Below are 45,485 nucleotides of genomic sequence, written 5' to 3' on the forward strand. Positions count from 1 at the left end.
AGCCGGGTCAGGGGTCTCGATCACCGCCGGGAAGACGGTGTTCCGCGTTCGTGGTCAGGACTGCTTCTTCGTCATGGTGCGCATGCCCCAGAAGCCGCAGAGGAGGAGGAGGCCGAAAGCGGCGAGGGTGCCGTTGAGGGCGGCGCTGCCGGTGTAGTCCTCCCCGGCGAAGGCACGCAGCGCTTCCACCACGTGGCTCAGCGGGTTGAGGCGGGAGGCATTGTGAAGCCAGTCGGGGGCGGCCTCCATGGGCAGGAGGACGCCGGACAGGAGCATCAGCGGCACCAGCAGCATGCTCAGCAGGGGGGCGAACTTGTTCTCCTCACGCAGCTTGAGCGCCAGCGCGTACGACGCGGAGCTGATGGCCCCCGCGAGGACGCACACCAGAAGGAGGGAGAGTACGACGCCCACCACCGGCTCATGGAAGCCGAAGAACATGGCGGCGCCCATCAGTATGAGGCCCTGGACAGCGAGCTGGGCCATGTCGCTGAGCACCCTGCCGAAGAGGAGGGCGCCGCGGCTGACCGGCGCGACCCGTAGCCGTTCCATCACGCCGGAGCGCAGCTCGGGCGTCAGGGAGAAGCCCGCGTAGGCGGCGCCGAAGAGGGTGAGCTGCATCAGCATGCCGGGCACGAACCACTGCCAGGCGTCGATGTTCTTCGGCAGGGTCCCCTCCAGCAGCGGCCCGAAGAGGATGAGGTACACGAGGGGGCCGGAGATGCCGACGATGTGCCCGATGGGGCTGCGCATCCACGGCCGGGCGGAGCGGACGAACACCAGTCGGGTGTGGTGGAGGATTTGCATGGTCTGTCACTCCTTGCCCGGCCCGGGCGCGGCCTCGGGCTGGTGCTGGTTCTCGGCGTTCGCGTCCCGCAGGCTGCGGCCGGTGAGGGTGAGGAACACGTCGTCCAAAGTGGGCCGTTGGGTACGGATGGACTTCACGGTGGCCTGCCGGCGGTCGAGTTCGCGCACCAGGATGGGAACGACCGTGTGTCCGCGGGAGATGCGGAAGGTCACGGCGTGCTCGTCGAAGTCCACGTCGCGGGCCCCGGGGAACCGCGAGACGGTCTCGGCGACGTTGGTCAGCTGGTCGGTCTCGATGGTCACCAGGTCGCCGGAGACGTCGTTCTTGAGGCCCTCGGGGGTGCCTTCGGCGATGATCGTGCCGCCGTCCAGGACGAGGATGCGCTCGCAGAGGGCGTCGACCTCGTCGAGGTAGTGGGTGGTGAGGAAGATCGTGGTGCCGTGGTGGTCCCGCAGGGACCGGATGTGCTCCCACAGATTGTTGCGGCTCTGCGGGTCGAGCGCGGTGGACGGCTCGTCGAGAAAGACCAGCTGCGGCTGGTGCAGCACGCCGAGCACGATGTCGAGCCGTCGCCGCTGGCCGCCGGAGAGTGTGCCGACGGTGCGTTTCTCCATGCCTTCGAGCTCGTACTGGCGCAGCAGGATGCGCACGCGGCGGCGGGCGGCGGCACGTTGCATGCCGTACAGCCCCGCCTGGGTCATCAGTTCCTCACCGACCCTCATGTTGAGGCCCGCACCGTTGCCCTGGCCGACGTAGCCGATGTTGCGGCGCACGCCGGAGGGGTCGGCCATCAGGTCGCAGCCCGCGATGATGGCCTCGCCCGCGGAGGGCTCGAGCAGGGTGGAGAGCATGCGCAGCGTGGTGGTCTTCCCGGCGCCGTTGGGGCCGAGGAAGCCGACGAGCTCACCCTCGGCGACATCGATGTTCACGCCGCTCACCGCGTGCACGGTGTTACCCCTGCTGCGGAAAGTCTTGGTGAGATCCCTGACCTTCAGCATTTGTTGTCCTCATCCGGAACGGCACGACTGCGCTGGCGGCATCGGAAAACAGCGCAATCGACCGTCCCGGAAATGGAATGTGAAGACGCCGCACGACGAGAGAAAGGTGGCGCATGACAGGCATCGGAAAAGTAGTCAGCGGGGCGCTGCGGTAACAACCCCTAACTCCCCCAGACCTGTTGTCCACCCGTACCCCACCCCATAACCCGGCGTGTAGGCTCGACCACACCGGGGCACCTACAGCAGGGAACGGCGGCACGGGCTGCCGCGAAACGGCTGGTCGGAACCGGACGACCGGTACCGCCGAACTGTGGGTTCCGCTCGCGGCCCGCGATGGGGCGGTGCACGGACCTGGCGGGAAAACACCGGTCGGCGCCGCTTGTTCTCCACCTGAATCTCAACCGGGGGACCGAGGCCCGGCAAGTCGGCTCAACCCTAGGATCGGCACACACAGCGACGGGCAGCATCGGCTCTCGAAAGGACGTGAGAATGTCCGTGGTCACTCAGGACGTCGAGTTGATCAGCATCAACCAACCCCAAGTGCCCGGCACTTTCCAGCTGGCCTGTTTCCCCTCCCTCGTCGGGTCGGCGTCTTTCATGGTCCTGTCGGAACTGCTGCTGCCCACCGTCGAGGTGCTCGCCCTGCGTTATCCGGACCCGTGGGGCGGCGACGAGCTGCCTCGCATCGCCGAGAACGAGGCGTTGGTCGACTCGGCCTTCCGTGCGCTGGTGGAGCGCGCCGACGGCCGCCCGCTGGCGCTGTTCGGCCACCGGGCCGGTGCCTGGGTCGCCTACCGGGTGGCGCAGCGGCTCGAGCGGGAGACCGGCACGGTGCCGTCGACCCTGTTCGTCTCCGCGCGGGTGGCGCCGCCCGAGTGCGTCGCGTCGGCACAGGCGCCGGGGCTGAGCTGCCGGGTGGTGGCGCTGGCCGGCAGCCGGGACCGCAAGGCGCCGCTGGCGGGTGTCCACGCATGGGCGCGCTGCACCAGGGGCCACTTCGACGTGGAGGTGCTGCCCGGCACCGCCGACTATCTCGACTCCAGCCGACGCCAGGTGGTGAACCTCATCCATGACCAGCTCATCTCCCTCCCCGAGCTTCGGGAGCACGACGAGCTCGGGCGCCCCGGGGCCCCCGCACGTCCCGCAGCCTCTGCGCGCGCCGAGCTTCCCGGGTTCCCCGGGTGACCGGCCCGCTGAGCGCGCCGCAGGTCACCCCGTGAACAGGCACGCGACCGAGCGGCCGATCCGGCTGGCGGTGGTGGACGACCAGCAGATCGTCCGGGAGGGGCTGACCGCCCTGGCCGGGCTGATCGACGGAGTGGAGGTGGTCGGGGACGCCTCGGACGGGCACGCCGCGCAGCGGCTCGTCGCCGAGCGCTCCCCCGACGTCGTCCTGATGGACATCCGGATGCCGGTGCTCGACGGTATCGAGGCCACCCGCCTGATCACCGCGCACCACCCGGACGTGGCGGTGCTGGCGCTGTCCACGTACGCCGACGACAGCCTGATCGCCTCGGTCCTGGCAGCGGGCGCCCGCGGCTACCTGACCAAGGACGCGGGGCGGGCCGAGATCTCAGCCGCCCTCAAGTCGGCCGTGGCGGGCAACTTCACGCTGGACGCGGCGGCTTCACGCCGCCTGGTGGAGGTGCTGTCGGCGCCACCGCGGCAGGAGGTGCGGCCGCCCCGCCCGCCGGCGCCGGACGGGCTGACCCGGCGCGAGGTGGAGGTGCTGCGGCTGGTGGCGAAGAGCTTCAACAACGCGGAAATCGCCGGGGCGCTGTTCATCAGCGAGGCGACGGTCAAGACGCACATCAACAACATCTACGCCAAGGCCGGGGTCCGCAACCGGGCCGAGGCCGTCCGGTACGCCTACGACCAGGGGGTCTGCACCCAGTAGCGGTCTGCACCCAGGACCGGTCTGCACCCAGGAGCGGCGACGCCGCCGTGGGCCTGCGTCAGGCCGGCACCTGCGCAGTGACCAGCCAGTGCCGGCTGCCGCCGTGCCCGGGCTCCGGTTCGCGCACGCCCGCGGTCAAAGTGCCGCCGACCAGGGCGAGGCGCTCGTGCATGCCCGCCAGGCCGTAGCCGGGCACGTGGTTGTCCCGCTGCACGGGCGGCTCGGCGGGGAGTTCGTTGGCGAGGCCGACCCACACCACTCCCTCGCCGTAGCCGAGGGTCACGTCGATGCGCCGTCCGGGGGCGTGCCGTCCCGCGTTGGTCAGCGCCTCGCGGGCGGCCTGGAGCAGGGCGACGGTGCCGGCTGTGGAGAGGGGCAACGGCCGGCCGTGCTGGTGGAAGCCGACGGTGACGTGGTGGTCCCGCTTGTGGGCCTGGACCAGTTCGGCGAGCGCGTCGGACAGCGGGGGCACGTCACCGCGGAGCGCCGCCACCGCCCTGCGCGCCTCGCTCAGCCCCTCCTTCACCAGCCGCCGGGAGCGCCGCACCTGCGACAGCGCCTGCATGGGGTCGTTGCGTTCACTCAGCAGCGCTTCGGCGACTTCCAGTTGCACGCTGAGCGCGCCCAGCGAGTGGGCGAGCACGTCGTGCATCTCGCGGGCGATGCGGGCCCGTTCGTCGAGCGCCGCGGCGCGCGCCTGCTGTTCGTTGATCTTCTCGGACTGTTCCAGCAGCTGCTGCCCCTGCCGGATCTGCACGCCGTACTGGCGCCGGTTGAGCCCGAAGAGGATGGGTACCACCAAGATCGGCAGCGGGCCGACCGCCTGCACGAGTGAGCCGCTCGTCGCCAGGCCGATGGCCGCGGTCGCGGCGGGCGGGACGGTGACGGCGAAGACGATCTGCCCGGCGGACGGCTCGTCGAGGGCGGCCAGCCTGCCCAGCATGATGCAGCACATCACGAGGGTGGTGAGGTCTCCGGTGAAGCCGACCCACACGGCGGCCAGCAATGTGCCGGTCGCGAGGGCGAGTTGCGCGAAGCGGGGGAAGGCCGGGCCGCACAGGACGAAGGTCAGCCAGCACGCCAGCACGGAACCGTAGATCGTCCACGAGCCCATGCCGCTGTCGGTGGGGGTGACGAGCAGCGCCAGCAACAGCCCGACGGTGCCCAGCAGTTGCACCACGAGCCAGCTGGGGACGCGGTCGACGAGGAGGAGGGGGCGGCCCAAGGTGTGATTCCCATGCGGTCGCGGCGGGCGGAGCGCTCCCCATTGTGCCGTGGCGGGCGGCACGGGGGCGGCCGGGTGGCAAGACAAGGGATCGTAGGGGTGCGGATAAGGGTTCCCTGCCCCTGCCGCCGCTTGAAGAATCGGCCGGGATGAGGGGGCGTGCTGCACCCTCCGTGTCCGGTACGAGGAAGGAAGCGTGCGACCAGTGAGCGCGAAGATCTTTGCCCCTGACTCCGTGCGTACCCTGACCGAGTTCGAGCACGACGCGCTCCGCGTCGCGCAGGTGCTCGGCGAGCGGGGCGTCGGCCTCGGGACCCGGGTGACGCTCAAGGCGGGCAACTCTCCCGCGTGGGTGACGACTCTGCTTGCGCTGATGCACCTGGGTGCGTCGATCGTGCTGGTCGACCAGCAGGAGCACGCGGAGGAGACCCGGAAGATCATCCTGCGGACCGGCACGAAGCTCGTCCTCAGCGACGATGGGGCGCCGCTGGACAAGGACCAGGAGACCACGCACCTGTACGAGTTGCTGGTGGCGGCCGCGGGCCGGGACGTGGCGGGGCGGCAGTTGACCGTCGCTGCCTGGTGCGACCTACCCGACGGGCTGGTCATGTGGACGTCCGGTTCGACGGGCTCGCCCAAGGGCGTCGTCAAGTCGGGCCGCAAGTTCCTCACGAACCTGGAGCGGAACGCGGACCAGGTCGGACACCGCGCGGACGATGTCCTGATGCCGCTGCTGCCGTTCGCCCACCAGTACGGCCTGTCCATGGTGCTGATCGCCTGGCTGCGGCGCTGCTCCCTGGTGATCGCCCCGTACCGGCGCCTGGACCATGCGCTGTTGATGGCGGAGGAGTCGGGCGCCACCGTCATCGACGCCACCCCGGCCAGCTACCGCAGCATGCTCAACCTGGTGACGCGCAAGCCGAGCCTGCGGCCTGCGCTGGCACGGCAGCGGATGTTCTGCGTGGGCGCGGCCCCGCTGGACGACCCGCTGGTGGCCCGGTACCAGGCGGAGTTCGGCATGCCGCTGCTGGACAGCTACGGCAGCACCGAGCTGGGCAACATCGCGTTCGCGACACTGGAGAACCCGGTGGCGTGCGGACGGGTGATGGACGGGATCCGGATGCGGGTCGTCGACGAGGAGGGCCGCGAGGTGGCCCCGGGCGAGCCCGGCGAACTGGAGGTGGACACCCCCGACGGGATGGAGGGCGTGCTCGCCGAGGACGGCACGCTGGTGCCCGCGACGCACGGATGGCAGCGCACGGGGGACCTGGGCCGCATCGATGCGGACGGGAACGTATTCGTGCTGGGCCGCAAGTACGCGGTGCACCGCATGGGTTACACCCTCTACCCGGAGCTGATCGAGCGCAGGGTGGCCGCGAAGGGCTGTTCGGCCCGGATCGTGGCGCTGCCCGACGAGCGACGCGGTGTGCAGCTGGTCTTCTTCGTCGAGGACGAGGCGGGGCTGGGCGAGGCGTACTGGCGGGAGCGGCTGCGGGAGATGCTGGCCGCCTACGAGAGTCCCGACCGAGTGTGCGTGCTCGAGCACTTCCCGCTCAACCGGAACGGCAAGCCGGACAAGCGGAAGTTGGAGCAGCTGGCCCGGGGCTGAAACATCGCGAAGCGCCCGTCCCTCCGGTGGTGCCGGGGGGACGGGCGCTTGCCAGGGCCTGTCCGGACCCTGGGGGGCTCACCCCTGGAGCTTCATGCCCTCGGGTGAGGTGAGGCCCTTGTCGGGGTGGGCACGGAACGTCGCCGTCCACGCGGTGGGCGGGCAGGTCGTGCCGTTGGGGTGCTGTTCCGTCAGCCTGGCCCGGGTGCTGTCCTCGACGACCGTGTCACCGCTCTTCGCGGACGTCACGGTGAGCCGCACCGGCACGGTGGACGCACCGATGTCGTCGGGGAGTTTGACCGACAGCGAGGCGAACGGGTCGTCGGGACTGCCCGATGTCCGCTCCTCGCAGGTGCCGTCCACGCACAGCCGGATCCGCGCCGCGTCCCGGCCGCCGAAGTCGGCGGGCCGCCACACGGCGGAGACCTGCGAGTCCGCGCCGGCCTTGGTGCACGGCGTGTCCTGGCCGAGGAGCGAGCATCCGGTCAGGGCCGCCGCCAGCAGCGGTGTGAGCAGGACGCGGCGCATGTCAGTACCTCGCTACCGTGCCGGGGAAGGCGCTGTTGGCCAGCCCGATGTCGGTGAAGTACAGCCAGCACGGGTCGAACAACCCGCCGCTGTTGTCGCTGCCGCCGCCACCGCCGCCGGAGATGATGCCCTTGGCGTAGGCGCGTCCGCTGCTGTCGACGGTGTACACCGGACCGCCGGAGTCACCGTTGATCGTGCAGGATCCGGACGTCTTCTTGGCGACGACCATGTTCTTGGCCGTCGTACCGCCGGAGTAGTGGATGGTCGCCTGGGTGGCGGTCACCTGCCAGCCGCACTTCTCGCCGGTCATCATGCCTCCCGTGCATGCCTTGTCGCTCTCTTGCGCCCAGCGACGCCAGTAGTCCTGGACGGGCCGGGACGAGCTGGACGTCTTGCCGCCCTTGTAGATCCGGGCCGACACGGAGCTGTCGCTGTTGATCCGGTACAGCGACAGGTCACCCGAGTAGTAGCTCTGGCCGGAGAGACCGGAACGACGTCTGCAGTCCAGCTCAGCAGTACGTCGTTGGCTTCGGCGAGTGCTACCGCGCCTCGGGCTGCGTCGTTCGCCTTCAGCCGTGGCCAGTCCCTCAGCGTGTTTGCCGTGGAAACGGTGCGACGTCGTCGGGGCGGCCATCCCACCCGGGCCATGGCGAGCGTGCAGGAATGCGCCGCGTGGTACAAGAGCGCCTGGCCGCTGGGGCCCGTACCCGTACGGCGCGTGTGTTGGCGGAATTCATCCCAGACGTGGCGGGTTCTCTAGAACCGGAGTTTCCGCATGGACCGCTGATGGTAGGTGTTGATCGTTCACAGGTGAGGGGAAAGGGAGGGGCATGGCTCGCAGCGATGGCTGGGGACGGGTCGGTGGGGAATTCTTCACGCCGGGGTCTTCCTCCTTCACAGAGTTCCTCGCGGCCCATCGGCCCGAATTACTGAGTCTGGGGCGGTTGTTGCCGGAAGGGGTTCAAGCCACATCGGACCAGGTGCCGCACGGCACCACCATCCTGGCCCTCTCCTACCAGGACGGGGTAATGATCGCGGGTGATCGAAGGGCCACCATGGGCAACCTGATTGCTCAGCGAGACCTGGAGAAGGTACATCCCGCCGATGACTACAGCGCGCTCGCCTTCGCAGGGAGTGTCGGACTCGCCCTCGATCTGGTCAAGCTGTTCCAGGTGGAGGTGACGCACTTCGAGAAGATCGAGGGCGTACCCATGACCCTCAAGGCGAAGGCAACCCGGCTGGCCACCATGGTCCGCCAGAACCTCGGGATGGCCATGCAGGGCATGGCCGTGGTCCCCCTTCTCGTCGGATACGAACCGATGGCCCCCTCAGGACGGAACGGGCGCATCTTCAGCTACGACGTGACAGGCGGCCCGTACGAGAAGCACGACTTTCACGCCGAGGGGTCCGGTTCTCCCTTTGCCAGAGGGGCGTTGAAGAAGTTGTACCGGCCTGGCATGTCCCGACGCGAGGGGGCCCTGGCCGCGCTGCAGGCGCTCTACGATGCGGCGGACGACGATTCCGCGACCGGTGGCCCGGACATCGGCCGGCGTATCTTCCCCATTGTGTCGGTCATCACTGAGGACGGATTCGAGCAGTTGCCGGAATCGGAGATCGAGGAGCTGAGCCGCGCGATGGTCGAGACGCGACGCGGGCAGCCGGACGGGCCGACCGCCGGCGTGTGAGGCGGGTGTTGGGCCACACCACTTCGCAGTGATGGGCGGCGGGTCGCGGACGTCCTGCCGCCCCCCGCCGCGAGGACGTCACCCCCTGCGGCCGACCCATCTCCCGGGCACCCGGCCCTCGCCCTCACCCTCACCCAGCCCGTAGCACGATGCCTCGTGGTGCGGCGCCCTCGTTCACTGGCAGGTGGCCGCCAACGCCCTCGGCTTACAGAGGAACGACGCCGGTGTCCCGCTGAGTTGCACTGCGATGAACAACCGGCGCACGGCATACAGCGTATGTGCGGCGCCGCACGCGGTCCCGGCCTGCCCGGTTTTCGGAGCCTTGCCCGGAGCAACAACACGAGTCTGCGGGTGGTCATCGCATGACGTGCTGCAGTGCATCGGAAAACCGCGCTTGAAGATCGACTTCGCCTCGCCAATAGTGAGGTCCAGGTGATCTGGACGGCGGCCCGTTGCCGCCGGAGAACGGTTCGGCCTGCACGGCAGCCGATTCGGCCAGTCCATTCTGCCGCCTGGCATGTGCTGAGGGAGAGGCATGTTACCCACTGAAAGACCGCCCAGCGTCCATGATATCAGCGCGTTCCTGCGGTCCCGGCTCCGGGACCTGCTGGACGCGGACATGGACGAGATGAACCGGTCGGTGCCCCTTCGCCAGTACGGGCTGGACTCGCTGAAGTCCACGGTTCTGGCCGCAGAGCTGTCCGAATTCCTCGGCCACCCGGTGCCGGTCACCTTGGTGTGGGACCACCCGACGATCGACGGCCTCTGCCGGTCTCTGGCCCGCGATCCCCGCCAGGCCGACACCGACTCAGCAGCCGATGTGCCGCCGTACCCGCACGCGGCGCACGATCCCGCGGAGCCCATCGCCCTGGTGGGAATCGGGTGCCGGCTTCCTGGTGCCGCGGACCCGGCCTCGTACTGGCGGCTGCTCATGGAAGGCCGGGACGCCGTCGGCACAGTGAGTCCCGCTCGCCGGGAACTCCTGGAACGGGACGGCACGACGGCCTCGTTCCGATGGGGCGGATACATCGACGCCGTTGACATGTTCGACCCCCTCTTCTTCGGAATCTCGCCGCGCGAGGCCGTCTCCATGGACCCCCAGCAGCGTTTGGTGCTGGAGACGGCCTGGGAGGCCCTGGAGGACGCGGGCATTCCACCGGATCGACTCCGCGGAAGCCGCACCGGAGTCTTCATGGGCTCCAGTTGGAGTGACTATGCCGCGCTGGCACACCAGAACGGCGGACACGGCACCATCGGACCCCACACGGCGACAGGCACGCTGGACAGCATCATCGCCAACCGCGTCTCCTACGTCCTCGGGCTGAACGGGCCCAGCATGGCCCTCGACACGGCCTGCTCGTCCTCCCTCGTCGCGGTACATCTCGCCTGCCAGTCGCTCAGGGATGGCGAATCCGAACTCGCCCTGGCCGGAGGCGTCAACCTCAACCTCCTCGCCGACCACTTCCTCGCCATGGAACAGGCCGGTGCACTGTCACCCGAAGGCAGGATCAAGGCCTTTGACGCGCGAGCCGACGGCTATGTGCGCGCCGAGGGTGCGGCAGTGGCCGTCCTTGCTCCGCTGCGGGTGGCGCTGGAGCGCGAACTTCCCGTGTACTGCCTGATCCGAGGCAGTGCGGTGAACAACGACGGCCTCAGCAACGGGCTCACCGCCCCCAGCCCCCGCGCCCAGGAAGCTCTTCTGCGGACCGCCTACTGGCGGGCGGGCGTCGAGCCGTCCCTGGTGGACTATGTGGAGTGCCACGGTACCGGAACCCCGCTGGGAGACCCGATCGAGGTCAAGGCCCTCGCGACCGTGATGGGCGAGGGCCGCGAGGACGGGGATTTCCTGCGGATCGGATCGGTGAAGACCAACATCGGACATCTCGAGCCCGCCGCGGGCATCGCGGGTCTGATCAAGGTGGCTCTCGCGCTGCGCAACAAAGTCCTCCCGGCCAGCCTCCACTACAGCAGACCCAACCCGCAGATCCCTTTTGGCGACATGAATCTGAGGGTCCAGGACCGGACAACCGTCTGGCCGAGCCGTTCAGACGCCCGCCGGGCAGGCGTCAGCGCCTTCGGCATCGGCGGCACCAACTGCCACGTCGTCACCGAGGAGTTCAGGCAGCCGGAGTGCTCCCTCCTTGTGCTGGGCGAGGATTCCGAGCGGGAGCTGGCGGACCGGGTGGCCGAGATTCGTGGCGCACTGGCCGACACTCCCGGTACGGACCTGCAGGTGCTGTGCCGACAGGCTGCCGACGCCAAGCCGGCGGGCGCGTTCAGGCTGGCGGCGGTGGCGCGCGACCGAGACGAACTCAGCACGCAGCTCGCGTCCTTCACCGCCGGCCTGACGGCCCCGGGTCTGGCCACGGGCACAGGCGGCACAGGCGGCACAAGGCAACTCCGGGTGGCCTTCCTCTGCTCCGGCACCGGCAGCCAGTGGCTCGGCATGTGCAGGGAACTCCTCGCGGGGATGCCCGCGTTCCGCCGCTTCATGGTGCGCGCCGACCAACGCGTGCGGAAGTCTGCCGGCTTCTCCCTGATCGACGAACTGCACGCCGCCCCGGAGCACTCCCGGCTCAATGACATGGAGGTCGCCCAACCGCTTCTGTTCTGCATTCAGGCGGCCCTGGCGGACACCTGGCGCTCGCTGGGCGTCGAACCCCACCTCGTGGTCGGCCAGAGCATCGGTGAGTTCGCCGCCGCTCACATCGCAGGAGCGCTCGACTTCGACGACGCCCTGCTGCTCGCGACACAGCACGCCAGGCTCGTGCAACAACTCGCCGTGGGCCGCGGGGACACGATGGTGGTCGAGACGGACGAGAGGACCCTCACCCCGCGTCTCAGCGCCTTCCACGGCCGCCTGACGGTAGCCGGTCACAACAGCCCCGGATCCCTCCTGGTGTCGGGCGAGACGGAGGCACTCGAAGCCCTCGCCGAACAGCTGGCGACGGACGGTATCACCGCACATCGGGTACGTATGGGATACCCGGCGCACTCGCCCTCGGTGGATCCGGTGCTGGCTCCCCTGCGGGCCGCGCTCGAAGGACTCAGGCCGACCGGTACCCGTCTTCCCATGATCTCGGCCGTCACAGGGGAGATAACCGCAGGCGGCGACCTCGGCCCCGACTACTGGGTGAGGAACGTCCGGGAACCGAGCGACGTGGCAGGCGCCCTGAGAACCGCCGAGCAACAGGGTGTGGATGTGGTCGTCGAACTCAGTCCCCACCCCGTACTGCTGAAGCCGGTGAGGGAGCTGTTCGCCGGACGGCCCGTGATCTGCCTCCCCTCGCTTCAGCGAGGCACTGACGACAGCTGGAGTTTGCTGTCGTCGCTCGGAGAACTGCACGCGGCAGGTCTGCCGGTCGCCGCCAGTTCCTTCGTGACGGGGCTGCGGCCGCGCCATGTGACACCCGGCGGACCAGGAGCGCTCGCACCGGCCCGCCGCACGCCCGAGTGGCAGGACGGGGCGAACCTGGTGCCGGTGACCGCCCACAGCCGGGAAGCGCTGGTGGACACCTGCCGTGAGCTGTCCAACCACATCGAGCGCGACGCCGGCCTGTGGGTGCCCGACCTCGCACACACCCTCGCAAACAGGCGCTCCCACCACCAGCACCGGGTCGTTCTCCTCGCGCGTGACCGTCAGGAACTCCTGGACAACCTCGCACGCGTGACCAGCCGCGAGGCGCACCCGGGCATCTTCGAAGGCACGGTCACCGGCAACCGCGAGGAGATGGTCGCCTTCGTCTTCAACGGCAGCGGCACACAGTGGCCGGGCATGGGCACGGACCTGCTGCGGTGGCACGCCGGGTTCCGGGAGCAGATGGAACTCTGCGATGCCACGGTGCGTGACCTGGCAGGCTGGTCGGTGATCGAGGCGATGTCCGCTCCCGCCGACCGGTCACGGCTGGATGACGTGGACGTCATGCATCCCGTGCTGTTCTCACTCCAGGTCTCACTGGCGCGAGTGTGGACCGACCTCGGGCTGCGACCGACAGCACTCGTCGGCCACAGCGTCGGCGAAGTGGCCGCGGCCTGTGTGGGCGGAGCGCTGTCCCTGGAGGATGCCGCACGCGTCGCTGTCATCCGCTCCTCCCTCATGCAGCACGAGGTCGGCGAGGGCGCCGTGATCGCGGTGGAGGCGCCGGCCGAGGCCCTTGCGGCCCACCTTGCGCGGTACGACGGGCAGGCGTTCCTCGCCGCGGTCAACAGCCCCACCAGCGTTGCCGTGTCCGGCTCGAAGGACGCGCTCCGTGCTCTGACCGAGGATCTGCGGCGCGCGGGGATCGTAGCGCGCCCGGTGAGGATCAAGCGGGCAGCGCACAGCCCGCTGCTGGATGCGATCGCGCCGAAACTACGCGACGCGCTCAAGGGAATCACTCCCCGGCCCTTCGAGGTACCGCTGCACTCCACGGTGGCGGACGGCCTGGTGGATCCCGTCGTCGACGCGGACTACTGGGCACGCAACCTCCGTGACCGCGTGCGTTTCGCCCCCGCTGTCAGAGCACTCGTCCAGGACGACATCACGACCTTCGTCGAGATCGGCCCGCACAGTGCTCTGCGCGGTGCCGTCGAGGAGACGGCACTGGCCGACGGCACCCGGGTCCACACGGTCGACACCCTGCGACGGGACGAGAACGACACGCGAAGCCTGCTGGGCTCCGTCGCCTCCCTGTTCACGCGTGATGTCCCGCTCACCCTTCGAACACTGTTCCCGGACAACGCGCAGACGATCGCGACCCCCTCCGTCCGCTGGCAGAAGGACCGCTACTGGCTCACGTCCACACCGCGGGCCTGCGTGAGCGCAACCGGCGAAGCCCCGACCAGCGCCGCCGCTGTGCCGCCGAGCGTCGCGACCGCCATCGCCACACCTGACGCGACCGGGAGCCAAACGCCCCGGGAGGTGATCCTCCGTGAGATGGCCGAGATCATCGCGGTCCCGCCGGAGCGGTTCGCCCCCACGAGTCGGCTGAAGGACTTCGGGCTCGACTCCATGCTCGCCATCCGCCTGACCAACCGGCTGCAGTCGCTCTTCGGCCACAGAGTGTCACCTGTCGAATTCCTCGACGACCGAACGGTGCCCGAGCTCCTGGAAGCGCTCGCCGGACTCGTCGGACACCCCGGACACGCCGACGGGAAGACAGCTGCGGGCGCCCCTCCACGACGGCAGGCGACGCGGCCCGAGCCTGCCTCGGTCGTCGAGGACCTGACAGACGAAGACGCGCAGGATCTGCTGGACGAACTCGCCGCGAGGAAGCTGCTGGACCCCCCGCACGACCCTCCCGCACCGCGCGAGGCACTGCGTATCTCGTTGGAGCAAGCCACGTCCTTCGAGCTGGCGCCCGCCGGGCATGGACAGGGCTCGATCTGGTTCATGCAGCAGCTGTCGCCCGAAGGCGTTCCGTACAACCTCATGCTCTCGGCCGCCATCCCCACCGAGGTCGACAGCCGTGCGCTGGCGCAGGCTCTGCGGGCGGTGGTGGAGCGTCATCCGGTACTGCGCACCGTCTTCGTCGAGGCGGGCGGACGTCCCTACCAGGTGATCCTTACGCAGCCGGTCCATGAGTTCCTGACGGAGGACGCCGCGGGGCTGGACGACGGCGACGTGCACGACCTGCTCGTGGCACACGGTCACCGGCCGATCGATCTCGACCGCGGTCCCATCCTGAGGGCGGTGCTGGTCACCCGCGGGCCGCGGGACAACTTCCTGCTGCTGGTCATGCACCATGTCGCCGTCGACGCCGCGTCCGTGGACGTCGTCGTACGCGACCTGCGCGGGTTCTACGAGCAGGCGCTGCAGAGGGATCTTGTGCTCCAGGAACCGGTCGCCCCCTACACGGACTTCGTCAGCTGGGAGCAGGCGTGGCTGAACGGCCCGGACGCCGCAAGGGCCCTGAGCTGGTGGGCCGAGCACCTGGCCGAGCCGCCGCCGAACCTCGATCTGCCCCGGGCGGACGGTGAAGGAACGCCCGCCGGGGAGCGGTCGGCCCTGGTCACGTACCAGGGCGCGGACCTCACGTTCCGCTGGAGCGCCGACGAGGCACGCCGACTCGCCGCGTTCGCGGTGGATGAGGGCGTCTCGATGAGCACGCTCGTCCTGTCCGGCTTCTTCGCCACGCTGAACCGGGTCACCGGCACCGAGGACGCGATCGTCGCCACCGCTGTCGCCCAGCGCGGGGAGCCGGGCCGGGAATCCGCCGTCGGATGCTACGTGAACACGGTGCCCGTACGGGCCCGGCCCAGCGGCAAGAACAGCTTCCGTGACCTGCTCCATGGCGTGCACCAGGTCTCCCTCGGCCTGCTGGAGCACATGAACTACCCGCTGGACCGGCTGGTCGCGGAGCTCAATCCGTCCCGCGCCGTTGGCCGCTCCCCCTGGTCCGACATGGCCGTCAACTGGCTTTCCGGCAGCGCCTTCCCCTACGTCACCACGCTCTTTCACGGGGTGGGCGAGGCCGAGGAGCCCTCTGGGGCACTGCCCCTTGTTCCGCTGCCGATGCGGCGGGACATCGCGAAGTTCGATCTGGAGATCACGATGGCCGATGTCGCCGGTGGTGTGGTCGGCCAGGTCCAGTACAAGCCGAGTTCTGTGCAAAGGGAGACCGTGACGATGCTGCTGAAGGAGTTCCGCTCGGTGCTCTTCCGGGCGGTGGAACAGCCCGACCTGCCGCTGGATCAGCTGCCGCAGGAATGCGGCGAGGAGGAGACGCAGTGATGCTCACCAACGGCACTCTGCACGGCGGGTTCCTCAAGCACGCGAGGAAGAACCCGCAGGCGACCGCGGTTTTCGCCGAGGCGGGCACCATGACCTACGGAGAACTCGACCGGCAGTCCGCTCAGCTGGCCTTGTGGCTGGCGACCGCGGGAGCCCGTCCCGGGGTCGTTGTCGGCGTCCTGGCCGAGCGCACCCCGAGCCTGCTCGTCGCCCTCCTCGGGATTCTGCGTTCGGGCGCCTCCTACCTGCCCCTCGACCCCAAGTACCCGGTGGAGCGGCTGCGCTTCATGGTGGAGGACAGCGGCACCGGTCTCGTGCTGACCACGCCCCGAGCACGGGCCCGATGCCCGCAGGGCCCCACCGTGCACGTCCTCGGTGACCCCACCACTGTCGAACTCGAAGCGAAGCCGGCGATCGCCGCCCCCCGGGACACCGCCTATGTGATCTACACCTCGGGGTCGACCGGGCAGCCGAAGGGAGTGCCCATCCGGCACAGCAGCTGCGCGGCGATGCTGGACGAGGCCGGACGGATCTTCGCGGAGTGCGACCTGAGCGGAGCCGCGGCGGTCAGCTCCATCTGTTTCGACCTGGCCGTCATGGAGATCTTCGCTCCCCTGTCCCGGGGAGGCGCGATAGTCCTGCTGGAAAGCGCCGCGCATCTCCCCGAGAGCCGTCACCTGGAACGGGTGACCCATCTCAGCACCGTTCCCTCCGTCATGACCAGCCTGCTCGACGCCGGGGAACTGCCGCCCAGGCTGCGATCCGTGGTTCTCGGCGGGGAGGCTGTACGGCGGCGGCTCGTCGACCGGGTGTACCGGCACTCGCGCGTGAAGCACGTGTTCAACGGCTACGGGCCGACCGAGGGGACGGTCTTTTGCACCTTCAAGCGGGTTCCGCCAGGCGAGCCGGGTGAACCCCCGATCGGGACCCCCTCCTCCACCGCCCGCGTCCACCTGCTGGACGAGCGACTGCGGCCGGTGCGGGACGGGGAGCCGGGCGAGCTCTATCTCGGCGGTGCAGGACTGGCCTGGGGCTACCTCAACAGACCGGGTCTGACCGCACAACGCTTCCTGCCGGATCCGTACCTGCCGGGCGAGCGGATGTACCGCACGGGTGACCTCGCACGCTTCGTCACGGGGGGCGAGCTGGAGTTCCTGGGCCGGGTCGACCACCAGGTGAAAGTGCGCGGCTACCGCATCGAACTGGAGGAGGCGGAGGCAGCACTGTGCGAATGCCCCGAGGTGGGTGAGGCAGCTGTTGCCGTGCGCTCGGCGGACGGGCAGGAAGAATCCGGCGCGCTGGTGGCGTATGTGGTGCCGAGCGACGACGAGCGCCAGCTCAAGGCCCGCGCGGACGGCCCCTCGCTGGACCCCGGGCTCCAGTCCCGCATCACGGGATGGCTGGAGGACAGGCTGCCGGACTACATGGTTCCCGAGACGGTGGTGGTCCTCGCCGAGCTACCCGCGTCTCCCAACGGCAAGCTCGACCGCACCGCCCTTCCGGATCCCCCGGCCGCCGAGACCGGGACAGCGGCGGAACCGGCCGGCACTCCCACCGAAGCGGCCCTCGCAGAGATCTGGGGCGACCTCCTCGGCCGTGACCGCAGGACCATCGGCGTCCGTGACGCCTTCTACGACCTCGGGGGCAACTCCCTGCTGCTGATACGCCTGGCCAAGCGGATGACACAGCGATTCGGCAGGAGGGTCGGCGTCTCGGACCTCTTCCGGTTCCGTGACATCGCCGCCCAAGCCAGGTGGCTCGACGACGAACAGGACGGAGCCGTACCCGAGGCGGTCACGGACGCCCGGCGCCGCGCGGAGGCCCGCCGGTCCGTCGTGCGAAACCGCAGTCAGGTTCCCGGAGACCTGAGCCGTCCGTGAACCACCGTGCCTTTTGGAGGCTTTGACCGTGATGAACGCAGCGCCTGACCAGCACCACGAAGCGACCGATGTCGCGATCATCGGGATCGCCTGCCGGTTTCCCGGCGCGGACGGCAAGGATCAGTTCTGGGACAACCTCGTCAAGGGGAAGGAATCCATCACGTTCCTCCACAAGGACGAGATCGAGGTGGACCAGACAGTCGTCAACAACCCGCTGTACGTGCGAGCGTGCGCGACGCTCGACGGGTACGACGAGTTCGACCCCGCGGTCTTCGGCATCACCGACCGCGTGGCGCGGCTGATGACGCCGGAGCACCGCATCTTCCTGGAAAGCGTCTGGGACGTCCTTGAGGACGCCTGCTACGACCCCGAACGGGTCAAGGGGGAAGTGGGGATCTACGCGGCGGCCAACCCCCAGACCCCGGCCCTGTACAGCTCCGCCCCCGACTGGGTCTCCGTCGGCCCCGAGGTGATGGAGCTGAGCAACGCCTGGTTCACCGACACCATGACGTCCAACGCCCTTTACTACACGGGGCTGACGGGCGAAGCGGTCACGCTGAGCGCCGTGTGCACCGGATTCCACTACGCCGTGCACTTGGCCTGCCAGTCCCTGCTCCTCGGGCAGACGGACATGGCCATCGCCAGCGGGGTCATGGTCCGACTCCCCCATCGTCGCGGCTATCTGTGGGAAGAGGGGCGCATCATGTCCAGGGACGGACACTGCCGGCCCTTCGACAGGGAAGGCACCGGAACCAGGCTGGCGAGCGGCGTGGCCAGTTTCCTGCTCAAACCGCTGCGTGAGGCCGTCGCCGACCGCGATCACATCTACGCCACCGTGAAGGGCTCGGCCATCAACAACAACGGCGCCAGCGCGGTGTCGTACGGCTTCGCCCAGCCCGAGAGGCTCAGCGCCTGCATCGCCCACGCCATCCACGCCGGCGGCGTGGCCCCCGACACCATCTCCATGTACGAGGGAAACTTCTTCGGCCTGCCCATCACGGACGGGCTGGAGGTCCGGGCGGCACAGATGGCGTTCGGCCACCAGACCGCGACCACCTCCATCGGTTCGGTCAAAGGGAACATCGGCCATGCCGGCGTAGCAGCGGGAGGCTCCGGCGCCGTCAAGGCAGCGCTCGCGCTGCACCACCGGACGCTGGTTCCCACGATCAACCTGACAGAGCCGCACGAGGACCTCGACCTGCCCAACACTCCCTTCGTGCCGCAGGTGGAGGGTGCGGACTGGCAACCCCAGGCAGGTGTCCGGCGCGCCGGTGTCACCGCGCTCGGCGGCGGGGGCTACAACGCGCACATCGTGCTGGAGGAAGCCCCGGCCATGCCTGCCCGGGCCCCCGAGAGCGCAGCCCCGCGGCTCATCGCACTCTCCGCGCTCGACGACCAGGCCTTGGCTAGGAGGCGATCGGCTCTTGCGGAGTGGATCACCGCGCACCCCGAGGCGCGACTGGACGACATCTGCTTCAGCCTCAGCACAGGCCGCAAGATCATGGAGCGGCGGTGGGCGGCGGTGGTGCGCACGAAGGCGGAACTGGTGGCGGCGCTCACGGCCGAGAGCGGTGGCACTGTCACTGTCGGCACATCCGCGCACAGCCCGGACCTGACGGGACTCCTGCGCACCGAGGACGGTCTCCGGCCGGATACGGCCGAGTCCGTCCGGAACGAGGAGACACTGCTCCGCCTTGCGCGGGCCTTCACGCGGGGCCGACGGGTGGACTTCACCGCCCTGCACGAAGGGACGCACAGCCGTCGCCTCCCGCTGCCCGGCTACCCGTTCGCCCGCCGACGCTTCTGGCGGACCGACTGGTGAGGCCGACGCTCCCGACTCCCGCACCCACCCCACCAGCCGGAGCAGCGCGATGAACCCGACCACAGCCCCTGATGTGGCCTCTCTCGACGGAGTCGATCCCGATGCGGTCGATCTGGCCGACCCCGCCACATTCGCCGACCACGACCTCACCGCGTTCTGGCGTCGGCTGAGAGACCACAAGCCCGTTCACTGGAACCGGCCGAGGGGCCACCGCCGCGGATTCTGGGTCCTCTCACGCCACGAGGACATCATGAAGGTCCATCGCGACGACGTGAACTTCACCTCCGAGCGGGGCAACGTCCTGGTGACCCTGCTCGATGGCGGCGACGCCGGAGCCGGCAAGATGCTCGCGGTCACGGACGGACCGCGGCACGAACAGCTGCGCAAGATCCTGCTGCGGGCCCTGGGCCCTCGCGTTCTGCGACCTGTGGCGGCCGCGGTGCGCGCCAACACGCGCCGACTGATGCGGGAAGCCATCGCGCGAGACCAGTGCGACTTCGCGCTGGAGATCGCCAGCCGCATCCCGATGAACACGATCTCCAATCTGCTGGGTGTGCCCGAAAGCGATCGCGAATTCCTCCTCCGGATGAACAAGGCCGCCCTGAGCGCCGACGACGACGGCATCGACGAGGAGGAGTCGGCGATGGCGCGCAACGAGATCCTGCTCTACTTCCAGGACCTCGTGGAGAAACGCCGCAGGACACCCGGTGATGACCTCATCAGCACGCTGGCACACAGCTCTGTCGACGAAGTCCGGCTGACCGACGAAGACGTCGTCCTCAACTGTTACAGCCTGATCATCGGCGGCGACGAAACGAGCCGCCTGACCATGATCGACTGCGTCAACTCGCTGGCCGCGCATCCGGACCAGTGGAGGCGGCTGAAGAACGGCGATGTGGCGATTAACACAGCTGTCGACGAGGTACTCCGCTGGGCGTCCCCGTCAATGCATTTCGGCCGCAGCGCGGTGCGTGACACCGTGATCAACGATGTCCCCGTACGCCGCGACGACATCGTGACGCTGTGGCATTACTCGGCCAACCGGGACGAGCGGGTCTTCGACCGGCCCGAGGCATTCGACCTGGGCCGCAGCCCCAACAAGCAGATCTCGTTCGGCTACGGCCCCCACTACTGCGTCGGCTCGTATCTCGCCAAGGTCGAGGTGTCCGAACTCCTCATGGCACTGCGCGACTTCACCACGGGTTTCGAGTGCACCGGAACGGCACCACGGCTCCGGTCCAACCTGCTGAACGGCTTCTCCAGTCTGCCGGTCCGGTTCTTCCCCGACCGCGCGGGGCTGGCGCACGAAGAAGAGGAAAGCGGAGAACAGTGACGGCAACCAACTCCTTAGACGTGAACGACGGTGACTGGCTGGTCGTCGTCAACGATCACGGGCAATACGCCCTCTGGCGGCCGTTCCTCGACCTGCCGGGCGGCTGGCGTGCCGTCGTTCTCGGCCCGGACCGGGATACCGCGCTGCGGTGGGTCGAGACGCACTGGACCCAAGGACCGGAGCCGGCGGAACTTGCCGCGACCGACTCCTGACCACCCGTCAGTCCGCTGCGTCGGCCGCCGGGGCCAAGCCCGGCGCGCCGCGCTGCACCTCCTGCGTGAAAGGCGAAAATGATCACGCATATCGCGCTCTTCAAACTGAAGAACGGGGTCGAGCGCACATCGTCATCGGTCGTGGAAGCCGAGAAGTTTGCCCGGGGGGTCGGCCACAACGTGCCCGAACTCCTCACCTGGCGGGTGGGATGGAACCAGGTGACACGCGATGTCTCCTACGACTTCGCCGTTGTCGGCGTACTGCCGGACCTGGCAGCACTGGAGAAGTACCAAGCCAATGAGTTCCACCGCGAAGCCATTCAGAAATGGCGATCGATCTCCGACTGGGTGGTCGTTGATCTGTGCGACGAATAACTCCACCGAACCGTCCGCGCAAGGCGGCTCATCTCTGATTGGGGTCCGACCGAGTGTTCACGCAATACGACCCGGAATCCGCTGAACTGGCCAGCGGGCTGCGGGACCAGTGTGACGCATTCCTGGCAAACGAGTGGGGTGCTGAGGCGCTGGCGTCCCACCAGACCGACAAGTTACGCGAGGTACTCACCCATGTGCGCGCCAATTCTCCCTTCTACCGGGAGAGGCTGGCCGGCATCAGCGACACCGCCATATCGGGCATCACACGTGACGACCTGCGGAAACTTCCCTTCACGACGAAGGACGACCTGAGGAGGACCCAGCTCGGCATCCTGTCCCGACCGGTTTCCGAGGCCTGGATCTTCTACGAGACCACTGGCACGACTGGGGCGGCCACCCCTTGCCCCCGCACCAACGGGGACACCATCCACAACAACACGGTGCTCACCGCCTACTACCGTGACGTTCTGGCGGCTCATGGCGACCGGCAGGTCATCGGAGTCTCCGGTCCCACCGAACTGCACGCCACAGGCGACACGTTCGGCGACGTCTGCCGCAACCTGGGGCACGCGGTGGCCAAGATGTGGCCGCACTCTCCCGTGATCGGCTTCGACCGGGCACTGGAAGTCATGCGCCTGCTGCCCGTCACGGGACTCTTCTGCACCCCGGGCATGGCCATGAGACTCGCCCAGAAGGCCACCGAGGCGGGCCTCGACACCCGCAGGGACTTCTCCCTCGGCATTCTGATGCTCACCGGTGAGCTGATGTCGCCCAGTCTGCTCCAGAACATCAGCGATCTGTGGGGCGCCGACGCGCGCAACGCCCTGTACGCCTCACAGGAAGCCTCAGTGCTCGCAGCAGCGACGTCTGACGGCTCGCTGCGCACGGCCCCTCTGATCAACCTCTACGAGGTGATCGATCCCGGCACCCTCCAACCGGTGGAACCCGACTCCGACGGCACACGGTACGGCGAACTCGTCGTCACGAACCTCTACGCCGGTGCAAAACCGCTCATCAGGTACCGCACCGGAGACATGGTCAGGATGACTGATCCCGAACCCGGCGCCGCCGTGCCCGCACCCGCGTTGGAGGCAGTGGGACGCGTCCGCGACCGGCTCACCCTCAACGGTCACCTCGTGAGCGGCTACGACTTGGAGGACCTGCTGCTGCGCCGTTTCCGGGGCTATCTGGACTACCAGATCACCGTCACCCGTGACGAACGCGGCAGGGATCTGCTCGCGCTGACCCTGATGGCCGAACCGGACAGTCAACAAGCCGTCATCGGGCAGGTCACCGACGAGTGCCTCGACGTACTGGGCACCCGTCTGAGCGTCGGGTTCGGTGATCCCGGACCGATCACCAGCACCGGAGCCATGGTGAGCTGGAAGGCCGCCCGCGTCGTCGACCTGCGGGGGAAGTCCTCCGGCGAGAACCGCTCCGCCGCGCGCATCGCTGCGACAAGAGCGTGATGACCATGCACCGCGACATCATGCGGTCACAACTGACGCCCGGGAAGTGGGCCTACGACCGCGGTGAGTTCGTCAGCGCGACCGCACCCAGGCTGCCTCTGTCCACTCAGGGCCTGCACTACGGGACCGGCGCCTTCGAAGGGATCCGGGCCTATCGCTCCGACGAAGGGCTCTTCCTGTTCCGGGCACGCGATCACTTCGAGCGCCTGCTGCGGGCCTGCGCCCTGTTGCGCATCACCCCCGTCCCGCACGCCGTCGAGGACCTGATCGGTGTCACCACCGAGCTGATCAGGCGCAACGGTCATCGCGAGGACGCCTACATCCGCCCGCTGGCGCACAAGCTGGCACTCATGCCCCACATGCCTCCCGGTGTCTCGCTGACGGGTGTGTCCGACGCGTTGTCCATCACCACCTTCGGCTTTCCCTCCGGGGAGTGCCTGCGCGGAATCAACTGCATGATCAGTTCCTGGCGGCGTCCGCCCCGCGACTGTCTGCCGGTCCAGGTCAAGCTCGCGGCGGGCTACGTGAACTCCGCCCTCGCGAGCGACGAGGCACACGCCGCGGGGCTCGACGACGCGATTCTCCTGGACCGTGCGGGCAACGTCGCCGAAGCCAGCACAGCGAACGTCTTCGTCGTGCGCGGCGACCGCATTCTCACTCCCCCGGACACCGGCGACCTGCTGCCCGGCATCACGAGGGACACGTTGATCACACTGTGCCGGGAAGCCGGCACGGAGGTGCGTGAGCGTGATGTGAGCCCTGCCGACCTGTTCACGGCCGACGAGATCTTCCTGGCATCCACCGGAAAGGGCGTGGTCCCCGTGACCACGCTGTGCGGCCGGAGCATCGGGAGCGGCACCGTCGGCCCGGTCGCGATCCGAACCGCCGGGCTCTACGAAGCTGCCACCAGGTCGGCCGCCGGAGTACATCCCGAGTGGCTGACTCCCGTCGGCACAGGCTGAGTGGGACGCCCGTCTCCAGGCCGCCCCGGCCGCGCTCGAAACCGAACTCGAACAACCCCCAGCCTGTGTGAGGCACCCATGACGCTCCTCAGTATCACCACGCTTCCTCGAACCTCTCCCATCCGCCCCAGGACCGTGGGGACCCTCGGACCGCGCGGAACCAGCAGCGAGATCGCCGCGCACCAATTCGGCCGCCACACCACCCGCCCTGATGAACAGTTAGTCACCGTCGACCTGTTCGACACCTACGAGAAGGCGGGCCAGGCCCTGCGCAAGGGCGCGGTGACGCACATGGTGGTGGCCAACGCGTACAAGGCGATACACCACTTCTACATGGACCCGGCTCTGGAGCTGAGTGACGTGTTCGTCATGGACACGCCGTTGTACGGGATCGCCGGGCGCCGGGACGCCGTCACTGCTCTTCCAGACGCACCCACCATCGCGAGCCACCCCTCCCCCGAACCGATCATCGCTCAGCTCCTGCGGGACCGGTACGCCGCACGCACCGTGCTGCCGTACCCCTCGACGAGCGCGGCCGCCCGTGCCGCGCAGGAAGGCACAGCGGACCTCGCGTTGACGACGGTGCCCGCGGCCGAGCTCTACGGCCTTGAATTCATCACGCCGACCAGGCCGATCCGCATGGTGTGGTCGGTGTTCACCGCCTCCGCGCCGGTGGACTGATCAGCCCCTCAGGCCGGACCGCCGCACACAGACACCCATGAGACGAGGAGAACCCATGCTGCTGCTGAACGGAGACGACGTGCGAAAGGCCCTCCCGGTCGCGGAGGCCCACCGCGTGATCGCCGAGGTGATGCGCCGCTACAGTGCGGGCGACGTGGTCCAACCGGTGCGTACCGTACTCGCGTCGGGCCAGGACGGGTCGCTGTTCGCCGCGATGCCGTGCCATGTCACGGGCGCGACGGAAGCAGGTTACGGACTCAAAGCCGTGCTGCATGTCCCCGGCAACGATGCCCGCGGTCTGCCGACGCACGTCGGCGCGGTGATGGTGTTCGACCCCCGGACCGGACAGCCCCTGGCCATGATGGACGCGGCAGCGGTGACCGCGTTGCGTACGGCCGCGGCATCCGCCGTGGCGACCGACGTCCTGGCCCCGGCCGGCGCGGGCGATCTGGCCCTGATCGGAGCCGGCACTCAGGCTCGCAGTCACCTCATCGCGTTGAGCGAGGTGAGGAGCCTGCGCCGGGTGAGGGTGTGGAACCGGGGCTCCGCCCGCGCCGCGGAGTTCACGGCATGGGCGCGTACCCGGGTCGACGTCGACGTCGAACTGATGGCCACGCCCGCCGAGGCGCTGCACGGCGCGGACCTTGTGTGCACTGCGGTGGGCACCACGGATCCCGTGGTCAGAGCCGCTGACTTGGCCGAAGGGGTTCATATCAACGCCGTCGGATCATCCGTCCCCGGGAAACGCGAACTGACCTCCGACGCCGTGGCGTCATGCGCAGTCTTCGTCGACAGCAGGGCAGGAGCACAAGCGGAGTCCTCCGAACTCGCGGCACCGGTCCAAGACGGGCTTGTCCCGGCTGACAGGCCCGTCATCGAAATCGGCGAGGTCCTGCTCGGCAAGCACGCCGGCCGGTCGGATCCGCGCGAGCGCACGCTCTACAAGTCGCTCGGGATGGCAGCACAGGATGTCGCATCCGGCTTCGCCGTCGCACAGTCGGCTCTGCGCCTCGGCATCGGCACCAGGACCGACTTCGCCTGCTGACGACCCGACACCAGCACACAACCCATAAAGACCTTGGACTCGTCGGAGCGAACCCGGATGACAGCACTGCTCATCGGCAACGTCGGAACCATCGGCAACGAACAGCACATGGCGGAGTACCGCGAGAAAGTCCTTCACACGCTTCAGCTCTACGGCGGCGGATTTATGATCCGGGGCGGCGACTTCGAAGCCCTGGAGGGCGACTGGCAGCCCACACATCTGTCGGTGATGGTGTTCCCCACCGCCGCCGCTGCCCGCCTGTGGTACTCCTCACCCGAGTACCGCGCCATCGTGCCACTGCGCGAAGGGACGCACATGGACCTGATCCTGGTGGAGGGCGAGTGACGGCGCAACCGCAGTCCGTGCGGGCCCGGCGGCCCTTCGCCCAGGTCGACGTCTTCTCACAGACACCCCATCTCGGTAATCCCGTCGCGGTCGTTCTTGACGGCGACGGACTGTCCGACAGGGACATGGCACGGTTCGCAGCATGGACCAACCTCTCGGAAACCACGTTCATCGTGCGGCCCGAGTCCGCCGAAGCCGACTACGGACTGCGTATCTTCACCCCGGGCGGGGAGATCCCGTTCGCGGGGCACCCCACTCTCGGCACCGCCCACGCCTGGCTCGAAGCGGGTGGCGTCCCGGCAGAGCCGGGGACACTCATCCAGGAGTGCGGCCTCGGGCTGGTCGAGGTGCGGCTGTCTGGCACCGGATTGAGTTTCCGCGCTCCTGAACTCCTCAAGGACGGCCCACTTGACTCGCGGCACCTCGATCGCATCGCCCGGGGCCTGCGCATCGCCCGGGGACGGATCGTGGCGCACCAGTGGGTGGATAATGGGCCCGGTTGGGCCGCCGTGCAACTGGCCTCCGCCAAGGAGGTGCTGGCCCTGAACCCGGACGAGGGGTCCATGGGTGACCTCATGCTGGGCGTTGTCGGTGCGTACCCCCACGGCTCACCCCTGCAGTTCGAGGTCCGCGCCTTTGCCGCACCCGCCGGCGTGCGCGAGGACCCGGTCACCGGAAGCCTCCACGCGGGCATGGCCCAGTGGCTCATGGCCGACGGCAGGGCTCCGCGCCACTACCGTGCCGGCCAGGGAGCCCGCCTGGGGCGGGAAGGCGTTGTCACCGTGGAAGCACATGGTGAAGCGGTCTGGGTCGGGGGCGGCAGCACAACCTGCGTGCACGGCACCGTGACTATCTGATGGCACTCAGCAGCGGCATCCACCGGTGCACCGGACTGGTGGATGAAAGATCGCCTCTGCGCCTGGCTCACCCGAGCCCTTATGAAAGTGACGCCTCTGGGGAACGATTCGTTTCAGCGAGCGATCCCGGCCCTGGAGCGTAAACCTGCTTCGCCGTGGAGCGGATGGCCGTCACGAAGTCACGCATTCTCTGATTCGGCTCGACGTCCGTGAGGATTTGCACGCCGATGGTCAGACGAGGCCGGTCACCGACGATCTCCACGACGGAGACCCTTCCGCCGTCCAGGGTCTCCGTCGACCGGGGCCTGTGATGCGTCAGCATGAAGCCCGCCCCCGCGCCGACCAGGCTGCGCATGGCCTCCTGGCCGGACGCGTGGATCAGTCTCGGCATGGCGACACCGGCACACAGGAAGATGCTCTTGACATAGGCGTGGTGCCCACTGTGAGGGGGCAGGTCAAGGGTCAGTAACGGCTCCTTGCATAATTCAACGAGCTGCGCCCGACCAGCTCCTGCCAGCGGGTGGTCGCCAGGGACGACGGCATACAGCGGCGGCGCGATCAACTCGGTGAAGCGAGTCCCGTCCGAGGAACTGAAACTGTAGGTGACAACGATGTCACACACTCCATTGCGCAGCAGATCACCGGGCGCTCGTGTGTCGTGAACGTTTACTCGCAGGCCGGGATGGGATTCTCCGAGTCGTGCCAGAGTCTTCGGTATGAGGAACGGCGTGATGGTGCAGCAGGACCCGACATCGAGGCAGCCTGCGGATTCACCGCGCAGCCTGCTGCTGCGATCCTTGAGGTTGTGTGCCAGCCGCAGGATTTTTCGCGCGTCGCGCAGGAGCAGTAGTCCGTCCCGCGTCGGTGTGACTCCCCTGGCGTGCTGGCGAAGCAACAACTGGCTGCCCAGGTGCCGTTCCAGCCTCTGAATCGCGGCGGACACGGCGGACTGGGAGGCATGGAGCCGGGTCGCAGTCTCGGAAATGCTTCCCGTCTCAACGGTGGTGACAAAGTAGAGGAGTTGGGTGAGGCTGAAGTCCAGCCGACTCGTCGAAGGGTGTTCCTCCGGTTGCAGATCGTTCTTTTCCGGGCGCGTCATATCTGATGCCATCTTCTTCCTGTGTTCCGCTACTCCGAGATGACGGACCGGTACGAGAGACCACTCCGGCCGACTTGCGTAGGGACGACCGACACGCTGCAGCGGCACGGCCCCCACGAGTGCAGCCGACCGCAGCGGGCCTGAGATTTCACGGAGCCTTCCGGCCATGAAGGCCGTCGCCCCCGCGGCGGTACGGGCGCCGTCAGCGGGACGCGGAGGCAGTCTGTGTTGGCGGGCCATTGCCTGCGGACGTCACGTCACGCAGCCCGTCAAACGCGGGCGTCGTCGGACCAAACCCTGCGCCGGGACCCACCCCACGCCGATGACGTCATAGTCGTATGCGTCGGCACAGGTTGCATCGCCACCTCTTCCGAAAGGAATCCATTGTCGACGTGGTGTCCGCCTACGGGTACGGCCCGTAATCGGCGCTCACCGTGCGAAGGGGACCGTGTCGTCCGTGATCCCATCACGGGGAACCTCCAGCCTCCAGCGCTCCCGACCGAACTCTCGAAATGTTTCGGGGCAGTCGCCGAAACCCCTGCCCCGACCCCCCGACCCCCCGACCGAGATGTCAGCGGACTGTGGTAGCGAAAAGAGGGCATCGCACAGCAGCAACGTCGACGATGTGCACGCTGCCCGGTAGGTGTCCCGCCGTCGCCCGGCGGTCTCACACGCGCTGGCTGTAACGCCGCTCCGGTCTGCCCGGGACTCCGTACTTCAGGGACAACATCCGCGTGGCCCGTGCAGTGGAAGTGTTCGAGGCAGCGGCGGGCGCTGACCCGGGAAATCCCGACCGCGGCCGCGCATTCGGCGGCGGACAGCGTTCCGTCGGCATCCCGCAGCGTCCGTTCGACGAGAAGCGCGGTCTCCACGCTCATTCCCTTCGGCAGCACCGGGCCGGATGCCGACAGGGCTGTACCGGCCAGTACCCGGTCCACATCGGATTGGTCCTTGACGACGGAGCCGAGCAGACTGCTGCGCTGCGCGGCGTACCGTTCGAGGCGGGGGCGCAGCTCCTCGAACTCGAAAGACTTCAGAAGGCGCCGCCGCCCTCACCCGAGCCGGCATCCAGCTCCCCGCGATGGACATCCGCACCCCCTGGGCGGACGACCGCGAGGGCGAGGCCCGGTACGCGCTCGTCCACCTCGGTGTGTGCTCCGCGCCCGTGGCCCACTTGCTCGCGGACGTGATCCTGAAGGGCATCGCCACGTGACGGAGGACGCGGTGGACTCGGAGGACGGAGTCCCAGGCGTCGGAGAGACCGTCCACGACGCCGTCCGCGACCGCGTCGGGCAGGTCATGGGCCACGTAGGCCCGTACCTCCAGCTCCGCCCTCTCTCCGGTGGCGTCGAATGGGACGCAGAACCGCGTCACGTCCAACGCCTCACCCGGTCAACGGCTGAGCGCCCTCGTCGCCGAGGCGAACGCGCGCAGCAGACAGGACAGATGACGGCACCGCTCATGCGACCCCGCTCTCAGCCATGCGGGAACTGCGAGCACTGGTACGGGCCGAGCGGCGCCCCCACCCCGTCGATGGTGACCTGGACGTCGTCGGGGCGTACCTCTTCGTGCAGGACTCCCTGGGCGCGGGCGAGGGAACAGACCAGCTGGCCGACGGCGAGGCGGTTGCGTTCCCCGGCCAGATCGGTGCCGGGGATCCGCAGCGTGATCCGGTCGCCGCTGCCGGTCGCCTCGTAGGCGCCGGTGACCCTGACCAGGTTGGACAGGCCGCGCTCCTGCTCGGCCGGGGTCGGCTCCGTGGACAGCAGTTTGATGACGGAGTCGAGGTTGGTGACGGGGGTGTCCGGGCGGGGAACGCCCTGAAGCCGGGCGTCGCGTGCGTAGTAGAGCCGCAACCCTTTGGTGAGACCGGTCGCGGGTTCGCCCGCGTCCACGACCCCGGTGGGCTGCACCCCGCAACCGGCCAGCACCGCCACCAGCACCGCCACCGGCACAGCAGCTCCAGCCGCCCTTCCCTGCCTGGTCATCGGCCGGACTCCTCGCTCCTGGGACGCCGGGGCAGGCGGAGGGTGAACACGGCCCCGTGTCCTTCCTGGGGAGGGCGGTTGGCTGCCTCGATCGTGCCGCCGTGCAGCCGTGCGTTCTCCAGCGCGATCGCCGTGCCCAGACCGCTGCCGCCGTCTGCGTCCGAGCGGGTGCGGGCGCTGTCCGCCTTGTAGAAGCGCTCGAACACGCGATCCATCGCGTCGGACGGCAGGCCGGGGCCGTGATCCGCGACGGTCACCGTTGCCCACTCCGCCTCCGCCGTCAGCGTCACCGTCACCGGAGGCGCACCGTGCCGCAGCGCGTTGCCGACGAGGTTGGCGACGATCACGTCGATGCGACGCCGGTCCGCCAACAGCCGCACCTCGCTTTGGATGTGCACGTGAACCATGTCGCTCCAACCGCGCAGGGACAGTGCGGCCCGGATGGTCGCCCCCATGTCCACTTCGGCCAGGTGGAGCCGGGCGGCACCCGAGTCGAAGCGGGAGATCTCCATCAGATCCTCGACGAGGCGGAACAGCTTCGCCGTCTCCGCGCTGACGGTGCGGGCCGCCCGGGCCGCGTCGGACGGCAGTTGGTCGGCGTCCTCGTCGAGCACGGTCGCCACCATCGTCATCGCGGCCAGTGGGGTGCGCAGTTCGTGGGAGACGTCGGCGGCGAAGCGCCGCGCTCTCGCTTCCTGTTCGCGCAGTTCCGCGTCGGACGCCTGGAGTGCGTCCGCCGTCTTGTTGAAGTCCCTTGCCAGATACGCCAGTTCGTCCCGGCCCCGGGTCCTGACCCGGGTGGTGAGATCGCCCTCGGCGAGGCGGCGGGTGGCCCGCCCGAGGTCGCGTACCGGACGCAGGACCGTGCGGGCGGCGAGCAGTGCCAGTGCGGCGGCCAGCAGCACCACCGGGATGATCCCGTCGCGTACCGCGACCACCAGCCCCGCCGTGTCCTCCTGCTCGGCCGCGAGCGAGGTGATCGCGAACAGTTCCAGGCCCGAAGGGCGGCCGTCGTCGTAGGTGACGGGTGTACCGACGGCCAGATAGGGCTTGCCCTGGTACTCGACGCGCTGGAAGGACATCGCGTCCCGCGTGCGGACGGCGGCCCGCAGCTCGGCGGTGATGCGGGTCTGGTCGGCAGTCGAGTCGGAGGTGGCGCTCAGGTCCTGGTAGCGGGCGACCACCGTGGGAGCACCCGGCAGCCCTTCGGAGAGCGCGTTCGCGAGGCCCGTGAGGGACTGCACGGTCGGTGGTACGTCGAAGTCGGGGGCGAGCATCCCGATCCGTGAGCGGAAGTCGGTCTGGAAGGAGTTCTGCGCGCGCTTGAGCACGGCCGTGCGGGACTCACGGTAGGCGAGCGCGGTGGCGGTGACCGCGCTGACCAGCGCGACCAGGACGAAGGTGACGAGCAGCCGGGTCCGCAGCCCGCCCATCCTCGGCCGGCCCGGCTTCGGCCCGTGGATCTTCAAACGGGTCTTCATGCGGGTCTTCGTGCGGGTCTTCATACGGGCCCGAAGCGGTAGCCGAAGCCCCGCACGGTCTGGATGTAGCGGGGTTTCGCGGGCACGTCCTCGATCTTCGCGCGCAGCCTTGCCACCGCGGCGTCGACGAGACGGGAGTCACCGAGGTAGTCGAGCTCCCAGACCGACTCGAGCAGCTGCTCCCGGCTGAAGACCCGGCCGGGCGAGGCGGAGAGCTCGAGCAGCAGCCGCAGCTCGGTGGGAGGCAGCGTGATCGGCGTGCCGTGTCGGGTGACGGTGAGTCCGACCCGGTCGATGACCAGCCCGTCGTGGGTGTCACTGGAACGCCGGGGTGCGGGATCGGGCTCGGCACGTCGCAGCGCCGCCCTGATCCGCGCTTCGAGCACCGGTGCGGTGACCGGCTTCACCACGTAGTCGTCGGCACCCGCCTCCAGGCCCCGCACGATGTCGGAGTCGTCCCCGCGCGCGGTCAGCATGATCACCGGCATGGTGGAACGGGTACGGATGCGGCGGCAGACCTCGAAGCCGTCCATGCCGGGCAGCATCAGGTCGAGCACGGCCAGCTCGACCGCCTTGCCGCCCGGACCGTCGAGGAGCGCGAGGGCTTCTTCGCCGGTGGCGGCGGCGGACACCTCGTGTCCGTGCCGGCGCAGCACGAGCTCCATTCCGTCGCGTACGGAAGTGTCGTCCTCGATGAGAAGCAGATGCGGCATGCGCTCGATTATGGGCGAGGGTTTCCCCTGTTCAGCACCGATGCACCCGGGCAGATCGAAAGTCGCGGCCATTGTTACGTCCTCATCATGCGGTCATGCAGAGCTCATCATGTGGTCCCCCGAAATTGGTGGCATGACCTACTCCACCGCCCCTTCCCGGCTTCGCATCGCCGCTTTCGTCACCGCCCCGATCCTCGCCCTCACCGTCGCCTGCGGCGGCGGGGACGACGGCGGCGCGAAGAACGATGCGGTCGCCTCCGTACCGGACGCCCCGACCGCCGGGCAGTCCGGGGAGACCGGTTCCAACGGCAACGGCAACGGCGATCAGGCGGCCACCGGCGGCAAGGGCGCCTTCTACGACGCACAGATGAAGTACGTGCAGTGCATGCGCGGCAAGGGAGGCGTCAAGGACTTCCCCGACCCCAAGCTCAGCGGCCACCTCGACTGGACGAAGATCGACGAGCTGTCGGCCGCCTATCCGGAAGTCTCCAAGGGCGGCAAGAACGGCGTCTGCGGCAAGGAGATGTCCGAGGCGATGAAGCAGGAGCCCAAGCGCGACGCACAGAAGGACTACGAGTCCATGCTCGCGCACGCCAAGTGCATGCGGGAGAACGGAATCTCCAAGTTCACCAACCCGACGATGTCCGGCGGCAACGTGCTGCCCGGCGGTGACCCCAACCCGGCGTCCCCGTCCATCGACCACAACTCACCCACGTACAAGCAGGCCCGCCAGGCGTGCAAGGACAAGCTCCTCGATGGCCTGGACGGTATGCAGTGAAACGCCGCACGGGATTCCTGGCGGGCGGCGCGATCGTCGTCGCCGCAGGGGTCGGCACGGGTGCGCTGGTCCTCGGAAGCGGTGACGGTGCCGACGCCCAGGGCAAGAACGCGGACATGCCGCCCGCCACGGCCGAGATCGTCCGCACCGACCTGGTGCAGTCCAAGACCGTCGACGGCAAGCTCGACTTCGCCGAGCGGCGGGCCGTGAAGTCGGCGACCGAGGGAACCGTCACGGTCGCGGCCGAGGAGGGCGACACGGTCGAGCAGGGGCAGCGGCTGTACGAGCTGAACGACAAGCCCGTCACCCTGCTGTACGGGCAGGTCCCGATGTTCCGCGAGATGAAGGCGGGCGACCGGGGCACGGACGTCGTCCAACTGGAGCGCGGCCTGGTGGCGCTGGGATACGGATCGGGCCTGCGGGTCGACCCGCGGTTCGACAAAGCCACCGAGGCCGCGGTCAAGAAGTGGCAGAAGTCCCTGAACCGCGAGGCCACCGGCAAGGTCGGCAAGGGCGACGTGGTCTTCCAGCCGGACCGGGTCCAGGTCGTCTCGGCGGACGCGGCCCTTGCCGACCAGGTGGGCCCGGACAGGACCGTCCTCACCGTCGCCTCGTCCAAGCCGGTCGTACGGGCCCAGCTGGACCAGGGCGATGTGGCACTGACCGAGAAGGGCACCAAGGTCGAGGTCACCCTGCCCAGCGGCAAGGTCGAGTCCGGCAAGGTGACCGGCACGGTGAGACCCGAGACGCCCTCGGGCGACGCCTCCGCGAGCAGCCAGAACGGCATCACGGTCGAGGTCACCCTGGACGCGGGCAAGTCGGCGGCCTCGGGCGAGGACACCAAGGCGACCGCGAGCGTGAAGTTCGTCAACGAGAGCCGCAAGGGGGTCCTGGCCGTACCGGTCGAGGCGATCGTCGCGCTGCGTGGCGAGAACGGCGGATACGGGTTGCAGCTGGTCCAGGGCACCACCACCACGATGGTGCGGGTCGAGACCGGCATGGTCGCCGACGGGAAGATCGAGGTCAGCGGCTCCGGCATCAAAGAAGGCCTGAAGGTCGGAGTCGCCAGGCAATGACAGCCATCGCAGGGACAGGGGCCGATCCGGTACGCCCCGTGGCTGCCGCCACTCCCGTCATCGAACTTCACGACGTCACCAAGACGTACCCGGACGGTGTCCACGCCCTGCGCGGCGTGGACTTGACCGTACGACCGGGTGAACTCGTCGCGATCGTCGGCCCGTCCGGCTCCGGCAAGTCGACGATGCTGAACGTCATCGGCACCCTCGACAAACCGACGAGCGGCACGGTCAGGGTGGCCGGCTACGACGTGAGCACGCTCTCGGACGCCCAGCTCTCCGCTCTGCGCGCCCGCCATATCGGCTTCGTCTTCCAGCACTTCCACCTGTCCCCCGGCCGGGACGCGGTCGACAACGTCTCCGACGGCCTGCTGTACACGGGCGTCGGGCTCAAAGAGCGCCGGATCCGGGCCCGTACGGTCCTCGAACGCGTGCGTCTGGGCCATCGGCTCGATCACCGGCCCAACGAGCTGTCCGGCGGTGAGAAGCAGCGCGTCGCGATCGCCCGCGCCCTGGTGGGCGAACCGGATCTGCTCCTGGCCGACGAGCCGACCGGCGCCCTGGACACGGCATCCGGCAAGGTCGTCATGGAGCTGCTGCACGAACTGAACGCGACCGGCACCACCATCTGCGTCATCACCCACGACAACGAGATCGCCGACTCCCTCCCCCGCCAGGTCCGCTTCTGCGACGGCGAGGTGGTCTCCGACTCCCCTACCCGGCCGGTGACTCCATGAGCAGAAACACGATCACGGCCAAGGCGCTGAAGCCCTCCCGGCTCTCCCCTCGGGACATCCTGCGCGTCGGCGCGGTCGGCCTGCGCGCCCGCCGCGCCAGGGTCGTCCTCTCCGCCCTCGGCATCGCCATCGGGATCGCCACGATGGTCGCCGTCGTCGGACTGTCCACCTCCAGCCGCGCCGACCTGATGAACCAGCTCGACCGCCTCGGCACCAACCTGCTCACCGCCGAAGCCGGCAAGGACGCCCTCGGCCAGGACGTGAAGCTCCCCAAGAACGCCGTCGCCATGGTGCAGCGCATCGGCCCGGTCCAGCACGCCACGGCCACCGCCAACGTCGACGCCCGCATCCGCCGCAGCGACGTGGTACCCGAGGAACAGTCCGCCGGAGTCACCACTCAAGCCGTCCGGCCGGACCTCCTCGGCGCGCTCAATGCCCGGACGGCGAAGGGAGTCTGGCTCGACGGAGCGAGCGAGCGCCTCCCCGTCGCGGTACTCGGTTCGGTGGCGGCCGAACGGCTCGGCATCACCGAACCCGGCGAGAAGATCATGATGAACGACGAGTACGTCGTGGTCGTCGGCATTCTCCAGCCCATCGAACTCGTCCCCAACCTGGACCGGGTGGCGATGGTCGGCTTCCCGGCCGCACAGAAGTACTTCGCGTTCGACGGCCACCCCACCACCATCTTCGAACGCTCCACCGACGCGTCGGTGGAGGACGTACGGGCCGTCCTCGCCCGCACCGTGAATCCCGGCGGCGAGGGCTCGGTCAAGGTGTCCCGGCCCTCCGACGCGCTCGCGGCGAAGGCGGCCGCCGACAAGGGCCTCACCACCCTCATGCTGGGTCTCGGCGCCGTCGCCCTCCTCGTCGGCGGGGTCGGCGTGGCCAACACCATGGTCATCTCGGTCCTGGAACGCCGCCAGGAGATCGGCCTGCGACGGGCGATCGGAGCCACGAAGAACGCGGTCCGCCTCCAGTTCCTCACCGAATCGCTCCTGCTGTCAGCCCTCGGCGGCGCGTCAGGAGCAGCCCTGGGCGCGGCGGCGACGTACGCCTTCGCACTCGCCCAAGGCTGGACGGCGGTCGTGCCGCTCTGGTCCCTGACCGGCGGCTTCGCCGCCACACTCGTCATCGGCGTGATCGCCGGCCTCTACCCCGCGATCCGTGCCTCCCGCCTCCACCCGACCGTCGCGCTCAACGCTGCCTGACGACACTGTACGAGCGCTGATAGTCGAGCCGGGAGACAGAGACCACCTCACCACCCTGTACGACGACTTCGCACGGAGCTTGCCTGCCGAGAAAGGCCAGCAGGCTGGCAGTGACGCCGTACGCTCCTGTGTTGGGTATGGCGATGATGTCGCCGACCTGGAGTTCGGGCAGGTCCACGTTGTGTCCCAGGGTGTCCCCCGGAGTGCACAGTGGACCGGCGAGTGTGGCCACGAGCGACTGCTCGCAGCCGTCGAGCCGCACGGCGACGGGCAGCAGTCGGCCGATCCCGGACAGTCCCCCCAGCGCGTTGATGCCCGCGTCGAGGATGACGAAGGTCCTGCCACGGCCGGCTTTGATGTTCACCACGCGCACCAGCAGGCACCCGCTCTCCGCGACCAGGTGACGCCCGGATTCGACGGCGAGCCGGAGCGAGCCCGTGCGCCATCGCGGGAGACACCCGTCCAGGATGCGTTCGAGTTCGGAACGCAGCCGTGGATACTCGGCGCGGGCGCCGGGCGCGGCATACGGGGCAGCGAAACCGCCGCCGATGTCGAGGAACTCCAGCGGCAGGCCGAGCTCGCTCTCCAGCCGTGCGGCGAGCGCGATCGCCGACTCGAACTCACGGATGAGAGCGGCTTCGTCGGCCGCGTTGCTCATGGTGTAGAAATGCGCCCCGACGATCCTCGTCCCCGGCACGGCGGTGAGCTGATGCATCGTTTCCGGCAGGGTCTCGCTGTCGATGCCGAACTGGGACGCCTTGCCCATCATCCGGATGCCCGTCGACGCGCCTGCTGCCGGGGCGTTGATCCGCAGCAGGCAGTCGGCAACCGTTCCGTGCCGGGACGCGGCGAGGCCCACATGCCTGGCATCGGACAAGGACTCGACCGAGAACATCCGCACACCGCGCTGTATCGCCTCGTTCAACTCGGTGCCGGTCTTGCCGGGACCGGTGTAGAGGCACTCCGCCGCGCTGAACCCCGCAGCGAGCGCTGCCGACAGTTCACCGCTCGAACTGATCTCGGCCCGACACCCGTGACCGGGCCCTTCATGAAGAGCACGGGCGACATCCGGGTGCGGATTGGCCTTGAGCGCGTAGTAGACCTCGAAGCCGTCGGGAAGCGCCGCGACCAGACTGTCACGTGCGGCCACGACCCGGTCGAGATCGTAGACGTACATCGGGGTGCCGAACCGCGCGGCCAGTTCCTCGTACCACTCGTTGGTCGCGTTCACGGCCGGACCCCCTCAAGCAGGCGTTCGATTTCCCGGGTGTCGTGCTTGCCGTGCGCGGTGAGGGGGAACGCGGCCACGACATGGCAGTGCGCCGGAACCTTTGCCAGTTCGAGGCGCTGGGCCAGTTCGCGCAGGACCGTCCGGGCGGGCAGGTCGGCTTCCACACACAGTGCGAGATCCCGGTCCGCGGTGGGCGGCAGTGCGCCGGCGGCCCGGACGCCGGGGATGTCCATCGCGGCGGCTTCGATCTCCAGGGTGCTCATTCTGATGTCCTTGCGCTTGAACATGTCGTCGCGCCGGCCCTCGAAGTACAGATAGCCGTCGGCGTCCAGCCGCCCGAAGTCTCCTGTGTGCAAGCGCGGTTCACCCGTGTCCGGATCACTGCGGAAGCTGCGGGCGGTCAGCTCGGGCGCCTGCCAGTAACCAGGCATGACATGCGGGCCGACAGCCACGATCTCGCCGGTCTCCCCTGCGGGCAGCTCCAAGCCCTGGGAGTCGAGAATCAGTACGCGTGTGCCAGGCAGCGGCTTGCCGACCGAACCCGGGCGTTCGTGTTGCTCGTCCGGCGGCATGACCGAGATCCGCTTGCATTCGGTCTGGCCGAACTGGCGGACCACCGTGGCGGTGGGGAAGAGCCGGTGCAGCGCGGCCGTCGTGCCCTGCTGCAGGACCGCACCCGTGTTGGTGAACATGCGCACCGGCGGCAGCGTCCCCTTCTCGCGCTCGGCGAGGGAGACGATCATCGTGGCCAGGGACGGAACGATCGGTACCACGGTCGCGCCGACTTCGTGCATCCGCTTGAGCAGCACGAGGTCCGACTCCCCGTCGGCCAGCACCAGCTCCGAACGGCCGAGGCAGGCCAGCGGCAGTTTGTACAGGCCCACGTCCCACGACATGGGAAAGCGGGAGAACACCACATCGTCGCGCCGGTATCCGAGGACGGCGTTGATGGACGCCGAAGCGAACGTCATCTGGGCGTGCGGGACGACGACTCCCGTCGGTGCCGAGGTACTGCCCGAGGTGTGGATCAGAGCCGCGACGTCCTCAGGGCGCACCCGCACCTGATCGGCTCGCCGGCCCTGCGTGCGCAGCGGCTCCACTTGACTCCACACCGACCCGAGGTCGTGGACGGCAGCCGATGTGACGTCGCGGATCCGAGCGACGGCGGCAGCAGTGCCTATGGCCAGTCGTGGGGCCGAAGTGGTGAGTACGGAGCGCAGTTGGAAGGCCTTCATACCCGGGTTGAGCGGAACGAAGATCACGCCGCGTCTGCAAGCCCCGTAGAACATCGCGGCCAGTTCGCGGCTCGCCGGCAGTTGGACGACGAGAACGTCGCCGGGGCCGATGCCCTGGGCTTCGAGCCAGGCTTCGAACGCACGGCTGTACTCCGCCAACGCGCGATAGGACCACCTGCCCTCCGCGTCGCGTATCGCGTGCTTGTCGGGAACCTCGGCGACCGCCTCGTCGAGGAGGGAGTGGACGAGTGTCCCCTGCCGTACTGAATCTGGCATGTTCACGGTTGCACTCCGGATGTCTGCTGTCGCGTCGGCTGCGTTTCGCTCCTGCCGGAGAAGAAGAGTTCCCGGGCGCGCATTGCCAGCAGCGAACGATCGACCTTCTTGTTGGCGTTGAGGGGGAATGCGTCGAGACGGTGGTAGATCCGGGGAATCATTCCGTTCGGCAGAGTGCGACGCAGTCGGCGCGCGAATTCGACGGCAGGCAGAACGGCGCCCGTGTAGAACACCACGAGTTCCGTGCTCCCCCTCACCTCGACCGGGACCGTCACGGCGTCATCCACGGTCGTGTCCGTCCGCAACGCGTGCTCCACCTCGGCGAGTTCGACCCGCCAGCCCTGGACCTGCACCTGGGAGTCCGTCCGACCGAGGTAAGCGAACTCGTTGCCCGCGATTTCCCTCACCCGATCACCGGTGCGGTACCAGCGCCTGCCGTCTCTCTCCACGAATCTGCCCGACTCGTCGGCGGGATCGAGATAGCCCGCGCTCATCTGCGGCCCGGAGACACAGAGTTCTCCTTCTGGTCCCGTCGCCTCGCCCGCCTCGTCGAGAAGTACGTACTCGTGTCCCTGGTTCAGGACCCCGATCGGCACGATGCCGTTGACGGCCATGAGCGGTGAGCGCTCCCCGGACCAGCGATGGGCTGCGATCGTGACGGTCAGCTCGGTCGGACCGTAGAGGTTCTCCAGCACCGACCCGGGTGCGGCCCGCTGCCAGTCGGCGGCGTCACGGCACTGCAGGGCCTCGCCGGCGAGGAAACTCCAGCGCAACCCCGGCATGCTGTTGGCGTCCAGCCCACCGGCTGCGCGGACCAGCCCGACGGTCCCCGGCGTGGAGAACCACACGGTGATCCCGTGCTCGGCCAGGAACGCGGGCAGGCGGACGTACGCCTGCGGGGGGATCGCCACGAGCCGGGCGCCCGCGCCCCAGGCGCAGAACAGGTCGAACATGGCGCAGTCGAAGTTGAGGTCGAAGGCCTGGGAGAACGCGTCGGCCGGGGTGAAGTCGTACCGTGCGTCCAGCAGCCCGAAGTAGTGGCTGGTGGAGCCGTGGGTCACGACCACACCCTTGGGCCGCCCCGTGGAACCCGAGGTGAACAGGACATAGGCGGGATCATCCGGCGAGACCCGCAGCGGCTGCTCCAGGGCCCGCTCGGCGTGTGCCGAGAGCGTACCTGTGGCCTCGTCACCGGGCGCGAACACCGCGATGCCCGAGAGGCCTTCGAGCAGACCGGGCACCACCTCGGCGCCCCGGTCGTCGACGATCAGGGCCGAGGCCCCCGACATGGCGAGCATCTCCCGCGTACGGGCCAAGGGGAAGTCCGGCCGCAGCGGCACTACGGCGGCACCCGCGTACAGTGCCGCCAGGACACCGGTGTAGGCGGTCAGGCCTTTGGCACAGAGCACGCCCACCGCTCGTGGGCGGGTTCCGGCGAGCGCGCCCGCCCACAGCAGGGCCCGCTCGTGGAGCTGTGTGTAGGTCAGGGACTCGGATGCGACCTGCACGGCCACACCGAGCGGGGACGCCACGAGACCCCGTGTGAAGCGTGAGTACAGGGCGTGATCGCCGGCTGTTGCCAAGGTGACCTCCGTCGAACGAGGGTGAATTCGGCGTGCACCGTTTCCGGAGGCTCACTGCCTCATGGGGTGGCCGGCCGCTGCCGGTGCCGGAAAGTACTCGCGGGGTCCGCGGCGATCACCTGGAAGCCGCTCGTCGTGCAATTCAGCCGGCCGAACAGGCTGTCGGGACCGGAGACGCAAAGGGTCTGCGTTCCCAGCTGCCGCAGCGTGGCCAGAACGGCGGGCCAGTCCACAGGATGTACGAAGCTCTCCGCCAGCATGGCGCGTACGTCCTCGGCGGACCGGACCAGCTTCCCGGCCTGTCCTGTCACCAGGGGCAGCGCAGGTGGCCTGAAGGCGAGTTCGGCGAGGACCTCCTCCTCGGCCCTGCACCGGAGGTCTTCGAAGAGCTTCGAGTGCATCGGCGGCCGCATGGCATAGAGAGGCAGGCCGCCGATGCCGCGGACTCTTTCCTCCAGCCGGCCGAGGTTCTTCTCCTTCACCGACACCATGTGGAAGTCGTCGTCGAGGCGACACGCGATGTCGTACCACTCACCTCGATCGGCCAGCTCGTGGAGTACCTCCTCAAGTCGCGCATGCGGTGTCCGCGCGAACGACTGGGTCACCACGTCACCATGCTCGTTGGCGAAGTACGCATCGATGCAACGGGCCAGAGCGGCCGTCATCCACACCCCGTCCTCGAACGACAGGGACCCGGCATACACGGCAGCAGGCTTTTCGCCGAAGCTCGGCCCGGCACAGACGCCCGGCCGGACGTCGAGCTCACGCTCGGCCCACTCGGCCATGGCAAGACAACTCACGAAGAACGCGACCTGCGCGAATTCGGAGTAGTCGCCCTCGGCTCCGTACCACCGGTCCATCAGTGAGTAGCCGAGCCTCTTGTCGGCTCTCGCGAGCAATTTTCTGGCCGCTGGGTCGAGGAGTAGAAATTTCCCGACGTCGGTGAATCGTGTGGGGCCCATGCCTGGAAACACGATCGCGGTGCTCGCCTGTATGTCGCCGTCCTTCAAGACCGAACTCTTCTCTCCCAGTCCACCCCGATGCGGGCCGCAGGCGCGGGAGTGATGGACTCTGTGCAGCAACGAAAATGTGCCGGTCCGGGATAGAAGTCTGGTACTCGTGTGATCACTGAAAGGTCCTTGCCCGGTTTCGAGCCCTGCGAGGGACACAGTTGATGTCCGGACTCGCTGGTCCGGCTTCCCGGTTCGCTGCCATCATGCTGTCGCGCGCCACCACGAGGGAAACGCGGCGTTCCAAGAAGCCGCTCCGGTGCGCTCCAGGAGCAGAAATATCGGGAGTAATCATGTGGGACGGCCGGTTCGAAACCTTGCTGCGGGCTCAACTTCCCTTCCTGTCCATGGAAGAGGAACTCGTCGAGGAGCTGCCCTTGCGTGACTTCGGGCTCGATTCTCTGGGAATGGTGCAGCTGTTGAACGTTCTGGAAAGCGAATATCGGTTGTGGTTCGGTGAGGAGTTCCTGAAGACCGAGACCTTTCAGACGCCCGCCTCCTTGTGGAAGGCGATATCCGACATACGCGCCGGGGCGAGTTGACGGTCTCCTGCACGGACCAGGGCTCCACAGTCGCTCGCGAGGGGTGACGACACGTCAGCAGCTCTTGCCCCAGGGCGTGTTGGTGATGGCGGGCTCGCAGCGCGCCCACCTCGAACGCTTGACATTCGCACGGATCTGCTATTTGTATGGGCCCGATCATGTGATCCACAACGCAAGAACTACGTCTGGGGGAGACGTGGCGGAGCTTCGGCTGCTCGGGCCGGTGGAGCTGAGGGCCCGTGGACAGACCATTGATCTCGGGCCGCCCAAACAGCGGGCTGTGCTGGCAGCCCTGGCCATGGACTCCGGCCAGCCGGTGGCGGTGTCCACCCTGGTGGACCGGGTGTGGAACGAGTCTCCACCGGCAGAGGCCCGCAATGCCCTGTACGCGCACATCACACGTATCCGCCGACTGCTGGCCAAGGTGACGAAGGCCGACGGCGCCCCGGTGCAGTTGGAGCGCCATGCCGGCGGGTACCTCCTCGACCTCGATCCCGATGGGGTCGATCTGCTTCGCTTCCGCCAGCTCACCGAACTGGCCCTCGGCAAGAACCTGGACGACGGCGCACGGGTGGCGCTGCTGCGTGAGGCGCTCGAACTGTGGCGCGGACGCCCACTGGAAGGTGTGGACGGATCGTGGGCGGAGTGGACCCGGGCGAATTTTGACCTGTACCGGGTGGAGGCAGTGGTGGCGTGGGCCCGGATCGAGTTGGAGTTGGGCAACCACGAGGCGGTCATACCCCGGGTGCATGCGCTGATCGGCGAGCACCCGTTGGCGGAGCCGCTTGCTGCCGGGTTGATGCGTGCGCTGCATGCGGCCGGCCGTGACGCCGAGGCCCTTGAGGTGTTCGCGGCGATGAGGCGCCGGCTCGTCGAGGAGTTGGGCGCCGAGCCGGGAGCCGAACTGCGCTCCATCTACCAGTCGGTGCTGCGTGGTGAGGTGGACCGGACCGCGCCGGCCATGCCGTACCCGGCGTCGGCCGGGAGGGACCGGGTAGTAGCGGCTCGTACGGTCCCGGCGCAGCTGCGGGAGGCCGCCCTCTCGGTGCCGCAGCAGCGGGCTCCGGCGGACCCTGAGCCGGCACGGCGGGCGCCATGCACCCTGCCCGCCGGCATCCCCGACTTCGCCGGTCGCGCGGACGTCGTCGGTGAGCTGGTACAGGCGTGCCAGGAGGTCGGGTCGAGTGGCGAGCGCACCATGGTCGTCCTGTCCGGCGCGGCCGGCGCCGGTAAGACCGCGGTCGCCGTCCACGTCGCACACCAGCTCCGGTCCGCCTTCCCTGACGGGCAGCTCTACCTGCACCTGCACGGTCTCTCCGCGCCGCGTGCCCCGGCCGAGGCCGTGGGACAGTTGTTACGGGCGCTGGGCGTGCAGCACGCCGCCGTTCCACAGGACGCCGATGAGCGTTCGGCACTGTTACGGTCCCTCACCGTTGACCGGCGCTACCTGTTCGTGCTCGACGACGCGGCGGACGAGGCGCAGGTGCGGCCCGTGCTGCCCGGCGCCGGCAGCGTCGTGCTGGTCACCAGCCGCCGCCCACTGTCCGGTCTGGAGGGAGCGCACCGGCTGGAGCTGGGTTCGTTCTCCGACGCCGAGGCGCTCCGCCTGCTCGGATCGGTCGTCGGCGAAGAGCGGCTGATGCGCGATCCGGCGGCGGCCGCCGACATCGTCCGGCGCAGCGCGGGACTGCCGCTGGCCGTACGGATCGTGGCGAGTCGCCTCAAGGCCCGCCCCGACCGCGCACTGGCAGCGGCGGCGGCAGAGCTGGCGGACGAGAGCCGGCGGCTGGACCTGTTCGCCACCGGGGATCTCGACGTACGAGCCAGCATCGGCCTGTCGTACCGGGCGCTGCCGCCGGACCACCAGCGCGCGCTGCGCAGGGTCTGTCTGCTCGACGCGCCGGACGTTCCGGCCTGGGTCTTCGCCGCCGCGGCGGATCTCCCCGGGCTCAGCGCGGATGCCGGCGGTGGTCGGCGCCGGTCCGGCACCGTGACGGCGGCGGCCGATCCCGGAGCCTCCATAGTGGACGATCTGCTGGCAGTGCATCTGGTCGAATCGGCAGGCATGGACGAGGCCGGCCAGCCACGCTACCGCCTCCACGACCTGGTCCGCGCTTACGCGCGGGAACGGGCGATCGAAGAGGACGGCGAGGCGGACCGGCAGGCCGTGCTGACCCGGCTGCTCGCCGGCTAGTGAGGCTGTCCGACAACGGTGTCGAAGAGATGGAAGGAGTACGACCTGTGGTGCCGGTCGTACTCCTCCGAGGAACCGCTCAACTGGCGCCCGTCCCCTCTGCGGTGGCGGGCGCCCCCGTCTCACATCTGGTCCGGGGCCTCGATCCCCAGCAGGCCGAGGCCCAGTTCCAGTGTCCGGGCGGTGATGTCGCACAGGACCAGTCGACTCTGCTTGACGTCATCCTCGGCGCGCAGGACAGGGCACTTCTCGTAGAAGCTCGTGAACGCGGCCGCCAAGCCGTACAGGTAGTTGGCGAGCTTGTGGAACTCCAGCGATTCGGAGACCTCGGCGACGAGGCTGCTGAACTCGAGCAGCTCGAGAGCGAGGGCACGCTCGGCGGGCTCGGCAATGACCAGCTTGTCGACGCCCGGCAGCGGCGTCTTCACGCCGGCGCGGCGGAAGATGGAGCAGATCCGGGCCCGCGCATACTGCAGATAGGGCGCAGTGTTGCCTTCGAACGACAGCATCCGGTCGTAGTCGAAGACGTAGTCCCGCGTGCGGTCGGTCGAGAGATCCGCGTACTTGACGGCACCGATTCCGACCGCACGCGCGACAGCGGCGCGGGTGTCCTCGTCGAGCTCGGGGTTCTTCTCCGCGATCACGGCGGACGCCCTCACCACGGCCTCTTCGAGAAGGTCGACCAGCTTCACCGAGTGGCCGGCGCGGGTGCGCAGCATCTTGCCGTCGTCACCGAGGATCGACCCGTGACCGATGTGCTCGGCGCGAGCGGGCGGGACGATCCAGCGAGCGTCCCGAGCAACGTCGTACACCATTTCCAGGTGCTGGCGCTGGGGCAGACCGACGACGTACAGCAGGCGGGTGGCGTGGAGGTTGCGCAGGCGGTGCCGGATCGTAGCGAGGTCGGTCGCGCCGTAGCCGAAGCCGCCGTCGCCCTTCTTGACGATGATCGGCAGCGGGTCGCCGTTACGGTTCGTGTAGCCGTCGGGGAACACGCACTGGGCACCTTCGCTCTCCCGCAGCAGCCCGAGCTCGTCGAGCTCGTCGACCACGGGCTGCAGCTGGTCGTTGTAATGGCTCTCGCCGAAGAAGTCGTCTTCGGTGAGGCGGACGCCCAACATGCCGTAGACGGTCATGAAGTACTTCTTCGACTCGTCCACCAACGTCTTCCACAGACGCAGTGTCGTCTCGTCGCCGCTCTGCAGCAGGACGACCCGCTTGCGGGCCCGGTCCTTGAACGTCCCGTCGGCGTCGAACTTGACGCGAGCGGCTTTGTAGAAGCCGTTCAGATCGCCGACCGAGAGCTCGTGCGCGGCCTCTGATTCTCCAATGTCCAGCAGGTGCTCGACGAGCATGCCGAAGGGAGTGCCCCATTCGCCGATGTGGTTCTGGCGAATGATGGTGTGCCCCCGCCATTCCAGGAGTCGCACAGCCGCGTCGCCGATGATTGTCGAACGCAGATGCCCGACGTGCATCTCCTTGGCCGCGTTCGGTGCGGAGTAGTCGATCGCGATGATCTCCGGAGACTTGGCCTGTGGCACACCGAGCCTCTCGTCACCGACCGAGTCGGTGAGCAGGCGCGCGAGAACTTCGTCGGCGAAGGTCAAATTGATGAAGCCGGGTCCGGAGATCTCCACCGAGGAGCAAAGATCGTCGAGCTGGGCCGCCTCGACGACCCGGCCGGCGATGTCACGCGGATTGCCACCGATCCGACGGACCAGTGACAGGGCGGCGTCCGACTGGAAGTGGGCGTGCTGGGATCGTCGGATGACCGGGTCGACGGGTGCGCCTGCCACCGTCTCGAATGCCGGGGCCAACCTCTGATGCAGTAATTCTTCCAAGTTCTCCACTCGGAAAATCTATCCGAGGCGAAGGAACAGCATCAATCCCGATC

37 protein-coding genes and 1 pseudogene are annotated in these 45,485 nt (G+C 68.7%); 23 read left to right on the plus strand and 15 right to left on the minus strand.

Annotated elements, in window-relative coordinates; all coding sequences use genetic code 11:
* Window positions 1–54 precede the first annotated feature (54 nt).
* Complete coding sequence (locus tag ACWGI8_RS04810; RefSeq protein WP_453658668.1) at window positions 55–804, minus strand: ABC transporter permease; 750 nt, start codon at window positions 802–804, stop codon at window positions 55–57.
* 6 nt (window positions 805–810) lie between these two features.
* Window positions 811–1,803 carry an ATP-binding cassette domain-containing protein gene (locus ACWGI8_RS04815; RefSeq protein WP_453658669.1) on the minus strand — a complete coding sequence of 331 codons (993 nt, stop codon included), beginning with the start codon at window positions 1,801–1,803 and terminating at the stop codon, window positions 811–813.
* Window positions 1,804–2,292: 489 nt separating this feature from the next.
* Here ACWGI8_RS04815 and ACWGI8_RS04820 point away from each other — a divergent pair, with 489 nt between their 5' ends.
* Window positions 2,293–2,988 carry a thioesterase II family protein gene (locus ACWGI8_RS04820; RefSeq protein ID WP_453658670.1) on the plus strand — a complete coding sequence of 232 codons (696 nt, stop codon included), beginning with the start codon at window positions 2,293–2,295 and terminating at the stop codon, window positions 2,986–2,988.
* A gap of 31 nt (window positions 2,989–3,019) precedes the next feature.
* On the plus strand, window positions 3,020–3,700 hold the full coding sequence (locus ACWGI8_RS04825; RefSeq protein WP_453658671.1) for a response regulator: 681 nt from the start codon (window positions 3,020–3,022) through the stop codon (window positions 3,698–3,700).
* 58 nt (window positions 3,701–3,758) lie between these two features.
* Here the strand turns inward: ACWGI8_RS04825 and ACWGI8_RS04830 are convergent, their stop codons facing one another.
* A complete protein-coding gene (locus ACWGI8_RS04830) occupies window positions 3,759–4,925 on the minus strand; it encodes a sensor histidine kinase (RefSeq protein WP_453658672.1) in 1,167 nt (388 codons plus the stop codon).
* A 205-nt stretch (window positions 4,926–5,130) separates the two neighbouring features.
* Here ACWGI8_RS04830 and ACWGI8_RS04835 point away from each other — a divergent pair, with 205 nt between their 5' ends.
* Window positions 5,131–6,534, plus strand: coding sequence for a class I adenylate-forming enzyme family protein (locus ACWGI8_RS04835; protein WP_453658673.1), 1,404 nt, complete (start codon window positions 5,131–5,133; stop codon window positions 6,532–6,534).
* Between the two features lie 78 nt (window positions 6,535–6,612).
* On the opposite strand, the gene ACWGI8_RS04840 is transcribed toward ACWGI8_RS04835, so the two are convergent.
* Together ACWGI8_RS04840 and ACWGI8_RS04845 are read right to left on the minus strand one after the other, a co-directional pair.
* Window positions 6,613–7,062: a hypothetical protein gene (locus ACWGI8_RS04840; protein ID WP_453658674.1), complete on the minus strand. Its 450-nt coding sequence runs from the start codon at window positions 7,060–7,062 to the stop codon at window positions 6,613–6,615.
* Between the two features lies 1 nt (window position 7,063).
* Window positions 7,064–7,696, minus strand: a complete 633-nt coding sequence (locus tag ACWGI8_RS04845) for a trypsin-like serine protease (RefSeq protein ID WP_453658675.1) — start codon at window positions 7,694–7,696, stop codon at window positions 7,064–7,066.
* Between the two features lie 196 nt (window positions 7,697–7,892).
* On the opposite strand from ACWGI8_RS04845, the gene prcB reads away from it, so the two are divergent.
* The 13 genes from prcB to ACWGI8_RS04910 all read left to right on the plus strand — a co-directional run bounded on the left by prcB (window position 7,893) and on the right by ACWGI8_RS04910 (window position 26,440).
* Window positions 7,893–8,747, plus strand: a complete 855-nt coding sequence (gene prcB, locus ACWGI8_RS04850) for a proteasome subunit beta (protein WP_453658676.1) — start codon at window positions 7,893–7,895, stop codon at window positions 8,745–8,747.
* A 535-nt stretch (window positions 8,748–9,282) separates the two neighbouring features.
* Complete coding sequence (locus ACWGI8_RS04855; protein ID WP_453658677.1) at window positions 9,283–15,459, plus strand: acyltransferase domain-containing protein; 6,177 nt, start codon at window positions 9,283–9,285, stop codon at window positions 15,457–15,459.
* On the plus strand, window positions 15,459–17,339 hold the full coding sequence (locus ACWGI8_RS04860; protein WP_453658678.1) for a non-ribosomal peptide synthetase: 1,881 nt from the start codon (window positions 15,459–15,461) through the stop codon (window positions 17,337–17,339). Before ACWGI8_RS04855 ends, ACWGI8_RS04860 begins: the two co-directional genes overlap by 1 nt.
* A gap of 31 nt (window positions 17,340–17,370) precedes the next feature.
* A complete protein-coding gene (locus tag ACWGI8_RS04865; RefSeq protein WP_453658679.1) occupies window positions 17,371–19,161 on the plus strand; it encodes a beta-ketoacyl synthase N-terminal-like domain-containing protein in 1,791 nt (596 codons plus the stop codon).
* A 49-nt stretch (window positions 19,162–19,210) separates the two neighbouring features.
* Complete coding sequence (locus ACWGI8_RS04870) at window positions 19,211–20,494, plus strand: cytochrome P450 (protein ID WP_453658680.1); 1,284 nt, start codon at window positions 19,211–19,213, stop codon at window positions 20,492–20,494.
* Window positions 20,491–20,706: an MbtH family NRPS accessory protein gene (locus ACWGI8_RS04875; protein WP_453658681.1), complete on the plus strand. Its 216-nt coding sequence runs from the start codon at window positions 20,491–20,493 to the stop codon at window positions 20,704–20,706. Before ACWGI8_RS04870 ends, ACWGI8_RS04875 begins: the two co-directional genes overlap by 4 nt.
* Window positions 20,707–20,784: 78 nt before the next feature.
* Window positions 20,785–21,081 carry a Dabb family protein gene (locus tag ACWGI8_RS04880; protein ID WP_453658682.1) on the plus strand — a complete coding sequence of 99 codons (297 nt, stop codon included), beginning with the start codon at window positions 20,785–20,787 and terminating at the stop codon, window positions 21,079–21,081.
* A gap of 53 nt (window positions 21,082–21,134) precedes the next feature.
* Window positions 21,135–22,550 (plus strand): phenylacetate--CoA ligase family protein, encoded by a 1,416-nt coding sequence (locus ACWGI8_RS04885; RefSeq protein WP_453658683.1) that lies wholly within the window; start codon window positions 21,135–21,137, stop codon window positions 22,548–22,550.
* Window positions 22,551–22,555: 5 nt separating this feature from the next.
* Window positions 22,556–23,512 (plus strand): aminotransferase class IV, encoded by a 957-nt coding sequence (locus ACWGI8_RS04890; RefSeq protein ID WP_453658684.1) that lies wholly within the window; start codon window positions 22,556–22,558, stop codon window positions 23,510–23,512.
* Window positions 23,513–23,590: 78 nt separating this feature from the next.
* Window positions 23,591–24,193 carry a prephenate dehydratase domain-containing protein gene (locus ACWGI8_RS04895; protein WP_453658685.1) on the plus strand — a complete coding sequence of 201 codons (603 nt, stop codon included), beginning with the start codon at window positions 23,591–23,593 and terminating at the stop codon, window positions 24,191–24,193.
* Between the two features lie 55 nt (window positions 24,194–24,248).
* Window positions 24,249–25,238, plus strand: coding sequence for an ornithine cyclodeaminase family protein (locus ACWGI8_RS04900; protein WP_453658686.1), 990 nt, complete (start codon window positions 24,249–24,251; stop codon window positions 25,236–25,238).
* 57 nt (window positions 25,239–25,295) lie between these two features.
* Complete coding sequence (locus ACWGI8_RS04905; RefSeq protein WP_453658687.1) at window positions 25,296–25,583, plus strand: DUF1330 domain-containing protein; 288 nt, start codon at window positions 25,296–25,298, stop codon at window positions 25,581–25,583.
* The gene (locus tag ACWGI8_RS04910; protein WP_453658688.1) at window positions 25,580–26,440 is read left to right on the plus strand and encodes a PhzF family phenazine biosynthesis protein; all 861 of its coding nucleotides are present in this window, start codon (window positions 25,580–25,582) and stop codon (window positions 26,438–26,440) included. The genes ACWGI8_RS04905 and ACWGI8_RS04910 overlap by 4 nt, the downstream gene beginning before the upstream one ends.
* A 79-nt stretch (window positions 26,441–26,519) precedes the next feature.
* On the opposite strand, the gene ACWGI8_RS04915 is transcribed toward ACWGI8_RS04910, so the two are convergent.
* Together ACWGI8_RS04915 and ACWGI8_RS04920 are read right to left on the minus strand one after the other, a co-directional pair.
* Entirely contained in the window at window positions 26,520–27,539 is a 1,020-nt protein-coding gene (locus tag ACWGI8_RS04915; protein WP_453658689.1) for a LysR family transcriptional regulator, read from the minus strand.
* A 667-nt stretch (window positions 27,540–28,206) separates the two neighbouring features.
* Window positions 28,207–28,579, minus strand: a pseudogene (locus ACWGI8_RS04920) (two-component system response regulator); the annotation flags it as partial.
* A gap of 41 nt (window positions 28,580–28,620) precedes the next feature.
* On the opposite strand from ACWGI8_RS04920, the gene ACWGI8_RS04925 reads away from it, so the two are divergent.
* A complete protein-coding gene (locus ACWGI8_RS04925; protein WP_453658690.1) occupies window positions 28,621–28,752 on the plus strand; it encodes a hypothetical protein in 132 nt (43 codons plus the stop codon).
* Between the two features lie 262 nt (window positions 28,753–29,014).
* Here the strand turns inward: ACWGI8_RS04925 and ACWGI8_RS04930 are convergent, their stop codons facing one another.
* From ACWGI8_RS04930 to ACWGI8_RS04940, 3 genes are read right to left on the minus strand one after another with little or no spacing between them, the layout of a single operon-like run.
* Window positions 29,015–29,527, minus strand: a complete 513-nt coding sequence (locus ACWGI8_RS04930; RefSeq protein ID WP_453658691.1) for a GerMN domain-containing protein — start codon at window positions 29,525–29,527, stop codon at window positions 29,015–29,017.
* Complete coding sequence (locus ACWGI8_RS04935; RefSeq protein ID WP_453658692.1) at window positions 29,524–31,008, minus strand: ATP-binding protein; 1,485 nt, start codon at window positions 31,006–31,008, stop codon at window positions 29,524–29,526. Before ACWGI8_RS04935 ends, ACWGI8_RS04930 begins: the two co-directional genes overlap by 4 nt.
* A gap of 20 nt (window positions 31,009–31,028) precedes the next feature.
* On the minus strand, window positions 31,029–31,721 hold the full coding sequence (locus tag ACWGI8_RS04940) for a response regulator (RefSeq protein ID WP_453658693.1): 693 nt from the start codon (window positions 31,719–31,721) through the stop codon (window positions 31,029–31,031).
* Between the two features lie 133 nt (window positions 31,722–31,854).
* Between ACWGI8_RS04940 and ACWGI8_RS04945 the strand changes: the two genes are divergently transcribed.
* From ACWGI8_RS04945 to ACWGI8_RS04960, 4 genes are read left to right on the plus strand one after another with little or no spacing between them, the layout of a single operon-like run.
* The gene (locus ACWGI8_RS04945) at window positions 31,855–32,499 is read left to right on the plus strand and encodes a hypothetical protein (RefSeq protein ID WP_453658694.1); all 645 of its coding nucleotides are present in this window, start codon (window positions 31,855–31,857) and stop codon (window positions 32,497–32,499) included.
* Window positions 32,496–33,575, plus strand: coding sequence for a peptidoglycan-binding protein (locus tag ACWGI8_RS04950; RefSeq protein ID WP_453658695.1), 1,080 nt, complete (start codon window positions 32,496–32,498; stop codon window positions 33,573–33,575). The genes ACWGI8_RS04945 and ACWGI8_RS04950 overlap by 4 nt, the downstream gene beginning before the upstream one ends.
* Window positions 33,572–34,312 carry an ABC transporter ATP-binding protein gene (locus ACWGI8_RS04955; protein ID WP_453658696.1) on the plus strand — a complete coding sequence of 247 codons (741 nt, stop codon included), beginning with the start codon at window positions 33,572–33,574 and terminating at the stop codon, window positions 34,310–34,312. The genes ACWGI8_RS04950 and ACWGI8_RS04955 overlap by 4 nt, the downstream gene beginning before the upstream one ends.
* On the plus strand, window positions 34,309–35,520 hold the full coding sequence (locus tag ACWGI8_RS04960) for an ABC transporter permease (protein WP_453658697.1): 1,212 nt from the start codon (window positions 34,309–34,311) through the stop codon (window positions 35,518–35,520). Before ACWGI8_RS04955 ends, ACWGI8_RS04960 begins: the two co-directional genes overlap by 4 nt.
* Here ACWGI8_RS04960 and ACWGI8_RS04965 read toward each other — a convergent pair.
* The 4 genes from ACWGI8_RS04965 to ACWGI8_RS04980 are packed head-to-tail and all read right to left on the minus strand — an operon-like array spanning window position 35,507 to window position 40,807.
* Window positions 35,507–36,697, minus strand: coding sequence for a type III PLP-dependent enzyme (locus ACWGI8_RS04965; RefSeq protein ID WP_453658704.1), 1,191 nt, complete (start codon window positions 36,695–36,697; stop codon window positions 35,507–35,509). The genes ACWGI8_RS04960 and ACWGI8_RS04965 overlap by 14 nt on opposite strands.
* Before the next feature lie 50 nt (window positions 36,698–36,747).
* On the minus strand, window positions 36,748–38,262 hold the full coding sequence (locus ACWGI8_RS04970) for an AMP-binding protein (RefSeq protein WP_453658698.1): 1,515 nt from the start codon (window positions 38,260–38,262) through the stop codon (window positions 36,748–36,750).
* 2 nt (window positions 38,263–38,264) lie between these two features.
* Window positions 38,265–39,845 carry an AMP-binding protein gene (locus tag ACWGI8_RS04975; protein ID WP_453658699.1) on the minus strand — a complete coding sequence of 527 codons (1,581 nt, stop codon included), beginning with the start codon at window positions 39,843–39,845 and terminating at the stop codon, window positions 38,265–38,267.
* Window positions 39,846–39,904: 59 nt separating this feature from the next.
* Complete coding sequence (locus ACWGI8_RS04980; RefSeq protein WP_453658700.1) at window positions 39,905–40,807, minus strand: ACP S-malonyltransferase; 903 nt, start codon at window positions 40,805–40,807, stop codon at window positions 39,905–39,907.
* 212 nt (window positions 40,808–41,019) lie between these two features.
* Here ACWGI8_RS04980 and ACWGI8_RS04985 point away from each other — a divergent pair, with 212 nt between their 5' ends.
* Both ACWGI8_RS04985 and ACWGI8_RS04990 read left to right on the plus strand, forming a co-directional pair.
* Entirely contained in the window at window positions 41,020–41,397 is a 378-nt protein-coding gene (locus tag ACWGI8_RS04985; RefSeq protein WP_453658701.1) for a hypothetical protein, read from the plus strand.
* A 196-nt stretch (window positions 41,398–41,593) separates the two neighbouring features.
* Complete coding sequence (locus ACWGI8_RS04990; RefSeq protein WP_453658702.1) at window positions 41,594–43,591, plus strand: BTAD domain-containing putative transcriptional regulator; 1,998 nt, start codon at window positions 41,594–41,596, stop codon at window positions 43,589–43,591.
* Between the two features lie 122 nt (window positions 43,592–43,713).
* On the opposite strand, the gene argS is transcribed toward ACWGI8_RS04990, so the two are convergent.
* Window positions 43,714–45,441 (minus strand): arginine--tRNA ligase, encoded by a 1,728-nt coding sequence (gene argS, locus ACWGI8_RS04995; RefSeq protein WP_453658703.1) that lies wholly within the window; start codon window positions 45,439–45,441, stop codon window positions 43,714–43,716.
* Window positions 45,442–45,485: the final 44 nt, after the last annotated feature.

The organism is Streptomyces sp. NPDC054841 (assembly GCF_053611045.1).

Coding starts and splice junctions, on each gene's coding strand:
- ACWGI8_RS04810 (WP_453658668.1), bottom strand. CDS start 804: ATGCAAATCCTCCACCACACCCGACTGGTGTTCGTCCGCTCCGCCCGG.
- ACWGI8_RS04815 (WP_453658669.1), bottom strand. CDS start 1,803: ATGCTGAAGGTCAGGGATCTCACCAAGACTTTCCGCAGCAGGGGTAAC.
- ACWGI8_RS04820 (WP_453658670.1), top strand. CDS start 2,293: ATGTCCGTGGTCACTCAGGACGTCGAGTTGATCAGCATCAACCAACCC.
- ACWGI8_RS04840 (WP_453658674.1), bottom strand. CDS start 7,062: ATGCGCCGCGTCCTGCTCACACCGCTGCTGGCGGCGGCCCTGACCGGA.
- ACWGI8_RS04845 (WP_453658675.1), bottom strand. CDS start 7,696: ATGGCCGCCCCGACGACGTCGCACCGTTTCCACGGCAAACACGCTGAG.
- prcB (WP_453658676.1), top strand. CDS start 7,893: ATGGCTCGCAGCGATGGCTGGGGACGGGTCGGTGGGGAATTCTTCACG.
- ACWGI8_RS04855 (WP_453658677.1), top strand. CDS start 9,283: ATGTTACCCACTGAAAGACCGCCCAGCGTCCATGATATCAGCGCGTTC.
- ACWGI8_RS04860 (WP_453658678.1), top strand. CDS start 15,459: ATGCTCACCAACGGCACTCTGCACGGCGGGTTCCTCAAGCACGCGAGG.
- ACWGI8_RS04865 (WP_453658679.1), top strand. CDS start 17,371: ATGAACGCAGCGCCTGACCAGCACCACGAAGCGACCGATGTCGCGATC.
- ACWGI8_RS04870 (WP_453658680.1), top strand. CDS start 19,211: ATGAACCCGACCACAGCCCCTGATGTGGCCTCTCTCGACGGAGTCGAT.
- ACWGI8_RS04880 (WP_453658682.1), top strand. CDS start 20,785: ATGATCACGCATATCGCGCTCTTCAAACTGAAGAACGGGGTCGAGCGC.
- ACWGI8_RS04890 (WP_453658684.1), top strand. CDS start 22,556: ATGCACCGCGACATCATGCGGTCACAACTGACGCCCGGGAAGTGGGCC.
- ACWGI8_RS04895 (WP_453658685.1), top strand. CDS start 23,591: ATGACGCTCCTCAGTATCACCACGCTTCCTCGAACCTCTCCCATCCGC.
- ACWGI8_RS04900 (WP_453658686.1), top strand. CDS start 24,249: ATGCTGCTGCTGAACGGAGACGACGTGCGAAAGGCCCTCCCGGTCGCG.
- ACWGI8_RS04905 (WP_453658687.1), top strand. CDS start 25,296: ATGACAGCACTGCTCATCGGCAACGTCGGAACCATCGGCAACGAACAG.
- ACWGI8_RS04915 (WP_453658689.1), bottom strand. CDS start 27,539: ATGACGCGCCCGGAAAAGAACGATCTGCAACCGGAGGAACACCCTTCG.
- ACWGI8_RS04925 (WP_453658690.1), top strand. CDS start 28,621: ATGGACATCCGCACCCCCTGGGCGGACGACCGCGAGGGCGAGGCCCGG.
- ACWGI8_RS04930 (WP_453658691.1), bottom strand. CDS start 29,527: ATGACCAGGCAGGGAAGGGCGGCTGGAGCTGCTGTGCCGGTGGCGGTG.
- ACWGI8_RS04935 (WP_453658692.1), bottom strand. CDS start 31,008: ATGAAGACCCGTTTGAAGATCCACGGGCCGAAGCCGGGCCGGCCGAGG.
- ACWGI8_RS04940 (WP_453658693.1), bottom strand. CDS start 31,721: ATGCCGCATCTGCTTCTCATCGAGGACGACACTTCCGTACGCGACGGA.
- ACWGI8_RS04945 (WP_453658694.1), top strand. CDS start 31,855: ATGACCTACTCCACCGCCCCTTCCCGGCTTCGCATCGCCGCTTTCGTC.
- ACWGI8_RS04955 (WP_453658696.1), top strand. CDS start 33,572: ATGACAGCCATCGCAGGGACAGGGGCCGATCCGGTACGCCCCGTGGCT.
- ACWGI8_RS04960 (WP_453658697.1), top strand. CDS start 34,309: ATGAGCAGAAACACGATCACGGCCAAGGCGCTGAAGCCCTCCCGGCTC.
- ACWGI8_RS04965 (WP_453658704.1), bottom strand. CDS start 36,697: ATGTACGTCTACGATCTCGACCGGGTCGTGGCCGCACGTGACAGTCTG.
- ACWGI8_RS04970 (WP_453658698.1), bottom strand. CDS start 38,262: ATGCCAGATTCAGTACGGCAGGGGACACTCGTCCACTCCCTCCTCGAC.
- ACWGI8_RS04980 (WP_453658700.1), bottom strand. CDS start 40,807: ATGGGCCCCACACGATTCACCGACGTCGGGAAATTTCTACTCCTCGAC.
- ACWGI8_RS04985 (WP_453658701.1), top strand. CDS start 41,020: ATGTCCGGACTCGCTGGTCCGGCTTCCCGGTTCGCTGCCATCATGCTG.